This is a genomic window from Almyronema sp. (genome assembly GCF_052168255.1).
In the GTDB taxonomy this organism is placed as follows: domain Bacteria; phylum Cyanobacteriota; class Cyanobacteriia; order Phormidesmidales; family Phormidesmidaceae; genus Sphaerothrix; species Sphaerothrix epifaneia.
Genome location: NZ_JBQLZL010000057.1, coordinates 1 through 55,013, shown reverse-complemented (window position 1 = coordinate 55,013; position 55,013 = coordinate 1). Strand labels below are relative to the sequence as shown.

Here is a 55,013-nt window from a genome sequence, read left to right as displayed (position 1 = left end):
CCTCAAGGATATTTCTTGAAGGTGAATCAAAAGTTTTGCGAGATTTTGGGATACACCGCTGCCGAATTGATTGACCGACACTTTCAAGAGTTCACCTACCCAGCAGATCAGCCGCGAGGGTTGCAAATGCTAGAAAGCATGACCACCGGACAAAAAATCCAAGGAACCCTCGAAAAGCGTTATGTCAGAAAAGATGGCACCCTCGTTTGGGCCAATCTCACCATCGCAGCCGTCCACAAACCCAATGGTCAGCTAGACTATCAGGCTGTCATTGTTGAAGATATTAGCGATCGCAAAGAAGCAGAAATTCAACAACAAAATCTAATCGCCATTCTAGAAGCGACGACTGACCTAGTCGGGATGGCCAGCGTTGAAGGGCAAACGCTTTACGTCAATAAAGCCGGACGGAAGCTATCGGGAGCCGGAGAGTTTGAAGACTTGTCACATATCAACATTACTGACATGCACCCCGATTGGGCCTTACAAAAAGTGCAGCAAGAAGGGTTGCCAACTGCCATTCAAACAGGTCACTGGCAGGGAGAAACCGCAATTTTAACCCGCACAGGCGAAGAAATTCCCGTCTCTCAAGTGCTCACTGCCCACCGCGATAGTCAAGGACGGTTGCAGTTTTTTTCCACCATCATGCGAGATTTGTCTGAGACTTATCGCGCTGAACGAGCGCGGCGAGAGGCTGAAACTAAAGCCGTTTTACTGAAAGAAATTCATCATCGAGTTAAAAATAACTTACAGATTGTTTCCGGTATTCTCTATCTGCAATCCCGCACTTTAGATCAGCCACAAGCGCTTAAGTCTTTGCAAGATTGTCGCGATCGCGTTGAAGCGATGGCCCTAATTCATGAAAAGTTTTATGGCTCAGCCAGTCTAGAAGCGATTAGTTTTAATAGCTACATTCGCAGTCTCACCCAGAATCTATTAACCTCTTACTCGGTAGGCAAACAAATTGAATTAAAGACTGAAATTGAACCTGTTTCGTTCAACATTGACACAGCTATTCCCTGTGGATTGATCATCAACGAACTGGTTGCCAATGCTTTACAACACGCCTTTTTGGAAAGCTCACAGGGAGAAATTATCGTTAAGTTTAGTATTCAAGCAGAGAAAGATTATGAACTCATTGTTCAAGATAATGGCGTCGGATTTCCCGCAACAATTGACTTTCAAACGCAGACTTCTATGGGGTTGCGTTTAGTTAGAACCCTGGCGGTAAACCAGCTCAGAGGGACGGTAGAGATTAAGTATCAGAACGGCACTCTGTTTTGTATTCGATTTCCCATAGATGGGAAAGTTAAGATTACCGCCTGACCTCAACACAGCGAAACTGGCTGATATCCCCATTGGGAAACGTCTTTCATTGGCTTCGGCTGATGCCAAGACCTTACTGAATTCAAATACTGCTCTATGTCTCATCGAATTCTGGTGGTTGAAGATGAAGCAATTACCCGTGAAGTACTAATCGAACAACTCAGCGACCTGGGCTACGTCGTTGTCGGCGTCACCGCCTTTGGCTCAGAAGCGCTATCCCTGGTAGCGAAAACGCAGCCAGACATCGTTTTGATGGATATCAAGCTAGGAGAAAACGATGTCGATGGTATTACAGCCGCTAGCTGGATTAAAGAACAATTTTCAGTCCCCATTGTTTATCTAACCGCCAACGCTGACGCCGACACCCTCGACCGAGCCAAGCTCACCGAGCCGCTTGGCTATATTCTCAAACCTTTTAGTGAGCGATCGCTACAAGCTAGCATTGAAACGGCTATTTACAATCACCAGCAGATTCAGAAATCCGCCGATTGCAATCAGAAAGCAGCCACTAGCATGCGGCAACTGCTAGAAACCGAAAAAGAACTTTCTCAACTAAAAGACCGAGTTATTGCCACTATTTCGCACGAATACAAAACTCCTCTAGCGGTGATTTTGTCTTCTTCTGAACTGCTGAGAGAATATCGTCACCGTTTTTCTCCAGAGCAGATTAATAATCACTTTGACGCCATTCGCAATTCCGTTAAACTGCTTTCAGACCTGGTAGAAGAGCTAACTTTCTTCAAGCAAACGCAATCTAAAGCCTTCGTTTATGATCCCCAGCCGCTTGATCTAGCTGATTTTTGCCAAGACCTCCTGATGTACTACCAGCTCGCCTCCAATGGTCGTCATCAGCTCCAGTTAAAAGTTCAGCCCGCTTCGCTCAAACCCGTCCTGCTAGATAAAAAATTATTGCGTTACATCTTGAGCAACCTGCTCAGCAACGCGATTAAGTACTCGCCAGCGGGCGGACAGGTTACTTTAAGTTGTGCTCTAGTCGAGCAGCAAATCGTTTTGAGCGTCGCCGACCAAGGCATTGGCATCGACCCAGACGACCTTCAGCAACTGTTTAAGCCTTTTTTCCGAGCGCACAACGCCGCAGCAATCAAAGGCACAGGCATGGGGCTAAGCATTGCCAAAAACTGCGTTGAACTGCACGGCGGTGAAATTAGGGTTGAAAGTCAACCGCATCAGGGCAGTCTTTTTAGCGTCTATTTGCCGCTAGTTTGGGTCATTGAAGACGCTACCGAACCCAGCACAAACGCCGATTACCCGGAGCTAAGCAAGTAGTTTTGGCGCTAGCCGCTCAACGGGCTAAGCCCATCTGCCTCTACTCTAAATTTCAACAATCACAGGAGCGTGATCGCTCGGCTTCTCTAGCTGGCGAGGTGAGACATCAATGACGCAGCTTTTAGCCCGCTCATACAAAGCCGCCGATAAATAATGATGATCGATGCGCCAGCCCAAGTTACGGCGAAAAGAGGCCGCCCGATAATCCCACCAGCTATAGTGTCCGCCGTCTGGGGTAAATTTGCGAAACGCATCTTGCAAGCCCAGGGTCAAAATCTGTTGCAGCGCTGCCCGCTCGGTTGGAGAAGCCATGATGTGGGTTTGCTTATGAGTAGGGTCATGAATGTCTCGATCTTCTAAAGCAATATTGAAGTCGCCACAGACCAATAAAGCCGGATTTTCCGACAACAGGTCAGACAAATACTGTTTTAACAAACTGAGCCAGCGTAGCTTGTACTCATATTTTTCGCTGCCAACCGAAGCGCCATTGGGCACATACAAATTGACAATACAGACCCCCTGAAACAAGCCCATAATCACCCGCTTTTGCTCGTCTAGATCACCCACCTGATCAGGATCAATGACGGCGGCAAAGCCCCGGCTGACGTGATCTAAGGGCGCACGGCTTAAAATCGCGACGCCGTTGTAGGCTTTTTGCCCATAAACGTAGGCGTGGTAGCCTAGCGGTTCAAAAGCAGCCACCGGAAAACCTTCATCCACCACTTTTGTCTCTTGTAAACACAGCACGTCTACAGGTTGGTGCTGTAACCAATGGGTGACCTGTTGAAGCCGAGTCCGAATTGAATTGACATTCCAAGTCGCGATTTTCATGCGGCGCAAAGACGGTAAGCAAGCGCTTTTCAGCTTACAGCAGTTGAGGCGAGAAACGCTAAGCTAAGCAAAGGAGATTTAGCAGTGATTGCTAAAGGTAGAAGCTCAAGCAGAAGGCAAAATGAAGGCTTTTTGGTTAAAGGCTTTCAGCGATTGAAGCGTCTTAACCCCAGCGGCGACAGCTATAGAGATAGAGGCGATAGGCTCAAAGGCCATTTCGTCGCTGCTAGTGGGTGCTAGAAGCAGGATTGTGGATCGCATAGGTAAGTTGCAGAGAACGGGTTATGAATCAGCCATTAGAAGGGGATGCCCTGGTTAAAGAGGTTTGTCGTCGGATTCGCGTAGCCAGAAGTTACTGGGATGCCCATAATAATCGGGCTTGCCGCCAGGAACGGCAGAAGGCTTTAGACCTTTACCATCAGCTTACCCAACCGCAAAAAGAGCAAATTCCGCAGGTTTTGCGGGTATGGCTACGCTACCGGAGCGAAAAGTATTTTGGCGAGCATCATACGGCTCCCGGCAAAACGACTAAAAAATCTAAGCGCAAGCAGCGATAAATTCTTCCTGAGGCAGTTTTGCCACCGCCAGCCGCTGAATCACCCCAGCCGCGATCGCATCTTGTAAAAGCGCTAGTAGTTTAGTTTCGCGATCGCTTAACGGGCGATCGCGGGTCAAGCGCGCGATTGCTTGCTCGGCTCCGGGCGATAGCTCACCCCAGCTCAGTGCATGGCGTACCAGCAGTTCTAACGATGCGTTGGCACAGGTGACATCAGCTATATCCCACATAAACCCTGATCCTTTGTGTAAGAAGGCGGCGCAGACCGCTCCCTTTGAGCTAAAAAAAGCTTCACGCTACTGAGCGTCTATTCCGTAGAAGGATGTTCACTTTTATAGCTGGCACAATCTCCGTAAAAGCTCGTAGCTCAGCATCGCGCCCCTAGCAATAGACACGGTTGACCACTCGGCTTCTGTTTGGCGATTGCGATCGCTGTTGCCATAAACCTTAAAATGCACCAATTGCTGACAGCCGCTAACAGCAAAACCTTCCTTCTGACCTCTGTCCTCACCCTTCTGCCTTTAGCTAAACTTCTGCCACGGCGGTTACCTCCTATCTATCATTTATCGCTGGTTCCTCGCTGGCGCTTAAAGCGGCTGTCCTGCCACGCATTGCCAATTCCCTGCAAAATGCCCCGTCCTACTAGCCCAATGCCCCGTCCTACGACTTCGGTTAAAACATAAACCAAACCATTGCCCACCAGCGAAACAACCGCTCGAAACCGAGGCGCGATCGCGTCTCTAGCTTCAATGGCTAGCGTTACTGCATAGCGCACCCCCGATAGCTGGTTGAGTTCTTCGCTACGCGGGGCGTAAATGGTCGTGGTCTGGATGCCTCGTTCAGTCAGCACCAGCAAAACATACTGGCTTTCAAAGATGGCTTTAGGTTCACTAACGTAGCTATTCCAGCGGTAACGCCAAGCCAGTTCATTGCGAAAACGGGTCATTTCACGGGTTGACAGCAAGCGGGGGTGGTAAAGATTTTTCTTGAGCGTTTCGACGTCGGCAAAGCGGTTGAGCAAGGGCTGTACAACGCTGTTAGCCACCTGCAAAACGCAGTTTTCGAGTAGCTGCTGGCTGCGGGTTAGCGCCTGGTAAGAAGCTGCTGGATAAAGCGTTCCTTCTACGAGCAGCGGTGACTGAAACAATAAATGGTCTAAGAAGGCGGGCACGAGCGGAATTCGATCTAAAATTTCGGCCTGTACGGTGACTTTTTCTTCTAAAAGCTGAGGCACGACCCCTTGCTCAGTGCCAGCTATTTGCAGGGTGTAATATTTACCAAAAAAATCCGTCACGGCTGCGGCCCACCAGTCGGCTAGTAGCTGCGATCGCCGCTCGACGAGCTGCCCTGGCTGGAGTTGAGAATAGCGAACGTCCTCTAACAAAGTTTCTAGCTGGCGCAAGACGATGTAGAGCAATTCGCGCCTTTTTTCGGGTCGCAAAATGTCAATTTCTAACGGGGTGCTAGACCTGTTCACCAGCGAGGTTTGTAGTTTGCGAAAAACAGACTCAAAGATAAAGCTGCTAATATCATCCCCGCTGGTAGCGACGATGCCTTCAGGGCGCGTGACGGGTGCGATCGCCGTTGCTGAGGGCGTGGGCGCGATCGCCGTTGCCGCCGGGGCAGACACTTCTGGGGCAAACGGGGGGGCGGCCTCAGGGGATGAGGTAAAGCGCGGCGTTGCCAAAAGACGATTAATGAGCCATTTAGCCGCTCGCAATTCGCGGTAACGACCTGCCATCACCGCCCGATACAGGGGAGAGGTAGCCGCTTGATGCTGGGCGATCGCATCTGTCATGGCAGCCTCAATTTGCCGCAGATGTGACAGCCGCAGGCTAATGCGCACAGCAGTTAATGGCCCCGGAATGGGGGCTAGGTCGGGGGCGGCGGGGTTGTCGGCAGCAGGGGTAGCCAAATTTTGCCCCAGCGCCGTTTGCCGCACTAGCCGCACCAGTTGCTGTACGGGCAGACCCCGCAGGCCATATTCGCTAGCGCCTGCCTGCAAAGCAGCCTCGCGCAAAATTGGTTCGCTATGGGCGCTCAGCACTAAAATCGGCAGGTGCGGAAATTGCGATCGCAGTGTTTGACACAGCCGTAACCCAGCTACCTGCGTGGGCGAATGGTGTCCTAACCCTAAATCCAGAATCACCAGGTCAACATCGGTTGGCAGCGCTGATGGCTCTACCGCTGTAGCCCCCAACCTTTGCAGCGCTTCTTCGGCGGTACTGACCTCAGCCATCACCTCAAAATCAGGGAAGTGCTCTAGCCAAATGCGCAACCCCAGACGAAAAACCGGGTCATCATCAATTAGCATGAGCTGCAGCGGGCGATCGCTCATGCCGTCTTACCAGTCAGACGATTCTTCATCAGCAGCAGGTTCCTCCCAACTCTCTTCTGGTTCAGCCGCTTGTTCGAGCGACCATAAATAGTCTCGCTCTGCGCTCCAGTTGGCGATCGCACTGCGGGCTTCCCCATAAAGGGCGCGACCTGGCCCAATTTGGGCGGCTCGGTTAATAGCCGCTGTCAGGCTCCCCTGATAGGCCAATTCTCTGGCTGCCGCCAGGATAGGACGATCTTCAGCAATTTGAATCTGGGCTGTCCATTCTTGAACAGCCGTTTGAGCTTGATCATACAAAGCCCGATCTGGCTGAATTCGCTGAGCAGCAGCGATCGCTTCTTTCAGCTTACCGTCTGCAGCCAGGGTGTTGGCTTCTTTCAAAATCGGCTGATCCTGAATCACCTGAATTTGGCTTGTCCAGCTGGCAATGCGGGTTTGGGCTTCAATGCGCAAGGCTCGACCCAGCGCGACTTTTTGCGCTTCGGCGATCGCCGCTTGATAGGCGGCTACCGTACCTGTACGAGCCAACTGGGTCGCTCGTTGCAGGTAGGGTCGATCTTCAATCTGCTCGATTTGTTTTTGCCAGTGAGCCACCAAGGTTTGCGCCTGCTGGCGGCGAGGCCGCTCTGGGTTAATTCGCTGCGCCTGCTGTGTTGCATATTGATAAGTGGGCAGTTGTCCTAGATTGGCAACCCAGGTAGCCGTTTGTAGTTGCAAAACATCTTGGAATTCTTGCTGCCAGGTTTCTAGCTGAGCTTGCGCATCTTCATAAAAAGGGCTGCTCGGTTGAATCTGCTGTACGGCAGAAATCGCTTCCATCAGGTTAAACAAATCGCCTATCTGCGGTTCCCACGCCGTCAAGCTGCTGACGAGCTTTTGCGCCTGGGCAAACTGAATTAGATCTTGAGCTTCCGGCACCAGAGTTGGGTCGGCAGGCACCTGCTGCACCGCTTCAATGGCGGCCTCTAAATTGCCTAGCTCCCACTGCCGAAAGCTATACATCAGCAGCGATTCGCTCCAGCTATCGACATCTGCTTTGGCGGCTTTCCAGGCTTGGCTTTGTAAATTGACCGTTTGCGCCAGGGCGATCGCTTCGCCCAATTGGTCTATCTCTCCGGTTTTTGCTAGCTGACGCGCTTGCTCTAGCTGTTGCCAGCCTTGAGACTCTAGCTCAATTTGACTTTTAAGCGCCTGGAACTGGTGGCGAACCCAGTAGTCGGTGTAGAGGCTTTTGAGATCTTGTAGCTTTTCGTTAGCCCGCTCCCAATTTTTGTTGGTGATGGCAGATTGTACGGTCTGGGTAACGGCTTGCCCGGTTTCCCACTCGCGCTGCCAAACCGTCATGGTTGACTGGGCGTCTTTATAGTTTTCAGCTTGCTCAGGAATTTTGCTGGCCAATGCTAACGCCGCTTCTAGCTCCCCCTGATTTACCCGCCGCCGAGCCACCGTCATTAAATCGGTAGACCACTGCTTGAGCAAAGGAGCCGCTTCTGTATGCAGCGGATGACGCTCACCCCAAGGCGCAACTAGCTCTATCGCTGCTACGAGATGATCGGGCGCTTTAGAAGCCGCCGCTGTTTTGGCGCAGTACAGGCGATCGCTATCGGCACTCAGGCGGGAAATTTCCTCGCAGTTGGGCAAGGGCGGAATGCGGGTGAGCAACGCGATCGCCCACAACCCTACCGCACTAGAACCCACTAGCAAAAACAGCCATAGCATCGGCCAAGCCAGGTTAGCCGGAGGCCAGCGACGGCGCAGAGGTTTTAGGGCCGTCGGAAACGAAGCAGAGTCAGCAGAGGGAGATGTCATGGCAGCAAACGGCCTTGTGTGCCTAAAGTTGCTGCCATTGTAGGCGCAATTTCGTAAGTTTTGGTTCGTTTTTTGGCGGAAACGTCACAAGATCTTAAAGCATTTTGCTCAACCCATTAGGGAAGCCGTCTTGGCGGTCATCTGCGGCTGGCGGGTCGGCTGGCTCGTGAGCTGGATGCAGCCGCTCTTAGCCGCTTGTGCATAGCCCCTAGATTTGACTTTAGGCGGGCAAACCAGCGCATAAATCGGTCTTTGGCTCGATATATCTGCGATCGCTTTTTGCCTCAATAGGCTTATCGACCTGTTTTTGCCGCCATGCGCATTTTATTAGTTGAGGATGACGAAAGAATTGCTGATGCCCTTGCCGAAGAACTCAACGACCAGCACTATGTGGTTGAAGTCGCTTACGACGGCGAATCCGGTTGGGACTTAGCCGCTGCTTTTGAGTTTGACTTGATTTTGCTAGATGTGATGCTGCCTAAAGTCGATGGCATTACGCTTTGTCAAAAGCTCCGCGCTCAGGGCAAGGCTACGCCAATTTTAATGCTGACAGCTAGAGACACCGTCAGCGATCGCGTCATTGGCTTAGACGCGGGGGCAGATGACTATTTGGTGAAGCCCTTTGATTTACAAGAACTTTCGGCTCGCATTCGGGCTTTGGTACGACGCGGAGGAGCCACGTTACCCCCTATCCTTGCCTGGGGAGCGTTACGTCTCGATCCCAGCACCTACGAAGTTTTTTATCAAGATCAGCCAGTATCTCTTAGCCCTAAAGAGTACAGCCTTTTAGAGCTATTTTTGCGGCACCAGCGGCGGGTCTTTAGCCGTGCCCAGATTGTAGAGCAGTTGTGGTCGTTTGAAGTGATGCCAGAAGAAGCCACTGTCAAAGCCCATATCCGAGGGCTGCGGCAAAAGCTTAAAGCAGCCGGGGCACCAGGTGATTTGATTGAGACGGTTTATGGCTTGGGGTATCGGTTGAAAGAAATAAACGGTGAAACTGAGTAAACCAGTAGGGCAGCACTATGTTTGAAGGGCTACGCTGGCGGCTGCTGACAGCCCAGCTTTTGGTAATGGCTTCGATTTTAGCCAGTTTTAGCCTGGGAGCCTATTTGTTTTTTAGCCGCAATCTCTATCAGCAGCTAGACAAAAAGCTGCAAACGCTGGCGCAGGCAGCATCACCTTCGTACGCAGCGGTAGCAGCAGGCGGTGAAGAATATTTAACGCGGGTGAATGAAGTTCCCTGGCGCGATATTTTTAACCGCGACAGCCAGAGTTTGGAGTGGTTTGATGCCGCTGGTAATCGGCTAGCTTACTATGGCACTCTCCGTCTACAGCCGGGATTTGTCATTGGGCCACAGACGCTACAAACTCAGCCAAGAAGCGCTCAAACTGACGCTAGCCCAGAATCGGTGCGAACGTTTACCGTTTCGGTCTTTGAAGACAAAACTACGCTGGCGATCGCGCCTGATCGCGAACCCGTTTTACAAGGCTACCTTCGAGCTAGCCAGTCTCTCCAGGATATTCAATCGGCGCAGCGGCAGCTTTTACTCGGCTTGGGGACAGGGGGCACCTTGGCGTTAGGGCTAATTGGCATCGGCGGGCTTTGGTTAACTCAGCGATCGCTCAAACCCGTAGAGCAAAGCTTTAATCAGCTCAAGCAGTTTACGGCAGATGCTTCTCACGAGCTACGCGGCCCCCTGACCGCGATTAAAACTTCGATTGATGTTATTCAAAACCACCCGGAGCGCATTCATCCTAAAGATGCCAAAAAGCTGGCCGCGATCGCCAGCGCCACTAGCCAGATGCAGCATCTCACAGAAGACTTACTACTGCTTGCCCGCATGGAAGCGCCTTCTACGGCTGGGCTGCTACAGCCAGAACAGTTTTGCCTCCAGTTGCTTTTGCAAAACGTGGTTGAACTGCTAGAGTCTTCGGCGCAGGTTAAAGCCATTCAGCTAGGGCTAGAGGCACCGCAGCCAGTTAGTATTTTGGGCGATCGCCGCCAGATTTCGCGTCTGTATGCCAACCTGATTGAAAATGCCATTCGCTATACGCCAGCCGGGGGGAAAGTGCAGGTCAGCCTGAGCAAACGGTTACGCTTTGCCGTGGTGCAGGTAACCGATAGCGGCATTGGCATTGACCCGGCTGATGTGCCCCATGTGTTTGACCGTTTTTGGCGAGCCGACAAAGCCCGCTCTCGCAAAATAGGGGGCAGTGGATTGGGTTTGGCGATTTGTCAGGCGATCGCCAAGCAACATGGCGGCAAAATTAAGGTTCGCAGTCGTTTGGGGGTTGGTAGCTGTTTTCAAGTCAGGCTACCGCTGGCCACCCTGACAAAAAAATAAGCGCCTTACCTAGTTTTTTACATTTCCACCTTAGGTTAGTAACTGTAGCAACTGCTTCTACACTAAATCACTTCTCACACATGCCTTCGGGTTAGCAGCCGCTACCCGAAGGATTTTTTGGCAAAATGGGAAGCTTTAATGTGAAAAGGGTCTACACCAGAGAAAAATATAAGATCTATGGATAAGAAAACATTAGGCTGGTGGATTGTCTCAATCATTGACATCATATTGCTGTGCAGTGCCCCGCTGATGCTAGAAGTCTTTTCTCACCTGCCATAAATACCCCTTTAAAACCCAAATCAAAGCGCTGTACAGTTCTCTGTACAGCGCTTTTTTATAGCTGTAGCCACAAAAGTTAAACCCCTTCAAGGGCTAAAAGTCGCTGGCAGAAAGCTTTTTGTTCTGCCCTCTGCCTTTAGCCTTCTCCCTTTAGCGATAGCTGTGGCTATGTGCTGTCGCAGCGATCGCCCGCTTAGGAGCTATTCCATCCCGGCAGACTTAAGCGCTTGCGCCATGAGCATGACATGGGTACTGCGTTCGCTTTCACCTTTGGCCGGACGCCGCTGGATATATTTACCGTCTGCCTCTAGATCCCAGGCTTGGCGGTTGTCGCTCAGCATCAAAGTTAAAAGTGCTTGCAGATCTTGAAAAATTTTCGCATCCTCAATCGGGACGACGGCTTCAACGCGGCGGTTGAGATTGCGGGGCATCCAGTCAGCGCTGCCGATAAACATCTGCTCATCCCCATCGTTGTGAAAGTAGAAAATGCGCGAATGCTCTAGAAAGCGGCCAATAATGCTAATAACGCGAATATGGTCGCTAATGCCTTTTAAGCCGGGACGTAGACAGCAAATACCACGGACAATTAGGTCAATCTCGACGCCTGCCTGAGAAGCCTCATAGAGCGCCTCAATAATTGGCGGATCAACCAAAGCATTCATTTTGGCTACAATCTTGCCCTTACGCCCGTTGCGGCAATGTTCCGTTTCTTGGCGAATTAGCTCTAGCATCCGCTGCCGTAAAGACACAGGGGCAATCAATAGCTTACGAAAAGACGACTGCTGCGAATAGCCCGTCAAGTAATTAAACAAATCCGTTAGATCAGCGCCCAAGTCGTCGCGGCAGCTCAGCAAGCCCAAATCAGTGTAGAGACGAGCCGTTTTGGGGTTGTAGTTGCCTGTGCCGATGTGGACATAACGCCGAATGCGATCGCCTTCATGCCTCACAACCAGAGCCGTTTTAGTGTGAGTTTTCAGCCCAACCAAACCGTAAACCACATGTACGCCCGATTTTTCTAGCTTACGCGCCCAGTTGATGTTGTTTTCTTCGTCAAAGCGAGCCTTTAGCTCAACCAAAACGGCCACCTGCTTGCCATTTTCAGCCGCCGAAATCAGCGCTTGCACAATCGGCGAATCGCCAGAAGTGCGGTAAAGCGTCATTTTAATAGCCAGCACATCCGGGTCATGAGCTGCATAGGTAATAAAACGCTGAACCGTAGACGCAAACGAGTGATAAGGATGGTGAAAAATCTGATCGCGCTGCTGAATAATCGTAAAGAAATCTTCAGCCTCTTCAGCGTCTAAATCGTCATCGTCGTCGGGGTTGCTGATGTGCTGCAAGTGTTTGGGGACAACAGGTGTCCAGGGCTTGTCCTTGAACTGAGGCGCAGGCAAGCTCATGAAAGTCATCAAATCGCCCAGGTTGATCAAACCTTCGACTTCATAGAGGTCGGCATCCGTCAGTTCTAACTGACGCATCAGATTGGTTCTAACGGCCTCTGGCATCGATTTTTCAATTTCGATACGCACAGCCGAACCGCCCAAGCGTCGCTTTCGTAGTTCTTGTTCGATCGCTAGCAGTAAATCGTCTGCTTCGTCTTCTTCCACATCTAGATCGGCGTTGCGAGTGATGCGGAAGGTATAACAATTTTGCACAGTCATCCCCGGAAACAGCGCCGCTAGATTATGAGCAATGACCTGCTCTAGCGGTACCCCTGTCCAGAGAATAGATTTGCTGTTTTTGGTAGTGCGTAGCGAGTCGGGCAGCACCACAAAGCGAGGCAACACCTTGGGCACTTTAACGCGGGCAAAATGTTCTTTACCCGTTTCGGGTTCTTGAATCACAACCGCTAGATTGAGACTCAAATTAGAAATGTAAGGAAAAGGATGCCCCGGATCTACAGCCAGCGGCGTCAGAACCGGAAAAATCTGTTCTTCAAAATAGTCATCTAAATAGGCCGTTTGCTCTGACTTGAGATCGGCGTAGTTGAGCAGTTGAATGCCGTTTTTTACCATCAGTGAACGCAGTTCTTGCTCGAAATGGCTGTGCTGAATCTCCACCATTGGCCGCAGGCGATCGCTGATGTCTTGCAGGTGCTTCTGCGGTATTCGACCATCCGGTGTTTGTTTGGTCACACCAGCATCAATTTGCTGTTTAATACCAGCTACCCGCACCATAAAAAACTCATCTAAGTTGGTGCTAAAAATCGCCATAAATTTGAGGCGTTCTAGCAGCGGTGTGCGCTCATCAACGGCTTCGTGCAGAACGCGAAAGTTAAATTCTAGCCAGCTGAGTTCTCGGCTGAAGTAATACTGTGGATCATCCAGGCGAGTTTTCTCTGGTGACGATTGCGCGACGGTCATGCCCATCCCCCTTTAAAACACTTGGTCTTCGATACCGACCCACCACTGGCCTAGATTCATCAGGTCTTGGTGGAGTTTGCTCACCTCCTGAGCATATTGCTCGGCAGGGAGAGTGTGGCGGCGTTCCTGCAATTTTTTTAAGCGGAGCTGTAGCAAAAGCCAGGGTTTGCTAGCTCCCTCGGTAGCCCCAATATATTTACCTAACTCATCACTGTTCATCAGCGCTTCAGTTAAAAGAAAGAATTGCCTGGTTCTAGGAGGTTAACAAATTCATCGCTTTAGAACTGTGACATTTTTCTGAGAGTTTGCCGCCACAGGCGATCGCCCTTCAACATACCCTAACGAGTCCTGCCCTGTCGGATGGATGGAATACAACTGCAATCTGACAAAAATTACTTTTTGCCAAAAATCCAGACATCCCAGACGAAAAACACTTCAATAGTGTTGTATAGCTAAAAGCAAAAGGCAGAGACAGAAGGCAAGGTTGTCTATCAGCGGCTTTCAGCCGTTTGAGTGTCTCAACGCCAGGGGCTACAGCTAGATCAATCGGCAGATATGCAGTGAGCAGGGTAAATCGCAATGGCACGGGTACCGTTAGCGGGTGTTGAGCTAATCAAGCAGTTTGAAGGGCTGCACCTAACCGCCTATCCTGACCCCCTCAGTGGCGGCAAGCCCTACACTGTGGGCTGGGGCAGCACTCGCCGCAAAGACGGCAGCCCTTTTTATTTGGGAGAGCGGATTTCGCGCTCAGAAGCCGACGATCTATTGATTTATCAGCTAGAAACCGAATTTTTACCCGCGTTGGGGCGTATTCCTGTTTGGGTGGAGCTAAACGACAACCAACGAGGAGCGATTTTGAGCTTTGCCTATAACTTAGGGGCAGGCTTCTACGAAGCGCCGGGTTTTGAAACTATCAGCCGCGTTTTGCGTAACCGCCAGTGGGACAAAATTGAATCGGCTTTACTGCTTTACCGCAATCCTGGCACCAATGTCGAAGAGGGCTTACGGCGACGACGGCTGGCAGAGGCAGCCCTTTTTCTCACCCCTTCTGGGCAAACACCGCCTGCGGTTTCCCCGCCGACCCCCAGCACGCCGACTCAAGCGGGCGATCGCTTGCTATATCTCACCGAACCCTACCTGTTTGGCGAAGATGTCAAAGCTCTGCAAATCGATCTGGCTCGCACGGGGGCAGGTGTTGTGATTGATGGTGTGTTTGGCCCTGCGACTGAACTCGCCGTCAAGCGCTTTCAGCAGGTTAATGGCTTAGCCTCTGATGGGGTGGTGGGGCCGCAAACGCTGGCAATTCTGCGTACTCGACCTTTGTATTTGCGAGAGCCGTATCTACAAGGCGACGATGTCTTGAACTTGCAGCGTTTGCTCCAGGCAGCAGGCTACGTTACCACCGCAGACGGGGTGTTTGGCCCTGCCACAAAGCGCACGGTCGAGCAGTTTCAACAAGCGCATGGCCTGGTAGCTGATGGCATTGTCGGGCCAAAAACTCTAAAAATTTTGCAAGCCCAACCGCTTTTCTTAACCGAACCCTATTTGCAAACCAGCGAAGTCATGGCCTTACAGCTAGCCTTACAGAAACAAGGTTTTAACCTGGTAGCCGATGGGGCTTATGGCCCAGGCACAGCTATGGCGGTAGAAGCCTTTCAGCGCCGCAACGGGTTAATCGCCGATGGCATTGTGGGTCGCAAAACCTGGGCAAAGCTGCTTGATTAAGCCACTGACTGCATCCAATCTAGGCACAGTTGCATTTGCTTTTGCATAGTGGCGCGATCGCTATGAAAACGGCGACCGTGCCCTGGCAGCACCCACTCAAACGAGTACTGCGCCAGCCGCTCCATAGAGATCAACAGTTCTGCCCAAGAATACCAGCAGGCTCGTCGAAAGGCATGGAGGTGCTGTAGCTGAGGCGACCAGGCCAGGTGATCGCCCGTAAATAAAAACGTGTTTTGATAGAGCAGCACCGTATGTCCGCGCGTATGCCCTGGCACAGGAATAATCAGCAAATCATCCGCCAGAGATACAGGTTCTAATCCGGTTAGCTGCATTTCTACGCTGCGGGTTTGCGGGCTAATATCAGCCTGATGCAAAATGCGATCGCAGCCAAAGTGTTCATGAAACTTTTGATGGTCAGCCACATCATCGCGGTGGGTCAAATAGAGATAGCGAACGCCTCCCTTTGCCTCTAGCTGCTTAACCAGCGGCGGCGCAAAGCGAGGAGAATCCACTAAAACATTACCTTGCGATCGCTCAATCAAGTAGCTTGCTGCCCCAAAAGAGGTTTCAGCGTGATAGCCACAGTGGTAGACGTTCTCTGTAATTAAATGGGGAAAACTCTGCTGAACTTGTTTGATTTCTGTGGGTGGTTGCAGCGTGCCGATAGACGCAGTCGGACAGGCCAATAGCGCTTGTAAAGCCCTTAATCGCTCTGCTGAGGTATCCGGTTGGCGATGTACCACCGATTGCCCCTCTACCCGCGAAAAGATGTCAGGTGCCATCCAACGACAAGTATCACAGTCAATGCAAGTGTTATCGACATAAAAGTCACCCGCCACATTTTGCGGGCGGCGCTGTTTGAGGTGAGCCATAGTTAAAAAAGATGAATCGATTGATCAGTGCCAGACAAACGAATCGCCAGTTCCGGCCAGTTTGGGAGCAAATCGTCAATTGGAGCCAACGGCGTTTTAGCGACAGACCATTGTGGCAAAGTCAATCAGTCGCTTTGTAGCCAATCAACCCCATGACCTTTCTCTAGCCTAGCGATCGCTAGCCCAAACGTGAGCCTAACGACTATAACAATCGTCAAATAAAGGGAAAGCTACCTAAAAACTACGGCAATATGTAAAAGCAGCCAGCGGAGAAGAGAATATGGGGTTATTTGATGGCGTTTTCAAAACAGAACCAGGTATTACAAATATTACGCTGAGTCCCGCCGAGGCATTTGCCGCTGTGGCTTTGGTGGCGATCGCCGCCGATGGCTATTTGTCTGAGCAAGAAGGCCGAGAAATGACCATGGTACTGGCTCGGATGCAGTTGTTTCGGAGTTTTTCCACCGATGTGATGCATCGGCTATTTGACAAGTTGTTAGGGCTGCTGAAGCAGCAAGGCCCCAGCAAGCTCATCAACTTGGCTAAAGTTTCTTTGCCCGCAGAATTGCGAGAAACCGCTTTTGCCATTGCCACCGATTTAGTGCTAGCAGATGGGACGGTCACGCCCCAAGAGCAAGCGTTTTTAGACGATCTCTATCGCATTCTCGAAATTTCTGGCGATACCGCTTTGCAAATTGTTCAGGTAATGACGATTAAAAACCGGGGTTAGAGGGGTAGCTTCGCTGGTACCCCCACCGCTCGAGGAAATTCGGCAGGTGTGGGCTGAACCTTTTGCACATATAGGCAATGGCGCTGGCCTTGAGTCAAAGGCGTCAGGCTAGGCTGAAGGTGGGCGATCGCGCCTCCTAATTGTTCGATTGCAGGCCGTAGCGTTTCAGTTTCGGCTTCAGACCACTGCCCCCGATAGAGAACCGCCACGCCTCCCTTTCGTAGCAGTGGCAGCGCATATTCAGCACAGGTTGCAGCCGTTCCGACTGCGCGTACGAGAGCCAAATCAAAGCGCTCTCGCCAATTTGGCTGTCGCCCCACCGTCTCCGCCCGACCAGCCAAACCCCTGACGTTAGGCAGATGCAAAGTCTGCGCCAGCGTCTCTAAGAAGCGAATTTTCTTCTGGGTAGAATCGAGTAGCACCACCTGCCAATGAGGCAGCGCGATCGCCGCAGGCAGTCCCGGAAACCCTGCCCCTGTACCAATATCAACGACTTGTAGCGCCTGCGATCGCAACGCATCCGGCAGTTGCCAAGCAAAGTCAGGATTTAGCCACGGAGCTAAACCACTGAGCGAGTCCCAAAGATGCTTCTCCCAAAAATCGGCTGGCTCAGTGATACGAGTCAGATTAAACTGCTGATTGGCAGCTACAACCTCAGCATAGAGCTTTTGAAAAACAGCTTGCTGTGCCGCCGAAGGCTGCCAGCCCAGCGTTTGCCGCCAAATCGTCTCATCCTCAAGTAACTCAAGAGACGGCATGATCTTCACTAAGCAATGGGCTGAGCCGAAGGAGAGTTGTCTAAACGCTGAGGATTTGCCGACTGGAGTTCACCATTTTGTAAAGTCCAGCAGCGATCGGCTAATCCCACCAGTTCTGCCGCATCATGGGTCACCACTAGCAAGCTCCAGTCCTGCTTGAGTTGAGCCAGTAGGCTGATCAGCTGTTGCCGCATTGACCAGTCTAGCCCTGCCGTCGGCTCATCTAGCAACAGCAAGTGGGGCTGACGAATCAACTGCACCGCAAGCGCCAGACGTCGCTGCTGCCCCCCACTCAACGCATGAGGCCCAGCCTCTAGCGATATTTGTTCTAACCCGACTGCACTTAGCGCCTGCTTCATTCGCTCTGCCGTTAGCTCAGGGTGGCCCAAACGCAATTCTTCAAGCACGGTATGACCGCAAAAATGTCGCTCTGGAAACTGAAAAACCAGTCCCCCCAACTGCCGCAAAAGCTCAGGATTTAGCTCTTGACTACGCCAGAAAATTTCACCCGCTGTAGGAGCCGCCAGTCCAGCCAAAATTTCCAGCAGCGTACTTTTGCCCGAACCACTTGGCCCGATAATCAACCCCAATTGCTGAGGCGACAGCTCAAAGCTGATGGATTTCAGAATAGGTACAGCACTAGCTGCTGGGTGATAGGTCAAATTTTTGATACGGAGCATTCAAATGCAGGCAAAATCTAAGCTAAACAAATAGGTTGTAAAGTCTCGTCTCTAGCATAGGTCAATATGCCCTTCTACGGCCTTTGCGTCTCCTCTCCAGCCAAGCCACCGTTGCGCAGTATACTGCTAATGCGCTAATTCCTGTTCACGCAGCAGCCTTACGCAGGCTGCTTGTTCCCTGGTTCAATGCTTCTATGCCTAAGCGAATCTTATTTCTCAGCAACGGCCACGGAGAGGATAATCACTCCTCTCATATTATCCGCTCTCTGCAAGAGCTGTGTCCTGAGCTTGAGATGGCAGCAATGCCCATTGTAGGGCAAGGCTCAGCCTACCAGCGCTTAAAAATTCCGATTATCGGGCCGACCCAAACGCTGCCCTCAGGCGGCTTCACTTACATGAATCGGCTACTGCTGCTGAAAGATATTCAATCAGGGCTGGTGGGGCTGACTTGGCGGCAATTGAGGGCTGTGCAAACCTATGCCCTCACCTGTGATTTAATCCACGCTACGGGTGACCAGGTTGGGCAAGCCTTTGCTTATCTCAGCGGTCGTCCCTACGTTTCGTTTATCTCACCGCTGTCAGCGCTGTATGAAGAGAATTTGTACCTGGGGCCAATCATCTCTCGCTTGCTGAAGGCACCCCGCTGCTTAACAGTTTTTACCCGCGACCCGTTTACCGCCGAAAACTTGAGAAAGCAAGGCTTAGAAAAGGTTCGCTTTGGCGGTATTCCTTCGCTCGATCGCTTGGTGCCCACGGGCAAAGATCTGCAACTTCAGCCAGATCTGCCGATGGTAGCGCTGTTGCCCGGTTCTCGCTTACCCGAAGCGGTGCGTAATTTTCGCCTGCAATTGCGATTGGTACGAGAAATCTGGCAGCGTTCCGGCCAAATCCAGTTTCGAGCCGCTTTGGTACCTGATTTGATGCAACAACTCTCCGAAATGGCGCAGGCGGAAGGGTGGCAGCACGAATCGGGCAGGCTGACTTTAGCTGACCAGCCAACCGCTGAAATTTTGTGCTATGCCGATGCTTTTAACGATATTGTGTGCCAAACAACTTTGGTGCTAGGCATGGCTGGGTTAGCGGTCGATCAAGCCGTAGCCTTAGGGAAACCCGTCATTCAGGTGCCCGGTGAAGGCCCACAGTTTACTTATGCGTTTGCTGAGGCTCAGACCCGGCTTTTGGGTCTTTCTGCCCAAACGATTGGCAAAGGCCCCGCAACCGCTGCCACCCTCAAGCTTGCAGCGCAGCGCGTTGTAGACACGCTGCAAGATTCAGCTTATCTCGAAGCTTGCCAAGCCAATGGTCGCCAGCGCTTGGGGCCACCTGGTGCCTCTTATCGCATTGCCCAGCGATTGCTAGCTTACCTGGGCGAGTCGGCTGCTGACGCAGCTGCTCAGGCGGCCAAAGCTAAAGAAAGGGAAATTACTCCAGCATGAAAACGCGAGCTAGCTACTGGCAACTTCTACCTTTTTTGCAACCTCACTGGTCGTTATTTGCTAGCGGCGGAGCCTGCATTATTGGCTATGTATTGATGACGCTGCTGTTGCCTTATTTGGCCGGACAAGCAGCGCTTTACATTGGCCAGGGTAATGTGTCTGAAATTGCCTACTGGTTAGGGCTGGCCACGGTCGTTTTTTTAGTCCGCAGCGTTTTTCAATACTGGGAAAATATTTGGATGATCAGCGCCTCTCTGGAGGTGGCACTGAGTTTACGCAAACAAGTCTATGCTCATCTGCACAAACTGGGGCTGAGATATTTTGAGCGATCGCAGACGGGCGACCTGGCTTACCGACTGACCGAAGATATTGATCGCGTGGGCGAAATTGTCCACAAAATGTCGCAGCAGTTTGTTTCATCGGGACTACAGCTAATTGCCATTCCTATCTACATGCTGTATCTCAACTGGCCGCTGACGCTGGCAGGTTTGATTTTGGCACCCCTGATGGGCTGGTTGATTGGTCGGTTTGGGCACCAAATGTTAATTCTTTCGCGCCGTAGCCAGACTCAGGTGTCTAACTTGTCAGCTCTGTTGACTGAGGTGTTTGGCAGCATTCGGGTAGTGCAGGCGTTTGCCGCACAAGCTTATGAGGTGGAGCGCTTTAACCGCGAGGCTGAGCACAATCGCACCGCTCGTTACCGAGCCGAGCGGCTGAAGGCAGTGCAGTATCCGGTGGTGGGCTTTCTAGAAGCGATCAGCATCATGCTGCTCTTTTTCTTGGGCGGCTGGCAAATTTCGCAAGGTAATTTAGCGCCGCAGGAGTTTGTCAGCTTTTTGACAGCCGTAGCGTTGTTATTGCATCCCATTGATCTGGTTACGCAGCACTATAACGAGTTTAAGCAGGCAGAAGCCTCGGTAGAACGCATTTTTGAGCTGATGGCGATCGCCCCTACGATGCAAGACAAGCCCAATGCGATCGCTTTACCAACGGTCACGGGCAAAGTGGAGTTTCAGCAAGTGAGCTTTGCTTACACCGATCATCAGTCCGTCATTCAAGATCTGTGTTTACGCACCCATCCGGGTGAGGTTGTGGCCTTGGTTGGCTCGTCTGGGGCAGGTAAAACAACGCTAATGAATTTACTGCTGCGCTTTTATGAACCGCAAGACGGGCAAATCTTAATTGATGGTATTGACATTCGCGATGTCAAAATCACCAGTTTGCGCCATCAGATCGGCGTTGTCCCCCAGGAGACGACGCTGTTCTCCGGGACGATTGCGCAAAACATTGCCTATGGCCAACCCGATTTAGACTTGCAGACCATTGAAGCTGCCGCCAAAATTGCCAATGCCCACGACTTTATCAGTCAGTTTTCTCAGGGCTACCAAACCTGGGTAGGCGAACGCGGCGCAACGCTTTCTGGTGGTCAGCGGCAGCGAGTGGCGATCGCCCGAGCAGTGGTATCTAATCCGCGCATTTTGATTTTAGATGAGGCGACCTCTGCCCTTGATTCTGAATCGGAAGCGCTGGTGCAAGAAGCTCTAGAGCGGGCAATGGAAAATCGCACGGTGTTTATTATTGCCCATCGTTTGAGCACAGTGCGACGAGCAGACACCATTTTGTTTTTAGAGAAGGGCCGTATTGTGGAGTCGGGGACTCACCCAGAACTGCTGGCTAAAGGCGGACGCTATGCTAGCTTTTATGCTCAACAGTTTGAAGGCGTAAGAAGAACTCCAGATACATAGCAAAAGGTAAACGGCAAGATTCCGGCAAACTGCGGATAGCTTGCTTTAAGCATCGGTTGAGGGTGTTTTCTGGCCTCGCAGTCGCTGTAGTGTAATTTGAATTCCTAAAGCAAACAATCCTAAAGCAGCCACCCCAAAAACACCTGCGCCTAAAGCTACGATTCCCATAACCAGCGTGCGAACGGCAGCAGCAATGTTGATGGCGGTCACGTTGGTTGAAGCAATCGGCTTGTTGGCAAAAGTTAAGGCGATCGCACTAAATAAGCGGTAAAGCAACCAACCCAGACCTCCTGCCACCAAAGAACCCAGAAAGCAGCGCCACGGACTAACAGTGGCGATCGCCCGGTCGGTTTGCAGCTTCGGGGAAGGCTCTGTCATCACTCTACCTCAGCAACGGCTTGATATTCTTATCCTATCGCCTTGGGGTAGGCTCACTCCTCATCCTAAGGTTCTAGCTGAATACTGGTTGACGTTAATTGAGTCGGCCAAATACCCAAATCTTCGTCCGGAATAGCCTGTCGCAGCCGGGTCGCCATTTCAGCAGCTTGAGCCGCCGTTTCAACCAGCGTAAAAACCGTAGGGCCAGAACCTGACATCAGCGTCCCCAAGCCACCTAAACTAGCCATAGTTTCTTTGAGCTGGGCTACCTGGGGGTAAGCAGGCAAGACTACGTTTTCAAAGTCATTGCAAAGTTCTTGACCAACCGTGGCATAGTCATGATGACTGATGGCAGCAACCATTGCCCCGGAGTGAATACGTTGTTGCCGTTCTCGCCGCCTTTGCGGATCGTTAAGATAGCGATCGCCAAACTGTTGTCGATAGGTCTGATAAGCCCAGGGGGTAGAAACCGCAAGGCTCTGATATTTGGCTAGAACCACATGGAGCTGATCGAGTCCTCTCAGCGTATCCAGTTCTTCACCCCGTCCAGTGGCGATCGCCGTTCCCCCCATAATGCAGAAGGGAACATCTGACCCTAGCTTAGCCCCTAGATCTTGTAGTTCTAGCTGCGTTAGCCCTAGCTGCCACAGCAAATCCAGCCCCACCAACACAGCAGCAGCATTGGTAGAACCACCCGCCAGCCCAGCCCCAATGGGGATATTTTTTTCAATGACAATTTCTACCCCACCAAATTTAGCAATCTGAGTCGGAAATTCTTGCGCCAGCAGCGCAGCCGCTCGGTAAGCCAAATTTGTTTCATCGGCAGGCACTTGAGGATGGTTGCAGCGCACGCGAATGTCATCTACACCAATCGTCCTCACCGTCAGGCGATCGGCTAAAGCGACGCTCTGCATGATCATGACCAGTTCGTGAAAACCATCGGGGCGATCGCCAATAATCTCTAGATACAAATTAATTTTTGCTGCCGCCTGCAAGGAATAAAAACGCATCTGAAACTATTTCCAGTTATAGAACTGAGTCAGCACCAGTCCCCCGCTAATCGCAGCGGCTAGCGTGAATCTCTTGAATCTTATTACTTAACCTGACCCATTGTTCAACGCTTAGCTCTTCGGCGCGTGCCGTCGGCGTCACCTCCAAAGCCGCTAAAAGCGGCGTCAACTGATCGCGCTCAATGACTGGTTTAAGATTGTTACGCAGCATCTTACGTCGGCTACTAAATCCTAACTGTACGAGCTGATCAAAGAGCTGTAGATTCTCAGCCCGTGGCAAAAACGGTCGTGGTCGCAGCCGTACTACCGCCGACTCAACCTTAGGCGGTGGCTGAAAGGCTTTGGCTGGCACCAGACAAATCAGTTCACAACAGGCCAAATACTGTACCCTCACCGAAAGCGCCCCAAACACTTTAGATCCGGGTTGGGCATAAAGGCGATCGGCAACCTCTCGCTGAATCAGCAGCACAATTTGATCAAAAGGCTGTGGCCTGGGCTGAGTGAGGCTACCTAATAGCTTTTCTAAAATCGGAGCCGTAATGTAGTACGGAATATTGGCAACAACTTTGTTCAGCGGGTAAAAGTCAGGCTGCCCAGCTAGCTCATCGGCTAGATCAAGCTGTAAAATATCCCCTTCTAGCAATAAGAACTGGTCAACTTTTTCAAACTGACTGCGCAATCGTTGGCATAAATCGCGATCGATCTCAACCGCCACGACAGCCTCAGCCAGCGCAGTGAGCCATCGGGTTAAAACGCCCGTACCTGGGCCAATCTCTAAAATGCGATCGCGCTTTGACACCTCAGCCGCCGCCAAAATTCGGTGCAACACTTTTTCGCTCTTCAGCCAATGCTGGCCAAATCGTTTTCGGGGCCGGGGTGACATAGACAGGCAAAAGCAGGGGATTACATTATAAATCCTCGCTTCTCCCCCACGTGATAGCGGCATTGCGCTCAAACAAAAACAGCAGAATGAAAGGCTCATTCTGCTGCTTTGAGTTTTATAGCAGTAGTCGTTAGGATCAAGGCACTCAAATTGCAGAAAGCCACTGACAGAAAACCGTTTATGCTGCTTTCCGTCTTTAGCCTTCTGTCTTTGGCGATAGCTTGTGGCCTAGGCCAGACGAGAGCGCTTAGATACCAAAAAGGTGCTGAGTAAGCCAAGTCCTAGCAGCAAACCGGGTTCAGGAACAGACTGAGACTCCCGCTCGGCTGCTGTACCCACAAACTTCCAGTCAGGGCCATTAAAACCGCTTTCGCTGGAAAACCGAATTCTAGAAACTGGGCCTGATACACCCAAATCTTGGGCAATGTTTAGACCAAAAGAACCCACTGCCTGAGCGTTGCCAATTTCAATGGTATCGATGGAGAAGCCAGCGTCTGTCCACAAATCGCGGCTGACCTTAAAGAAATTGCCAATCAGGTTGCCGTTATCATCCAGTGCTTGAACCCCTAAATCGCTGTTTTTGCCGCGCTCCCAAATTAACAGGTTGTCAATGGCGCGGGCAAAATCTAGATCAATTTGGAAGCTACCGCTGTCTTCGGTATCCACAATGTTGTTGAGGTTAGCCGTCGTCAGGTTCGTGACGATTTCAGCCGCGTTAGCATCTTCTTGAGAAATCCCCGTGGTGGCTTCATCGCCTTTGTCAGCACTTGCAGCTCCTGTATTTCCACCAGAAAACTCATCGTTGCTGACAATCGTGGCTCCTGAGATAAAGGATAAATCTTCGACCACTACCCGCTCGCCTGTTTCTAACACAACAGCCTTGAGGAAGATATCACCCTTGGCAGAAGACCCTTCAACTTCGCTGACGAAACTGAACGCTTGCGCGGAGCCAACCAGAGACAAAAGAGTAATAGATGTAAGACCTAGCGAAGCACTTACCTGAGACAAAAAGGAAGCCATAGCTGCTCAAAAAAATAAAGAAACTTACTTTTCAGAGCTTAACTTCCTAGGCGAGAAGCGTAATCTGTAAAAGCCTCGACTCGGAAAATACCAGTATTTTTAGATCTCGAAAGGTTTATTACAAATTTGAGTTGTTTATCTAGAGCAACTACGCATACGCTAATAGCGAGGTAAAACGGTTGGATTTTTTCAAACACAGAAAAAATCGTCATTGTTTAGCAATTGCAGTGGTTTTGCGGACTTTGCTTATTTTTTGCTGGTTAATTTTACCGATCGTAGTTTTGCTGAGCAGCTAAAATTAGAAGCCGTTAGATAAACAAAAAAATATTTTTCTTTGGCTGACTAATTAAAGGTATTTCAGTCAATCTTAGTAGATCAGTAGGCCAAATGGCGCATTGATCTACTAAATAATTTACGTTTTGAATAATCGCTGATTGACTAGCGCCAAACCACTTGATTAGCCAAATCTGCTAAACCGACTGACTGCAACAGCGATCGCCGTTGTAAAACTGCCTGCTGTGGATCTATCGCTTCCAAGGCTGCGAGCGCCTCATACCAAACGCCCGCCTCGGCATAAATGCCTGGACGTTCTTGAAGCTGAGCATTTGCCAGTTGTTGAGTGAGGTCTGCACTCGGCGCAATCCGGCGAATGTTGCTTTCTACTACCAGGTTTTCGTCGGGTCGCTCTGGGCTACACACAACCGAGAAGTACCAATAGTAGTTGTGATCGACGGCTAGGGAGGGCTGGCTATCTGCCTCGGACAAGTCAATCGCGATCACTTCGCCAGAGGTAGATTGCGCTGCGAAAGACTTTTGATAGACTAGGCGATTGGTAGCCTCTTCGTAGAGGAGAAACTCTAGCTGATTGGCCTGATTAGGCGGTACGTAAACGTAAAAGGTGGGCAAAGCTTCGGTGGTTAAGCCAATATTTGTATTTGGCATAAGAGCCACTAGCTCAGTCGGGCTTTGGTTAGAAGCGATCAGGCAGCTATCGTTGCTGCGGGAGGCTCCCGCTTCGCGGTTGCCGGGTGCCTGTAAATCAGGTGAGTTAAAGCTCAAACTTGCCTGGACATTAGCGGCTAGGGCAGCAGCAGCCGAAAGACCAATGAGGAAAATAGTTGAGACTTTGTACCAGGAAGAGATAGCGGTTTTCATAGTTGAGCCGATTTCGTAAGGGGCTAGATTTGCTATCAGTCGCGATCGCTCAAAAGCTCAGGGGCTGTCTAGTCCATACTTCGCGACATACCGTTCCTGTCCGCAAAAATCTTCAGCAGAATTTTGTTTTCTCCGCAAAACATTCATCCTAGCTTTAGATTTCCCCCTGCCTGTGGGTTTGGCACACGGTAGAACGGCTAAGCAATGGGCGAATCGCATTTGTTGGCACTAAGCTTAAAAGTAAAGATCAGACCTGCTGTAACTGTTGTTGCTGATGGCCCTCCCCCCTCCTTTTAAGCAGCTACGAGCTGGGCTACCTCGGCTAGCCTGGACAAAACTTGCCCCTTTTCTACAGACAGCTTGTTTGACCAGTTTGTTGCTAAGCGCAGCCGTGATTGGCGGGCGATCGCTAGGGTTGTTGCAGGGTCTAGAATTAGCCGCCTACGATCAGCTCATCCGCATCCGCCCCGACCGCGGCCCCGATCCGCGTCTCTTGATTGTCGGCATTACCGAAAACGACATTCAGACTCGTCGTGAGTGGCCGATTCAAGATCAAACCATTGCTGACTTATTAGCCAAGCTGCTAGCTGATGAACCCGAAGTTATCGGTCTAGATATATTTCGGGATGTACCCATTGGTTCTGGACACGTAGCCTTACTGAGGCAGTTGCACGCAAGTGACCGGATTATTCCGGTTTGCAAACTCAGCAGTGCTGAAGATCCCGGTATTGCACCGCCAGCCGATGTCGCCCCTACAGCCGTTGGTTTTTCTGACATCGTTGTCGATCCAGGCGGGATTTTGCGCCGTAACCTGTTGGTGGCCACACCAGAACCCTTTGAAGACGTGCTGCCGCTACAGCATCGTTGTAATGGGTCAGACGTTATCTTGTCATTTGGTCTACAGCTTGCCCTGAGATATTTGGCAGCGCGGGGCATCGAACCTCAGCTCACCGAGACGGAGACGATTCAGCTTGACTCGGTTAGGCTCAATCGCTTTCGCCAAGGCATGGGGGGATATCAGCAGGTAGACGATAATGGCTATCAGCTCTTACTTAATTACCGCTCGGCCAAACAAGTGGCTCCTCAGGTAACGTTGGGTCAGGTCTTAGCCGGACAGGTGAAGCCAGAATTAATTCGCGATCGCATTGTGCTGATAGGTTTGACAACGCCTCAGGCTAAGGACGAATTTTATACACCCTATAGCGGCGGTCTGCAAGACCAGCAAAAAATGCCGGGTGTGCTTGTCCACGCTCAATCGGTGAGTCAAATTCTCAGCGCCGTCCTTGACGGTCGGCCTTTGATTTGGGCTTGGTCAAATCGGCAGGAAGCCGCTTGGATTGTGGGCTGGGGGCTGGTAGGTGGCGTCTTCGCCTGGTTCATTCGCCATCCGCTCTGGTTTGGCTCAGGGCTGTTCTTGCTCAATGGCATACTGTATGGTCTGGTCTTTTGGCTTTTTCTGCAAGGGGGCTGGATTCCACTGATACCGCCAGCGCTGGCTGTGCTGATTTCAGCCAGTGGCGTCGTTCTCGTCGATCGCTTTCATCACAGTTCTTATGGGCAAGCTGTTTATCGACAGGTTAAAAACTTCTTGAGACTCAATATTGAGATTGATACGGTTAAGGTCGAACGTCAAGTTTCAGAAATTGCCGAAACCGAATACTTTAGCCAGCTACAGCAGCGGGCTAAGCAACTTCGTAAGCAGCGTCAGTCTCCCTCAGCCAAAACATCGGCTGCGGAGCCAAAGCCAGCAGAGAAGCGACAAAACCCATCTTCAGAAATTTCTTCAGACATTGAAGAGTAGCGTGCCCTGGACAGCCATCAGCTGATCCAGGGTCTGTTGCTGCTGTTGGTAGCCTAAGCGCTGGGCTGCGGAATTGTAATATCGATTTGAGTAACCGTATCTTTCGTCAAGCTGGAAAGCGGTGGCTGAATTTCAGCCGCATTCCCAACTACTAGGATCACTAGCTGATCCGGATGAAGATTAGTTTGTGCAGCTTGCAGCACGTCTTCTACAGCCACAGCGGCAATAGCTTGCTGAAAGCGAAAAACAAAGTCGGACGGATAGCCATAGTATTCGTATCGAATTAAGCGCGACAGCGTTTGATCCGGGCTTTGAAAATTAAACACAAAGCTATTTAATACCGAGTCTTTGGCCTGCTTGAGTTCTAAAGCGGTAATCGGGGTGCTTCTAATGGTTTCGAGCTGAGCCAGCACCGCTTTGACAAAAGGCACCGTGGCTTCTGAGCGGGTTTGCCCACCCCCGGTAAACGTTCCTGGATAGTCGTAGCGGGCTGACCAAAAAGCATAGACAACATAAGCTAAACCTTGCTGCGATCGCACTTGGTTAAACAAACGACCGCTAAAGCCATTGAGAACCTCATTGAGGACGGACATAGCCGGATAGTCTTCGCCATTGAGTTGACCGCCCAAGTGACCAATTTGCACCGAGCTTTGCGTCAGTTGGGGCTGATCAACCAGAAAAACGCCCGTTTTTGCCTGAGCCACAGTGGGTAGATCAAACGCATAGGCAGAACTAGATTCGCCCTGCCAGTCGCCAAAATACTCAGCAATCAGGGCTTTCATAGCTGCGGGGTCAAAATCTCCCACAATGCCAAGAATGGTTTGCCCAGGCTGCACAGAGGCTTGATAAAACGACAAAATATCTTGCCGCTCAAAATTGTTGAGCGTTTCGTACTCAATCGTGCGTGAGTATGGGCTGTCGCTACCATAAACCAGCTTGAGAAACTCTCGCTGGGCAATTTCATCGGGGTCATCGTTACGACGGGCAATGCCCCCTCGATACTGATTTTTGAGAAAATCAATTTTTTCGGGATCAAAAGCCGGATAGCGAACGACCTCAGAAAACAGCTCGAACACGGTCTCCGTATCATCTGATAGCGCACTAAAGCTAGCTGAGCCTGCCGTGGTGTCAATGCCCGTTTCAATCGCAGCGGCGCGCTGTTCTAAAAGCTGATTGAGTTCATCAGGGCTATGGCTGCGGGTTCCACCTAAGCGCATGGCTTCGCCGACTACGTTGGCTAGCCCGACTTGATTACCGGGTTCGTAGCGTTCTCCGGTGCGAAATGTGGCCGAGCCGCTAATGAGCGGCAGTTCGTGATCCTCCATCAAGTAGACCACCAGCCCATTTTCTAGCTCGTAGCGCTCATAGGGAGGAATTTGCACTTCGCCCAACGGCGGAAATTCCAGTTCTGTATAGTGGCGGGCTTCGTTGGCTACGGCTGCTGGCTGCCAGCCCAAAACCACCACACTCACCAAAGCCATGATGCTAAGCAAGGCGGCGGGTAAAAACCGTCGTTGCCAGCGCTGTCGAGCAATCTTAGACCACTGCATTGACAAAATCTTCCACTCTAGACTAAGCACAAACGAACAAAAAATGCTGACATTCCCACAAACCAACGGCAAATCAATCACCCAGTCGATCAGTCACCGTTAGTTTCAAGCGCTATTCAGCCGAGATCAACCGACCCACGGTACGGTTTTGGGGCTGAAATAGCTGCTGGGCTACTTGCTGCACATCAGCCGCACTGACGGATTCGATCGCTTCAATTTCAGTAAAGGCGTTACGCCAGCTACCCGTTTTAGCTTCGTATTCGGCCAAGCGTGAGGCTAAGCCCTGGTTTGAGTTGAGAGAACGGATTAAACTAGCCCGCGCTTGGGTTTTTACCCGATCGAGTTCGGCTTCAGCTACAGGTTCGGTTTTAAGACTATCGAGTTCGGCTTCTAGAAGCGTAGCAACTTCATCAACCGTGTGATTGGGAGCGGTAAGGGCGTAGATTAAAAAGAGGCTAGGATATTTATCGCCGGGTAGACCGTTAATACTGCCAATATCTAGCGCTACCTGATTATCATCTACAAGCGCCTGGTACAGGCGAGAAGTTCGCCCCCCGACTAACAAGTCGTCGATAATACCGTAGACAACGTGGTTAGGATCGCTCAGGGCTGGGCGATGGTAGCCCTCTAAGTACCAGGGTTGAGAAGGCAACTCTAAGGTGAATTCTTTTGGCGATCGCTGTGGAGGCTCGTTGACCTCTACCGTGGGTGGCAGGGCACGGCTTTGAAAACGACCAAAGTAAGTTTCGGCCAGTTGCTGAACGGTCGAGGTGGATACATCGCCGACAATGGCTGCGACCAAATTGCTTGGCCCATAGTAGGTATCAAAAAAATCTTGAATATCCTGACGGCTGACCTGGTAGAGATCAGATTCGTAGCCAATTACTGGCCGACCGTAGGGGCTAGTTTCAAAGGCGGTATCTAAAAAGGTTTCAATCATTAAGCCGATGGGGGAGTTGTCTACCCGCATACGGCGTTCTTCTAAAATGACTTCTTTCTCTTCGTAGAACTGGCGAAAGACAGGCTCTAAAAACCGTTCCGACTCTAACGACATCCACAACTCTAGCTTGTTAGAAGGCAAGCTATAAAAATAGCGGGTAGCATCGGCTCCGGTTGTGGCATTTAGGCCGACGCCGCCAGCCTGTTCAATAATTTGACCGTACTTGTTTTGCTCGACGTAGGTGTTTGCCTCTTGGCGCAGGGTTTCTAGCTGTTCGCGGATGGCCGCTGCTTGCTCAGCATTATCGGCGCTCTCAGCAGCTAGCAGCGCTTTGAACTGGGTATCCATCTGCTCAAACAATGCCTGCTCAGCCGCGTAGTTGGTAGTGCCGATCTGCTGCGTGCCTTTAAAGGCCAGGTGCTCTAAATAATGAGCAACGCCAGTTTTGCCAACAGGTTCGTCAACGGCTCCCACGTCGGCATACAGCATAAACGAAACCACTGGAGCCTGGTGACGCTCTAGGACAATGAATTTCATGCCATTGTCTAAGGTGAATTCACTCACCTGTTCCGCGACGCGATCGAGATAAGGCTGAATTGAGCTGCTAGCCTGCGCGATCGCGCCTAATGGACTCAGCCATAATAAGATAACCAGCAACCAGACCAGCCATAAGCGACGACTAAAAGACTCTCTGGCTAAGGCGAATTTGCCACTGACGCCAGCAAACCCAAAAGCACGCAAGTTCATAAATTAAAAGTTAACTCGTTCAGATGGAGACTCCTGTTCCAGGATAAGCGCTGGTAGGGGTGTTTGCGATCACTAGCGGCGTAAGCCAGAGTAGCGAAAATAGGCAAACGCATCAAACAACGTCCCCACTACCCCAGAGGCTAAACCAATGGTCAAAATGCCTTCTAGGGCATCGCCGCCGCCAAAAACCCCCAAAAACTGGAGCAATCGTTGCAAAATCAATTGGCTGAACGTTGCTAGCGGAGCGATGTGGTTCGCCAGCAAGACAAGGCCGATCACTGCCCCCATTAAACCCAGAGGAATTAGAAAGCTGACAATTGCAGTCAAGATCAGCGAACGAAGAACCTGTAGCCAACTTGTCATAACAGCGATCGCGTCTCCAATTCTCTAATGAGTCTCTAGTGAGACAACTTGAGAAATGTCCTTTTTATTACCTTAAAGGCGATCGGCTGCTCCGCTGGGGAGTTTTGAAGAAAATTAAATCTTCATAAAATATCGTTTTGAAGTGCTGTAATGGTTTCTCAGAAACGGCTTGACACTTGTAGCTCCAATGGTGAAGCTACAAGTGTCAGGTCAATCCCGTCATTGGCTGTCGGGTTTTCGTGTCGCAAAATCCATTCATATCCCTATAGCAAGAGAGATAGCCTTGGCTCAAGCTGTTGATTCATCTGGACTTAAGCGTTGGGGACAGCGTCTGCTAGCGGCGTTTTTATTAGCCGGACAAGTAGTTATTCATCTCATTTCCCGGCCCATCCATCGCCGCAATACGGTCGAACAAATGGCTGCGGTTGGCCCAGAGTCATTGCTGATTGCGCTGGTAACGGCCTCCTTTGTGGGTATGGTTTTTACCATTCAAGTGACGCGCGAGTTTATTAACTTTGGAGCCGGTACGGCTGTAGGCGGGGTTTTAGCGCTAACCTTGGCCAGGGAACTGGCTCCGGTGCTAACGGCGGTGGTATTGGCCGGACGGGTCGGCTCAGCCTTTGCCGCCGAGATTGGCACCATGCAGGTAACCGAGCAAATTGACGCTCTGCAAATGTTGCAAACCGACCCTATCGACTATTTAGTAATTCCGCGAGTGATTGCCTGTGCGCTGATGCTGCCACTTTTGAGCGTGCTTTCTTTTATTACAGGTATGAGCGGCGGGCTAATCGTAGCGACGAACCTTTACAACATCTCTCAAACCGTTTTTTTAGACTCAGCTCAAAACTTTTTGACGGTTTGGGATCTCGCTAGCGCCATGATTAAAGCCTTTGTCTTTGGCGTGCTGATTGCCATCATCGGCGCTAGCTGGGGATTAACCACCACCGGGGGCGCTAAAGGAGTCGGTCAATCAACAACCACTGCTGTCGTCACTGCTTTACTGGCGATCTTTATCAGCAACTTTTTTCTTTCTTGGCTGATGTTTCAGGGTACGGGGAGCGCCGTTATGCGCAACTTTTAGCCTTTTATCAGCCATCTACCCAGTAACAGAAGTAGGGTTGAACGGTAGCTGCCCTGCTGAGGTATTTCGGTACGACTTCTAGCCGAGTCCCCTAAAATGTAAGCAATTTGATTGAAGACCCCCATGACACCTACCTCGTCTCGTGTTGATGCTTCGTCTCGGCTGAGTCCTAGCTATAACTTGCCAACTGCCCTTATTGGCTTAGGTGCGCTTTCTCTTCTGTGGCAACCTTGGTTGGGCATCGTCTTAGCCCTTTTTGGGCTGTTTTTGCTGGTTCAGGCGGCTACGATTCGACTGGCATTTACAGAAACGGCGCTAGAGGTTTATCGTAGCGATCGCCAGATTCGCTGCTTTCCCTATCAAGAGTGGCAAAATTGGCAAATTTTCTGGCCTCCCGTTCCTATTTTGTTTTATTTCAAAGAGGTCAACAGCATTCATTTTTTGCCGATGCTGTTTTCACCGCAGCAACTCCAAACAGCTTTGGCCACTCACCTAGCTTTCTTAAATCAATCGCCAAGCTGAATCGCACAGTGTTACAGTTTGCCTAGTCTAAGTCCTATAGAGTGTTCATGGCTGCAGAAAATTTCTCGAATTCCGACACAACGGCTCCAGCGGCAACTGGGGGATCTAGTGGTTCTGCTATACCAAATCTAGAACAGCAGGTGGCCAGTTTACGGACTCAAGAAGCAGACCTAAAACGCAGTATTGAAGAGTTAAAGACAACCTACAGCCGCCTCATTAAAGACCAGGCGCAAACGCTACAAAGCGATCTGAGTCGTCTAATTCGCCAAAACCTTAGTGAACTAGAGCAACAGCGTCAAACCTTAAAAACCGAAGTTGAACAGTTAGAACGCCGCCAAGAACGCATTCGAGCAGAAATGAGAACGAGCTTTGCGGGCGTGTCTCAAGACTTAGCCATTCGAGTACAAGGCTTTAAAGAATATTTAGTTGGCAGTCTGCAAGATCTCGCCACTGCGGCTGAACAGCTAGAACTCACCCCGGCTGAAGTCTTCTCGCCTGCGCCAAGTCGTCCGGCACCAGAGCCAGTCAGCGAACGAGCTGCAGACGAGTCGCGCCTAGAGATTGGCTTTGCTAACCAACGGTTTCAAGAACAAACCGAACGAGTCCGCAGCTTAATCGACCAATATCGCCTCCGGCCTGACTATTATGGCCCCGTTTGGCAGTTACGCCGAACGTTTGAACCCGTTCATGCCGATCGCATTGCTAACTGGTTTTTTACCCAAGGGGGACGGGGAGCGATTAAAAGCATGGGTAGCCGCCTTCAAAACGTGTTGATTGCCTCCGCCGGAATTTCGATTCTACATGCTCTCTATGGTAGTCGTCTGCGATCGCTGGTTTTGGCTAATACTCCAGAGCGTTTGGGCGAGTGGCGACGAGGGTTGCAAGATTGCTTAGGCATTTCTCGCACCGACTTTGGCACCAATCGCGGCGTCATGTTGTTTGAAGCGGCGGAACCGCTAGTACAGCGGGCTGATCGGCTGGTAGAAAATGGGCTGCTGCCGCTGATAATTGTCGATGAATCTGAAGACAAAATTAGTTTGTCGCTGCTCCAGTTTCCGCTATGGCTGGCGTTTGCTCCTGATCCTGCTAATCCCATTCCGGAATACGATTTTTGATCCCCATCGGCCATGAGACTTTGCAAAATAAGTCAATGTTTGAGTAAACCCCTGCCGTAACCTTCTAAACTGATACTGGCGATACCACAGGAGCGGTCGGTTTGTGAGCGGGATCATCATTGGCCTATTTTTGTTGGCAGCATACCTCTTCGGCTCAATTCCAACGGGTTATTTAGTGGCTAAAGCCCTGAAGGGAATTGATATTCGCCAGTATGGATCGGGGGGTACTGGCGCTACTAACGTCTTACGCAACGTCGGCAAAGGAGCCGCTTTAGCTGTTTTGGCTATTGACGTTTTAAAAGGCTCAGCCGCAGTTCTGCTGGCAAAATATGGTTATCCCTGGGTTGCCGCTCAGGCAGAGTTGTCTGTTAGCCCCGGCGCGATCGCTTGGATTGTTACAGCCGCTAGCCTGCTGGTGCTAATCGGCCATAGCCGTTCGGTCTGGATTAACTTTATGGGTGGCAAATCAGCCGCCTCTGGTTTAGGCATCCTGCTGGCGATGGCTTGGCCTGTAGCCATCGGTGCTCTGTTTGTTTTTATCGGCGTTTTAGCAATTTCGCGGATTGTTTCGCTCAGTTCAGTAGGTGCAGCGATCGCCGCGTTTGTTTTAATGGTGGTAACTCACCAGCCCTTACCCTATGCGCTGTTGGGGTTGGCAGGCGGTTTATACGTCATCCTGCGCCACCAAAGCAACATCCGCCGCATTTTAGCGGGTACTGAACCGCGATTAGGCAGTAACCGCAGCAGCCAAAGCCCCCAAGCCTAAATCGCGCTGAGCGCAGCAGTGTTTTGAAGCCGTCAAGCTTTCCTTCTGCTTTTGGCTTACAAATCAATATCCTTGTTTAGCCTCGACCGCCATATCGGCCCCAACTGAGAAAGGCCGTTACGACATACAGCACAATGGCACAGCCAATAATTGCAGGAACAATCTCTACCCCCTGCAGTTGCCATTCTAAAAACGCCCAGTTCAAGCCAAACTGCTGGCTCAGATAGTCAGCGCTCCAGCGGCCCACCCAAACACCAGCGAGGCCAATCAAAACCAGCCCCACCAGCTTACCAGGGATACGACGCGGCACCAGTAGATTGGCAAGCCCTGCACAGACGATGGCAATAATAACCTGGACGAGTAAATGAGTAATGTCCACTCTAACTACGCTCCGAGTTCTTTAGCACGCTGACAAGCCGTGCGTACCGCTTCTATTAAGGCCGTACGCAACCCTAGCGACTCTAAGCAGGCAATACCTGCAATCGTGGTGCCACCAGGACTGGTCACCCGGTCTTTGAGCACAGCGGGGTGCAAGTTTTCGGTTTGCAGCAGCTCAGCCGTTCCCTTAACGGTTTGAATGGCAAGCTGCAGCGCGATCGCCCTTGGCAGTCCAGCCGCCACACCCCCATCAGCGAGGGCTTCAATCATAATGGCGACATAACCAGGGCCGGATCCTGAAAGCCCAGTAACGGCGTCCATCAAGGATTCAGCCACTTCGACCACTTCGCCCACTGAGCTAAAAAGCTGCTTTGCCAGGGCTTGCTGGTCGGGGGTGACTTGCGGCCCTAACGCGATCGCGGTCATCCCGGCACCAACCGTAGCGGGCGTGTTGGGCATGGCGCGAACCAGAGGCCAGCCCGGAAAAGCTGCCGCTAAGCTAGCGAGGGGCACACCAGCCATAATTGAAACGAGCAGCGGCTTTTCACCCGGAACCTCAGCCACGGTGGCGGCAACGGCTGCAAAAATTTGAGGCTTAACCGCTAACAAGACGGTTTCAGTGGCGTTTAGCGCCTGTTGGTTATCCGGCGTGGTGTTGACCCCGTAACTAGCCGCGAGTTTTTGTCTTCGCTCAGCCGCCGGATCGCTGACGACGACCTCGCCAGCTTCATAGATACCTGCCGCAATAAGGCGGGATAAAAGGGCTTCCCCCATTACCCCGCCACCAATAATGCCAAGTTTTTCAGGCAACTGGATCTTTGCCTCCTGAGCAATTTATCACTTTGCTTAAGCTAAATCTGGCAGATTGCCAAATTGGCTTTTGGTCATGAGTCAATTCTCTAGACTGCCTGTTTTCCATTCATCAGGAATTTGCGTGGACGCTCACGCTTACGCCATGCGTGCTTGCTGTTCCGACGCCCAAGCGGGGGTAGGAGGAGCCTGACGAGGGGCGGGCGCTGGCGGTACGTGGGTGAGCGGCATATCGTCTTCAATTTCAGAAGGCGTGCTGACCTGTACGCAGTTGGGCGTAAACAAGAAAATACTTTCGCCGATGCGCTCTTGGTGGCCGTCCATAGCGTAGGTTCCCCCCGCTACGAAATCTACGGCTCTCTGCGCCTGATCGGGATCCATAATTGTTAGATTAAGCACAACCGATTTGCGCTCACGCAGAGCCTGAATAGCCTGCGGCATTTCTTCAAAGGAGCGAGGCTCCATCACCACGACTTCGGACACACCGTTCATTGCTCCAGGCATACCAATCACATTATTCATAGAAACCATTCCAGGCTCAGTAGACATGATGCGCTCTCGTACAACACGACGGCGAGCACGAGGCTCCTCTTGCGGCATGGGCTGAGGAGGTTCAGGACTCGGTGCCGGGTTTTCTTCTTGATAGAGGCTTTGGTATTCGCCTCCATCCATTTCGTCGTATTCATATTCGTAATCTGCTGGATCATTGAGTCCAACAAAATCCCGCAGCTTAGAAAACAGATTACTCACGGCTTACACTCCATCATGAATAGATTCAACTTGGCAAACTTAACTTCTAAAGTCTGGTTACTTTTAGAAGACTCGGAGACTAAGCATTCGATAGTAGCCAAGTTTCCCGTTCCATACTATAGATCCGAAGCAGGTTAAATGGCTCTTTAAATCGAATGAAAGTACTCCCAATGAAAGTTGAAATTTAGCTTAAGGCGCAGACCTGACTCAGCCCTAGGCGCTGACGCTACCCTCGCCCCTGCAAATGCGGAACATTGAGTCCACAGTATACATGAAAATCTTTGAGATGGTGATCAATTAATATTTAGTTAAAAAATCAGCTGTACGGCAACAGCAGCCTAGGGTTTTGGCCTGAATGAATAGTCGCAAAAAGCTACCTAAAAGGTTCCTTACAGGGTTCGAGAACCAAATAACTGGGTGCCTAGCCGAATCATGGTTGCACCCGCAGCGATCGCAAGGGGATAGTCGCCTGACATGCCCATCGATAGCTGTTTGATTTGAAGCTGGGAGTGCTTTTGCTGGTTGATGTCGGCTTGTAGCTGGCGTAGCTGATCGAAAATAGCCTGTGTTTCAGCCGCGGGCAACCCATACGGGGGAATCGTCATTAACCCAACCATTTGCAAGTGCCGTAGCTGGTTGAGGGCTGATAACGCCTGCATCAGTTCGGGGAGGGTAAAGCCATATTTAGCCGGATCGGGAGCCAGCTTCACCTGCAAACAACACTGGGGCGATCGCCCTAATTCAGCCGCAATTTGATCTAGGCGTTGGGCTAGCTTGAGGCTGTCGATCGAATGTATCCACTGAAATTGAGCGATCGCTTTGCGGGCTTTGTTACTTTGTAAATGTCCAATCAGGTGCCAGGTAATATCTGCTAGATCGGCAAGCTCTGCCTGCTTTTGCTCAGCTTCTTGAACCTGACTTTCGCCAAAATCACGAATTCCCGCTTCATAAGCCATTCGCACAACAGCCGCCGGAAACTTTTTCGTAACGGCAATCAGACGAACTGAAGCGGGCAACTCTTTTTTAACCTGACGAATTCGATCTGCAATGTTGCCAGCGGCAGCCGGAGAAGTCATTTAAACGTTTGCTGGTAGGTCTTCTGCAGCTGATCGTACTCCGAATATTGGCCAGCTCGCCGGAGAATTCGCAGGCGATTTTCTAGCAACATGCGGGCATCGCCCCGTCCAATCGGCTCAAATATTAGCCCGTTAGAACTGCTTGTTGTGACGAGAAAGAACAATCGCTGGGCATAAAGCGTTGCGAACAGTTCCTTCGATCCATCCACTAAGCAAACTCTGAAGAGCAGACCAAAGGTTGGATGATTGAGATAGTTTTCAGTGCTCATTCAGGCAGAGGAGCTATAGTAGGCCAAATCATCTCAATACTTTATGTCAAACTGGTCACAAAAAACTAGAGAAAACAGCGGTTCTCAAGCTTGAACCAGAAAAAATTCACAAAAAAAATTGATTATTTAGCTGTATTAACGCATAAAAAAGCCTTTTTGAATATTTATTCAATAAACAAATCTCAGATTATTGTCTAGTTTTGGTATGGCTGAACAGGTTTTGACAGGCAGGTTAGGTAGATGCGATCGCGATAAAGTTCAGTTTTTCTATCAGCCACATCTACTTTTTAGTATTGAGAGCAGCGCTGATACAATTTTTAGATCCCAATGGTTCTTTCAGAACTTTTTAAGCTAATTAAAGTGAGGGGAAGCCCCTAAAGAAAGGAGTTGGGCTTTGGCTTTTTGCAAAGATTCTAGCCACTCCCGCGTTGGATCGCTATCGGCTACAATACCAGCGCCAACCTGTCCCCAAACCTGATAAGCGATCGCGGCAGAGGGTTGAGGTGCTAGCAGCAGCGTCCGAATCAAGATATTGAGATCTAGGTTGCCGCGCCAATCTAAGTAGCCACAGGAACCATAGAACAAACTGCGGCGTACGGGTTCTAGCTGTTCGATGATCTCCATGCAGCGGATTTTTGGACAGCCTGTAATCGTTCCCCCCGGAAACAAAGCCTGAATCAGCGTCATTGCATCTTGATCGGCTCTGAGCTGACCTCGCACATTGCTGACTAAATGCATGACATGGCTATAGCGTTCAATGCTCAGCAGTTCGTCTACTTTGATTGATCCCCACTGGCAAACCCGACCGAGATCGTTGCGTTCGAGATCGACTAGCATGACGTGTTCAGCGATTTCTTTTTCGTTGCTGAGCAAATCATCGGCTTGGGCCTGGTCTTGCGCCGCGCTAGCGCCCCGCGATCGCGTTCCGGCAATAGGGCGGGTTTGGGCTTGGCTACCCTGGAGCTGAACCAACCGTTCTGGCGAACAGCTAACGACTGATCCCCAAGGGGTCTGCCAGTAGCTAGCAAACGGAGAAGGGTTAATCTTTTGAAGCTGAGCGTAAATTTGCCAAGGAGATTGATCAACTTGAGTAGAAAAGCGCAGCGACAAATTGGCCTGAAAAATATCGCCTGCTTGAATATGATTTTGAGCTTGTCGCACTGCCGCTTCGTAGTCAGCTTGGGTAAAGCCAACTTGCAGCTTTTGAGGACTAGCCAGTAGTTTTTCCCCAGCGATCGCCTGGGGATCGGCTTGTTCTAATCGTTGTTGCAACGCATCTAGGCGGGCTGCTTGAGTAGTGGCTAGCCACAAAACTTGCTGCTGATGGTCTAGCACGGCAAACTCCGCAGGCTCATACCAAAAGGCCACCGGAAAGGGCAAACCCTCTGGCTTTAGCCAGGGAAGTTGTTCAATTTCCCAAGCCAGGTCATACCCCAGCCAGCCTAGCCAGCCCCCTTGAAACGGCAGATCGGCGGGTGGCTCAGCAGTTGAAGTATCAGCTAGAGAGCGTCCCAAGCGCGATCGCAGCGTCGGCAAAATCTGCCCCAGCGGTGGCGTCCATACTTGGGCTTGGCCGTCTATGCAGCGCGGTGGCCCAGCACAGATAGAATACCGACTTAGGGGACTAGCTGAGCCAGTACCAGGACTTTCTAGCAGCGTTGCAATCTGCCCTGGCTCACCAGGGTTAGCCCCCGCTGACAAAAACAAAGCTGCAAACACCTCTGATCCCGTCTGCTGGCACAAAGGCTGCGATCGCCAGTGCCAAGGCTGCAAGCCACTCAAATCGCTTCTCCACCCCAGAGTAGACGCACCCACCAAAAACCAACTACCCCCGCAAAGGCAATCCAATCCCAAAACCGCAGCCGTAGCTGATGCCAAGCAACCCGATGCTGATTGGGACTGGTAAAGCCTCGTACCTGCATGGCGGAAGCAATTTGTTCTGCCCTGAGCAACAGGTTTTCTAGCAGGCGTTCGGCCACCATCAGCCAGATTTGAACGGCTCGACGCAGACCCAGCTTTTTCCAGTTGATTGCGCGGGTGCGCACAGAACGCACCAGGTTTTGGATTTCCTCTAGCACTAAGGGAATAAACCGCAACGCCAGCGTCACGGTCAAAGCCACCTCTGTCACTGGCAAGCCTAAATACTTGAGCGGCTGCATCAGGTCTTCTAGAGCAGCCGTAATTTCCTCTGGCGCAGTGGTGAGCAAAAACAGGTTGGTTGCGTAGATTAAGGTAAATAGTAGCGTACTGACTCGAATCGCCAAAGTAAAAGACTGCTGGCTAACGGTCAAGGGGCCTTGGTGAAACAAAATATAGTCATACCCCGTAGGCTGAGCCAGCGGCGGCAGCGACTCTGGCGGTGGATTTAAAGCTACGATCGCTTCGGGCGTTGGCAAGCGAGGCTGTTGCGTAATTGCCAGACCATCGGGGGTCACCATCGTCAGCAAAAAAACCAAAATCCCCAACAGAAGTAACCACCCCATTTGCTGCCGCCAAACCCGCAGCGGAATACGAGCGCTGAGGGTTAGCAAAATCAGCAACGCCACTAAAAGACAACGCCACAGGTCATTGGCTAAAATCGGCGCAGCCAAAAAACTCATCAGCCAGACCATTTTGATCCGTGCATCTAGCTGATGTAGCCAGGTAACGGGTTGCTCTAGGTAAAGCCCTAAAGGCAGCGATCGCAGTAAATCCATCGCTTAAACCTTAGTTGCCCGGTTAGCACTACCGCGTTCTAGCTCGCGCATTTTCTTACCTCGCCAGAAGAGGCGAATGGGCGTCCCTTCAAAACCCAAATTTTCTCGAAACTGCCGTTCAATGTAGCGACGATAATTTTCGGTAATGAGCTTGGGATCGTTGACAAACAAGGTAAAAGAAGGAGGCTGAGCCGTCACCTGCGTACCGTAGTAAATTCGGCCTTGCCGTCCCTGGCGAGTGGTCGGCGGCGTATGCCAGCGTACCGCTTCTTCGAGCACTTCGTTGACTACAGCCGTTGTAACGCGGCGGCGATGCTGATCGACTGCCAAATCTACCAAGTCTAAAATTTTAGTAACGCGCTGCCCTGTGAGCGCACTGGTAAAAATCACCTCCGCCCAGTCTATGAAATAGAGTTTGGCGCTAATGTCGCGTTTGTGGTCATAAATAGTGTGGGAGTCTTTTTCGATCGCATCCCACTTATTCACCACAATGATGCAGGCTTTGCCTTCTTCTTCAATCCGACCAGCCAGTTTTTGATCTTGCTCGGTGACGCCATCGATCGCATCAATGACCAACAGCACCACATCGGCGCGGCGAATGGCCTTAAACGCCCGATTGACGCTAAAAAACTCGGTGCCGTATTCCACCTGCTTTTTTTTGCGAATTCCCGCCGTATCTACCAGGCGATACGTTTGCTCTCCTCGCGTCACCACGGTATCGATCGCATCGCGCGTGGTGCCTGAAATGGGGCTAACAATAGAGCGCATGTTGCCCACAAAGGCATTCAGCAAGCTGGATTTGCCGACATTGGGGCGACCAATGATGGCTACGCGAATTTCTGCATCGTCTGCCTCAGCCGCAACCGTCGGCAAATATTCAACCAGTTGCTCTAACAGTTCTCCGGTACCGTTGCCGTGAATACCCGAAATCGGATAAGGCTCTCCTATGCCCAATTCCCAAAACTGAGCCGCCTGCATTAGCCCTTGCTCTGGCGACTCGCATTTGTTAACAGCCAGCAGCACAGGCACATTTTGCTGCCGCAGCCAGTCAGCGATTTCGGTATCAGCATCAGTCGGGCCGTGTTGTCCGTCTACCACCATAATGGCGGCGCTGGCTTCGCTCATCGCCATAGCGGCTTGTTCGCGAATGTAGGGCAAAAATTCGGTGTCGTCATCAAACACTAAGCCCCCCGTATCGACTACCATAAATTCGCGATCGCCCCAAAAAGCGGGCCGATACGTGCGATCGCGGGTCACACCGGGCTGATCGTGAACAATCGCCTCCCGCTCGCCAGTCAGACGATTCACCAGGGTCGATTTGCCCACGTTGGGGCGTCCCACAATAGCAACAATTGGCAGCGGCATAGGTCGGGGTCACTCTCTATTTTCTAAAAACCCATTAACCCATTGTAGAAGGTCAATCGGTAGCCGTCGCCTGATAGGATCGAGCGGTTCCCCTTTGCAGCCGCTAATGGCTAGGGGCGGTTTGCGTCGCCATAACCCAGGCTATATCGGCTTTAGGGCAAAAAGTGGCTTTGGGTGATGACCCAAAAGGCAAAATCCCCCGGCTCGTTCTTAATTCAACGCCAGCATTCTGCATGAAACGTCAAACTTTGCTTGCTTCGCTACTCAAACAGCTCAGAACCCATCCCGGCTTTGCCATCGCCTTTTCAGTGCTGTGGCTAGCGGTGGTGGGCTGGATTGCGTTTGGCTGGAAGCTGGGTAGCGTAGGGCTAATTGACGAAACAGAACCGCTATTTGCCGAAGCCTCGCGCCAGATGTATGAAACGGGCGACTGGGTGACGCCTTATTTTAACGGCGAAACCCGCTTTGATAAGCCGCCTTTGGTGTACTGGCTGATGGCGATCGCCTTTCATCTAGCAGGTGTGAGCGAGTGGACGGTACGCTTGCCCTCGGCGATCGCGGCGACAGCGCTTACCGCTTTGGGCTTTTATGTCTTACGGCGCTTTGGCTTTGCGCAGCCCAACCAGGCAACCGCAATCACTGCAAGCGGGGGCACGGGGCTGAGCCATCAGAGTCAAAACACGCTTTGGCTGTCGGCGTTTATTGGGTCAGCGCTAATTGCCCTTAACCCGGAGACCATTGCGTGGGCGCATATTGGCGTTTCTGACATGTTGCTGAGCGGCTGCATGGGGGCAGCGCTGCTGGCGTTTTTTATGGGGTATGCCCAGCCAGAGCAGCCCAGCCGTCAAACAAAGTGGTATTTCAGTTTCTATGTCGGCATGGCGTTGGCAGTTTTGGCAAAAGGCCCTGTGGGGGTCGTATTGCCCAGTCTGATTGTGATTGGCTTTTTGCTCTATGTGGGCAGGCTCAGAGAGGTTTTGGCCGAACTGCGGCTGTTGCCGGGGCTGCTGCTCTTTTTGCTGATAACGGTGCCCTGGTATGTGCTGGTGATTTTAGCCAATGGCCGCGCCTATATTGATTCTTTTTTTGGATATCACAACCTCGATCGCTTTACCAGCGTGGTGAATGGGCATTCGGCTCCCTGGTTTTTTTACTTTTTAGTCGTGTTTGTCGGTTTTGTGCCTTGGTCAATTTTTTTGCCCCAGGCGATCGCCCGGTTACAGTTTTGGCGGGTCAAGCACTGGCGTCGTCAGCCCCGTTCGGCGCAGTTAGGGCTATTTGCCTTGGCCTGGTTTTTGGGCATTTTTATCTTTTTCACGGTGGCGGTGACCAAGCTGCCCAGCTATGTTTTGCCGCTGATGCCTGCTGCGGCGATTCTGGTAGCGCTGCTGTGGAGCGATCGCATGGTGGCGGTCAAACCGGATTCAGTCAGTTGGGGATTTGGGCTGAGCGTGGCGGCTAACCTGGCTCTGATGGTGGCTTTGGCCGGAGCTGCGCTCTACAGCCCCAACTGGATGGGTGACGATCCCTCTATGCCCAACTTGCCGGATTTGGTACAACAGTCTGGCATTATGCTTCACGGAGCGGTGATTTGGGCGGTGGCGGCAGTCGTGGGCTTGCTGCTGGTGGGGGTGCGGCAGGGGCGCTGGCTATGGAGCGTTAACCTGGTGGCGTTTGTGGCGTTTGTGGGCTTGACGATGATGCCCGCTCTCGAAATTGCCGATAGCGAACGGCAATGGCCTTTGCGGCAGATTGCCGCCACGATTGTGGCTGAGCAGCCTAACGAAGCGATTGTGATGACGGGCTTTAAAAAGCCGAGTCTAGTGTTTTATACACAGCGCCCGGTGAACTATCTCTATAGCGCGGCGGCGGTTGAAGCCTACCTGGAGCAAGCCGCGACCCCTTCAGTTTTATTAGTGGGGCGATCGGCCGAAATTGCCAAAATCAACCCAGGCGATCGCCAAGCCACTCAACTGCTAGCCCCAGAACCTTACGAGCTAATACGGCTAACCCGCTAAGGCACCGCTAGCCCAAAGCCCCCACATCTGACTTCGCCGCCCGTCTAAGCTGGCTGGAAATGCGAAAGAGTTCTTGCCCGGTGTGGAGGTAGCTGTCGTCGTAGTTGTAGGTAAAGCGCTCCATTTCTTCAATGCCATCTTCTAGCTGATTCAGGCAATAGTAAAGATTGGCAGCTACCCCAGCCGCATTAGCCGGATTGGGCATGGAGCCAAACTTGGCGCGCGCCTGATCTAGCCAATCGCGACAGTCTTCTAAATAGGTTTGAAAGTCAGCCATCAAGTCGTCATCAAACGGATCGGCTGACAAAGCCCGAATTTGCGATTTCAGCGGGTTGAGAATTTTTGCCACCAGTCGGTCTACGGGGCCATAAACCTGACGCAGCCATAAATCGACGTGGGTATCTGCCGCCTGAGCCTTCTGGCGCTGTTGGCGATAGTAGTTTTGCAAATCAACGGTGCGCTGCTGCCGATCGCGGGCGGAGGTTTTGCGACCCATACCCCAAGCCTCGCCTTGCTGCCAATCGCGGCGATCGCGGTCATATTGCGATCGCCGCTGCGGATCGCCCAAAATTTCGTAGGCAGCGTTGATCAGCGTAATTTGCTCATGACCCGACTCTGCCTGATGGCTGTCAGGGTGATAGCGTTTCGCCAGCCGCCGATAGGCTCGTTTGACCTCGGCTTGGGTCGCGGCTTCGGTAATTTGCAGGGTTTGATAATGATTGGGAAAAGACATTAACCCATGGTGACAGGAGCCATTAGCTCTGCATCTTGAAACAAGGGGGTACTGAGATAGCGCTCTCCAAAGCTAGGCTGCACAATCACAATCAGCTTATCTTTATTTTCAGGCCGACGGGCAACTTGCACCGCTGCACACAATACCGCTCCGGTAGAAATACCTGAAAGCAGTCCTTCTTCGCGGGCTAACCGACGCCCATAGGCGATCGCCTCGTCATCGTCCACCGTCACCACCTCGTCAATCAAATCTTGACGCAACACCTCCGGGACAAAGCCAGCGCCAATTCCCTGAATTTTGTGAGAACCGGGTTTGCCGCCCGACAACACCGGGCTGTTGGTTGGCTCTACCGCAATCACCTGAAAGTCTGGCTTGCGGGCTTTAATCACTTCCGCTACCCCAGAGATTGTTCCCCCCGTGCCTACACCTGCCATAAAAATGTCTACCTGGCCGTCTGTGTCTTGCCAGATTTCTTCTGCCGTGGTTCGACGGTGAATTTCAGGGTTAGCCGGGTTGCGAAACTGCTGCAACATGTAGGCATCGGCTGTAGAGTTGACAATGGCCTGCGCCCGTTGAATGCAGCCCCCCATCCCTTCAATGCCGGGAGTTAACTCTAGTTCAGCGCCATAAGCCCGCAGCATCGCCCGCCGTTCAGAACTCATGGTTTCGGGCATGGTCAAAATCAACCGATATCCTTTAGCGGCTGCCGCCATTGCGAGGGCAATCCCCGTGTTGCCCGACGTTGGCTCTACCAGTGTGGTTTTGCCCGGTGTAATGTCTCCGGCTCGCTCGGCAGCTTCAATCATATTGATGCCGATGCGGTCTTTGACCGAGGCGGAAGGGTTCATGCCTTCGAGCTTGACTACAATTTGGGCGACACAGCCCTCCGCTTGGGGAATGCGGTTGAGCTGCACCAGCGGAGTGCGGCCAATGAGTTGGGTAATGTCTTGAGCAATGTGCATAGCGTTTTAAAAATTAGGGGTTGCTAAGTTTTGGGGCTAGCCGGGAGCGATCAAACTGCGATTGGCGAGTCTCCAGGCAATGTGCCCTGATGCCTGATTTTTGCCAGTCAAAGCTGCCAAGAGTCTCTAAATGTAATACATCAGGTCTGTTTGGCGTTTGGCGTTGCGCTTATCAACTAAGTCTTGCAGCGTATACTTTTGCAAAACCGCTTCTGCCGCCTGACGCGCTTCTTGCCAAACTTCACAAACCACTGACCCTTCCGCAGTTTTAGGCAGTACGTCTGGTTCTGTTTGAGCTTCTAAGCCTTCTATGCAGCAAATCACCTCCAGCAAAGTAATTTGCCAGGGTTCGCGGGTCAGCAGGTAGCCGCCTTTTGCGCCGCGCTGGCTACGCACAAAACCTGCTCGCCTTAAGGTGGCTAAAAGCTGCTCTAAGTAGCGATCGGGAATGTTCTGATGATTGGCAATTTGACGAATTTGCAGTGGCTCACCGCTGCTGTGATGAGCGCTCAGTTCGAGCAGGGCCATGAGAGCATATTCGCTTTTGCAGGTAAGTTCCACAAGTTAGGGAGTGATGAAAAAAATAGGTCACGTTTCTAGTATACTCCGGTTCCCCACTGGGGTTTGTGGGTATCGAAAAGTTATTGCGTTGACCGCTCTGACTCAGCCTCAGCGGCTACAGCATAATCTTGGGCGTTTTGGCTGACAAACCCTTAAAAAAGAGCGGCAGCAAAGGCCAGTAGCGATCGCCTATTGATAACCCGCCGCTTGCAGTCTAAACAGGTGAGCATAGCGGCCATTTTGTTGCAGTAAATCCTCATGGGTTCCTTGCTCAACCAGCTTTCCGGCTGACAACACGATAATTTGATCGGCCCTGCGCACGGTCGAAAAGCGGTGTGAAATTAGAATTGCCATTTGGTCTTGCGTCACTGCCCGAAACTGATCAAACAGCTTCACCTCTGCCTCCGCATCCATTGCCGAAGTTGGTTCATCGAGTACCAAAATATCGGCACTGGTTCGCATGAAGGCGCGAGAGAGGGCGATTTTTTGCCATTGGCCGCCGGAGAGTTCTTGCCCGTTTTTGAACCAGCGACCTAGTTGGGTTTGAAAGCCCTCTGGCAGCGACTCAACAAAGGGGGTTGCCGTGCCTTTGTCGGCGGCACTGCGCCAGCGATCGCCCGCTTCAAAGTATTTGACATCTCCTACGCCGATGTTTTCACCCACGGTGAACTGATAGCGGGTGAAATCTTGAAAAATGACGCCAATTCGCCGCTTCAGCACCTCTCCGTCCCAGTCTTGCAAATCACGACCGTCTAGCAAAATTTTTCCTGCCGTGGGTGTATATAGCCGGGTCAGCAGCTTGATTAGCGTTGTTTTGCCCGAACCGTTTTCACCCACGATCGCCAATTTTTGTCCTGGTTGTAGATGAAACGACACCTGTTGCAACGCAGGCTGATCGCTGCCGGGATAGGTAAACGACACCGCTTCAAATCGCAAGCCATCTTCTGCAATCAAGCCGGAGTGGGCATAGCCCTGCGCTAGCGGCACTGGCTGCTCTAAAAATTCATACAAATTTGACAGATAAAGTCCGTCTTCATACATGCCGCCAACGCTGCTTAACCCAGAGGCAAAGGTGGTTTGCCCCTGCCGAAACACGGTTAAATACATCGTCAGATCGCCCAGAGAAATTCGTCCCGCGATCGCCTCTAGCAAAATCCAGCAATAGGCGGCATAAAAAGCGGCGGTGCTGAGCAAGCTGAGGCCAAAGCTCCAACCACTGCGGCGAATGGTGAGGTCACGGTCTTCGGCGTAAAGCCGCCGAAAAATGGCTTGATAGCGCTGCAACAGCATGGGGCCAAGCTGAAACAGCTTTACTTCTTTGGCGTAGTCTTCGCGGGCTAGCAGTACCTCTAAATACGTTTGCTGACGGGTTTCTGGCGATCGCCACTTAAACAAGCGAAACGCCGCCCCGGCAAAATAAGTCTCGGCTACAAAAGCCGGAATGGTTGCCCCTAGCAGCATAACCACCGCCCAGCCAGAAAACTGTAGCAGCAGACCGCCGTAGGTAATTAGCGATAGACTATCTTGCACCAAACCAAAGGTGCGATTAGCCATACTCAGCGGTCGGTTAGAGGCTTCTCGTCGCGCCCGCGTCATTTTGTCGTAGAATTCTGAATCTTCAAAATGGGTCAAATCTAGGGTGAGCGCCTTTTCTAAAATTAAGACATTCACCTTTTGCCCCAGCAGCACCCGCAGCAGCGATTGGCACAGGGTCAACCCCTGGCGTCCGCCCGCCAAAAGCGCCACTAAAATCGCTTCTAAACCCAAGTAACTAAGCGACATCAGGCGATCGCCCCGCAGCCCCGACTGCGCCGCTTGTACCACGCTATCGACAATCAGCTTGCCCACATAGGCGATCGCCGCTGGCAACAGCCCCGCCAGAATGGTTAAAACCCCTAGCGCTAGCGTTAGCCGCCAGTCTGTTTCCCACACCAGTTCAACGGCTCGTCGCCCGTATTGATAAATCGTGAGCGATCGCTTTAAGTCGCGCAATCGCTGCCAGATACGCTGTTTTCGTTCTGCCATGCTTTCACGATAGCGTTTGTCAAAGCAGAGTCGGGCGATCGCCGTCCAAGCCATTCCTCGCCAAAGCGCCGCCCAAACACTTACTGTTCAACCTGTGCCAGTTGCTCTGGGGTAAGCGACTCCACCAGGCTCAGCGGCAGCGCATTACGGCTAAGCAAGCTCACATAAGCCGGGGTCAGAAACGGACGATAGGCTGACTCACCCGCCAGATAGGTTTTGAAAAAGGCCAGACTTATAGCCTGCATATAGCGTTTGGCTAGAGCCGGATCAGGCCCAATCACCGTTTCAGGTACCGGAATAGCACCCTCCCCTTCCACGGCATCATCCAGGGTAGAAAAGTGGGTTCCCCCTTGCATCAATAGCAAATAGCGCTGAGGCTTCATCAGCCAGGTAAACGGGCGGATCTGCTCGGCTAAAGCGGGCGTCACCGTGTCTGAACTGCCGCTAACCAGCATTAGCGGAATTTCAATTTGGCGGTACCCGGCTTTGCCAAAAATAGCGCTGCCCAAAGGGTTGATGGCGATCGCGGCTTTGATGCGCTCATCAGCTAGATCGGGGGTTTGCGCGGGTAGTTGCAGAGCCAAACATTGCAGCAGTAGCGATACATTGAGCGAATCAAAGCTGGGCGGGCAACTGCTCTCTAGCTGAGGGCGATTAATGGCTGCTCCAGCGATGGCTAAGGTAGTATAAGCCCCTAGCGATTGCCCCAAAATGCCCACCTGCTGAAAATTGAGCCGTGCCGCTAAAAGCGGATCAGCCGCCGCTTGACGCTCTAGCGAATCTAGCAGGGTTTGAATTTCTAGAGGCCGTTGCACCAGTTCTTCTGGCGCAATTACCTGGTTGGCTCGCCCCGCCAGCAGGTTGGTAATTTGCTCAGCGCTGCTGCCGGGATGCTCAACGACAGCCACCGCAAAGCCATGCGACGCCAGGTGACGCGCCAGGTAAGCAAGCGTTGTGCGATCGCCGCCCAAGCCGTGAGACAACACCACAATCGGGGCAGCCTGACGGATCTGCGGCAAGTAAAGATCAGCCGGAAAGTCTGCGATCGCCGGATTCAGCGGAATCCGCTCCCAGGCATATGGCCCTTCAGCCCCCAGCGACACCCAGTCAAAAATCGAAGCCTCCCCTGCCGCTGGGTCGTTCTGAATCGCTAGCTGAGCCTGGTTTTGCAGCAGCGCGATCGCTGCATCGGTCTGGTTAATTTCGTCAAAAACTTCGCGGGCTAGCTGAGCCGAACGACGCAGATCGACCCGAATCGCAGGTGTAGGAAACTTTTTGAGCACATTCAGCAGCGTCAGCCCCTCGTCGTCAGCCGCCGCTAAAATCACCGCCGCCCGAATTGCAGAAAAACCGGGCTGTCTAGCGCCCGTACGAATCACCTTGCCCAGCTCGGTAAGCAAAGCTTCGCCTTGGGGCGTATAGAGAAATTGCGAAATCGGCACCACGCCTAAATCGGCTTCCACCAGCAAACTCGACTGAAAGGCTTCTAGCTGCTCGGCTGAAAAATAACGGGCATAGGCTCGCAGGTCATCGCTAAGGGTGCCTTCGCGGGCATAGGTTTCTAAATCTTCAATCGGAATAGCCCGCTCTAAAACCGAATAGTTGAGATAGATTTGCTCAGCCGCGATCGCGGGCACCGCTAGCAGCGCTTGCGAACAGCTAATTCCTAAGGCATACCGAACCGGGCGCGGCCAGCGATCGCGAACCTTTCCCAATAGTTGAGCAATCGGGCGGAAGGGCGGTTTTAGCATTTCTTCTATAGATAAGTTAAATCAGTGGTCAGTTGCAGATCGCTTTCTATTGTCTCTGAGAGGCTGGCTTTCATGCACTTTCTTCCGGCGACAGCAAACTTTCGGGAAGTTGCGCCAAAATTCGGGCAAAGGCGGTCGTTTCTCCCAAACCATGCGCCAAGATGATCGCGCCTTGAATTTGCAAAACTGCGTCTTCGGCTCGTCGCTGAGCGATCGCAGGCTCAACGCCAGCTTCAATCGCTACAGTGGCTAAAGCGTCAATCCAGGTGATAAAAATCTGTCGTACCTGGGGTTGAAACTGGGTGCTGGCTTCACCCAAAGAAAGCAGCGCCAGCAGACAGGCTTGTTGCCCTTGCTGATAAAAGCGATCAACCCGACTAGCCATAGCCCGCAGGCGATCGCGGGGCGTTCCTGCAGCCTGTAGGGGGGCTAAAATATTTGCTGCTAAGCCCCTGCCTAAATAGTCAAGAACCGCTGTTGCCATTTCGGCTTTGCCACCCGGAAAATGATGGTAAAGGCTAGACTTGCCCAGCCCAGCCGCCTGTGACAGCTTGGGAATTGAAGCTCCTTCATAGCCATACTGGCGAAATACATCCACCAGACGGGTAACCGCTTCATCGCGATCCATAGGTGCCTTTAGCGGGGTGTCTTCTTTATCCTATTTATCCTATCAAGCCTGCTGGACGATCCGGTCTGGCAGAGCGAAGCTTCTGTCTAACCCCTAGAGCGCGATCGCGTTTTTCTTTCGTAAGCAGGAGGTAGGCGGGCGGTGCGCAACGTTTGAATAAAAAAGCACACCCGTAAGCTTCAACGCAAATCAATTTCATGGAATACACCGAGATTAAACCCCTGACCAAGAAAGTCTCTCGGATTGGCCTGGGCACTTGGGCGATTGGCGGCTGGATGTGGGGCGGCACCCAAGAGCGGCAGTCGATTGAAACCATTCTGGCAGCTTTCGATCGCGGCATTACCTTTGTCGATACTGCCCCTGTCTATGGCTTTGGCCGCTCAGAAGAAATTGTCGGCAAAGCGATCGCCGAATCTGGTCAGCGTGACGATATCGTTTTGGCCACCAAGGTCGCTCTAGCGTGGAACGATGACGGCCAAGTGGTTCGCAACGCTACTCGCGATCGCCTGCTCAAAGAAATCGACGATTCGCTACGGCGGCTCAAGACTGACTACATCGACCTCTACCAGGTACACTGGCCGGATCCGCTAGTTCCCTGTGAAGAAACTGCTAAAACCCTGAAAGAACTCTACGACCAGGGCATTATTCACGCCATTGGCGTCAGCAACTATTCACCCGCCCAAATGGATGCTTTTCGCCAGTTTGCACCATTGCACACCTGTCAACCGCCCTACAATTTGTTTGAGCGGGCGATTGACGATGACATTCGCCCCTACTGCCTAGAAAACGACATTGCCCTGGTGACTTACGGAGCCTTGTGTCGGGGTTTGCTCAGCGGCAAAATGACTGCTGAGCGAGAATTCGAAGGCGACGACTTGCGCAACAGCGACCCTAAGTTTCAGCCCCCTCGCTACGGGCAGTATCTCAAAGCGGTTGACCAGCTCGATCAGCTAGCCCAAGATCGCTACGACAAGCGCATTATTCACCTAGCTGCCCGCTGGATTTTGGATCAAGGCGTTTCCGTGGCGCTTTGGGGTGCCCGTCGGCCTGATCAATTAGAAGCGGCGGCGGCTGTGGCGGGTTGGTCGCTTAGCGATCGCGATCGCCAGGATATTGACCAAATTTTGGCTGACACGATTCCAGACCCGGTTGGCCCTGAATTTATGGCTCCGCCCAACCGAGAAGCGGTTGCTGTTTAGCCGCTAAATGTTGCTGAACGTATCGTAGCCCCACCACAGGGGCAAAACGAATGCTACGGTACAGGTCTGGTTTTGCATATGGGCTAGACAGAGTGGGGCGATCGCAGCAACAACACCGCTTAAATCGATTTCGGCTAGGGGCGCTGGCGGTAGCCTTTGGACTCTCGGTGGCTGCTTGCCAGCCGCTAGCCTCTTTTCGCACCGTTACACTCGCGGCAATTGCGCCAGCGTTGCTCAAGGCGTTGCCTTTACCCGCCCAGTTTAACGGGCGACCGCGACTAAACCCGCTACCCCCGATTCAGTCAGTTTGGCAGTGTCAGGTGGTGGTGATTGGCGGTTCGTTAGGCGGGGTGGCGGCGGCGGCTCAAGCCATGCAGTCGGGCGCGACGACTTGCTTAATTGAGCTAACGCCGTGGCTGGGGGGACAAATTAGCAGTCAAGGGGTTTCGGCGCTGGATGAGTCGTTGCAAATGCGCGATCGCCAAAATTATTCGCCTAGCTGGGCGGCGTTTCGACAACTGATTCAGCAGCAGATGGTGAGGTTGCCCAGTTGGGTTCCGGTGGCAACCCCTACGCCAGTTGCAGCAATTAATGCTTGCTGGGTGGGGACGCTGTGCTTTCCACCTGTCGCCGGAGCCACCGCCTCAGCCGAATGGCTGCAAGATGCTGCTAGGTCGGCTCCTGATAGCCTTTGGAGTACCGCTACCGCCTTTAAGGGAGCCGAGTTTGACGCGGCGGGGCAAAACATTACCGCCATTTATGCCGTGCAGCGCTTGCCCCGCCAAGTAGACTACACACCCACGGGGCGACTATCGCAGGAAATGGGCGACTGGTATAGCTGGTCGCCCAGCGAAACGTTTGAAAAAGTCGCCATTCGGCTACAGCCGCCGCCGGGTGAAACTTTGAGGGTGATTGACGCCACCGATACCGGGGAACTGGTGGGCTGGGCTGGCATTCCTCACCGCTTAGGGTCAGAAGCCAAAACCACTACAGGCGAAATTAATGGCAGCGATCGCGATAATCCGCAATGTACCCAGGCATTGACCTATCCCTTTGCGATCGCTCTCTATGATGACGCGGGCGAAAGCTTGGCTCAACTGGCTCAGGTCGAGTCTACCTATCCGGCTAAAGAGCATGTTGCCAACTTTGAGCTAGAAAATTTCCCGGTTTTTGCTGGACGCAGCTTGTTTCACTATCGCCGCATTGTCAGCACCAGCCGCAACAACCCCTATACGGGTTCACCTGCCCTCGGCGATATCACCATGATTAACTGGAACCGGGGCAATGACTGGAACTGGATGAACCCGCCGCTCATTTTGACCGAGGCAGAACTGGCGGAGTCTGGGCAGCGGCAAAACTGGCTGGGCGGCCTTTCGGCTCTATCGCTCAAACATGCCGAAGATCGGGCTTTGCTATTTGCTAAGTGGCTGCTAGAAACCCAAGCAACCGCAGAATTTCCTCTGACGTATCTGGCGGGAGCCGCGTCGCCGATGGCAACTGAGACAGGACTCAGCATGACGCCCTATATCCGCGAAGGACGACGGATTCTAGGCCGTACCGCCTATGGCCAAGCAGAATTTATGCTGCGTGAGGCTGACTTACGCAAAGACCAGCCCGGTGGCCGAAATTTTGAAGCCTCTGCGGTGGCACTGGCTCATTACGATGTTGATATTCACGGTTGCCGCTATCGCAATTGGGAACCGTCTGGTGAGGCCACAGCGGCTCCGGCGCGTGAGTTTGTGGTGCGTCCGGCGCTAATTCCGCTAGAGGCGTTGATTCCGCAGGGGGTAGATAATTTGCTAATAGGCGGTAAGGCGATCGCGGTAACTCATATTGTCAATGCGGTAACGCGGGTTCACTACAGCGAGTGGGGGGTAGGGGCGGCTGCCGGGGCAACAGCGGGTTGGCTGGTGACGCAGGCCGAGGCAGACTTGACGCCTGCTGAGATTGTGGAGATGGGGTATATGCCAGCACTGCAACAACACCTCCGTCAACAAGGACTAAGCTGGAGCTGGTAAGTCTTCAGCCAGCGGGCTTTGTCTGAACGTAAGGATAGCTTTGGATTTTTCTATGGATCAAGCTGAATCAGGGCGATCGCGCTCTTTTTTCTTTCCCTAAAGAGTGAGTCATCTTTTCAACTCTAGCTTTTTAACAAATCTCATCTCACCTGTGAAGGCTCCTTCGGTTTCAGCGCCGACTGCAATCCATCCTAGATGCAAATAAAAACCATAAGCTCTTAAGTCAGGATTGTTTCCTGTGACAAGCCAAATTTCTTCAATATTGTTAGCGCGAAACCAACTTTCAGCAGCTTGCATTAGTTTGCGACCCGCTCCTCGCCCTTCAAAATCAGGTAGCACGAAGATGCCAAATATTGTTTTTTCGGTTTTGTTGGCGATCGCAAAGCCAATTGCTTGCTGATCAAGTTCGGCTAGCCAAGCGCAACAATCTGATTGCAACATCTGAGCGATCGTTTCTGGCGTAATACCGAGTTCAGCAATTTCTTCACGAGATTGATGGTTTTCAATCACGCTTGTTCTAATTTCAAACAGCGTTTCAATATCTACTAATTGGGCAACTCGAACAAGCATTTCAAATCAAGTAAAAAAATTTAGCTGATATGAGTTTTGAGGTTGTAGGTTAGGTTTTGTACCTCAACCCAACTTACGGGAGATTAGCGATCGCACTCACCACGCCGCTGTTTTCAGACTCTCCACTTCTTGAAAATGAGCATCGCGTGTTACCAGAATTAGAGCGTGTTGCATTGCAAAGGCTGCAATCCAGACATCATTCTCAGGTAACGGACGACCCTTAAGCCTTAACTTGTTTTTGACCTCGCCATATTGCCGAGCCGTTTCAGCGTCACATACCAATATTGTGCTGCCAGCAACCAATTCATCAACTCTTGCTAAGTTTGCTTCAACTCGCCCTGACTTTCTGGCTCCATAACACAGCTCGCCAATCACAAAACTTGGAATGAAAACTTCACTGGCTTGAGCAAGACTATTTTTGACGATCACCTCATCTGCAAAAAGGGCAATAACAATGTTGGTATCGAGCAAAAACCTACCACTCATTGATATCTATCTGTTCACAATCTTGCTCAATTGCTTCACGCATCAACTGAAGGTCATCAGAAGGAATTGACCCAGCAAAACGCAATAATTGCTGCCCTGGTGTACCTCGAACTTCCGCTTTTACCAATGCTCGAACGAATTCAAGCACCTGCCATTGCAAATGCTGAGGCATGACCTTCAACTGTTCAACAACCTCTTCGATGATAGGAATATTCATACTGCCCTCCTTGTTACCATCCTATACCGCTTACCCAGAGAGCGGTAGGAGAGGGTCTTTAATGCCGCCAAGAGGGGTGTGAGGTTTGCCTTC

Annotated in this window: 52 protein-coding genes; 17 read left to right on the top strand and 35 right to left on the bottom strand. The window is 51.7% G+C overall.

Annotation, left to right across the window (positions count from 1 at the left end; genetic code table 11):
• A partial coding sequence (locus ACTS3T_RS12955; protein ID WP_462935093.1) for a sensor histidine kinase occupies positions 1–1,323 on the top strand: 1,323 nt, incomplete at its 5' end.
• A 96-nt stretch (positions 1,324–1,419) separates the two neighbouring features.
• Entirely contained in the window at positions 1,420–2,610 is a 1,191-nt protein-coding gene (locus ACTS3T_RS12950) for a hybrid sensor histidine kinase/response regulator (RefSeq protein WP_377967892.1), read from the top strand.
• A 45-nt stretch (positions 2,611–2,655) separates the two neighbouring features.
• Here the strand turns inward: ACTS3T_RS12950 and xth are convergent, their stop codons facing one another.
• Positions 2,656–3,441 (bottom strand): exodeoxyribonuclease III, encoded by a 786-nt coding sequence (xth, locus tag ACTS3T_RS12945; protein WP_377967894.1) that lies wholly within the window; start codon positions 3,439–3,441, stop codon positions 2,656–2,658.
• A 105-nt stretch (positions 3,442–3,546) separates the two neighbouring features.
• Positions 3,547–3,702, bottom strand: coding sequence for a hypothetical protein (locus ACTS3T_RS12940; protein ID WP_377967896.1), 156 nt, complete (start codon positions 3,700–3,702; stop codon positions 3,547–3,549).
• Positions 3,703–3,725: 23 nt separating this feature from the next.
• Between ACTS3T_RS12940 and ACTS3T_RS12935 the strand changes: the two genes are divergently transcribed.
• The gene (locus ACTS3T_RS12935) at positions 3,726–3,998 is read left to right on the top strand and encodes a Precorrin-3B methylase (RefSeq protein WP_377967898.1); all 273 of its coding nucleotides are present in this window, start codon (positions 3,726–3,728) and stop codon (positions 3,996–3,998) included.
• Here the strand turns inward: ACTS3T_RS12935 and ACTS3T_RS12930 are convergent.
• The 3 genes from ACTS3T_RS12930 to ACTS3T_RS12920 all read right to left on the bottom strand — a co-directional run bounded on the left by ACTS3T_RS12930 (position 3,979) and on the right by ACTS3T_RS12920 (position 8,144).
• The gene (locus ACTS3T_RS12930) at positions 3,979–4,227 is read right to left on the bottom strand and encodes a hypothetical protein (RefSeq protein WP_462935092.1); all 249 of its coding nucleotides are present in this window, start codon (positions 4,225–4,227) and stop codon (positions 3,979–3,981) included. The genes ACTS3T_RS12935 and ACTS3T_RS12930 overlap by 20 nt on opposite strands.
• A gap of 329 nt (positions 4,228–4,556) precedes the next feature.
• Positions 4,557–6,335: a DUF3685 domain-containing protein gene (locus tag ACTS3T_RS12925; RefSeq protein WP_377967902.1), complete on the bottom strand. Its 1,779-nt coding sequence runs from the start codon at positions 6,333–6,335 to the stop codon at positions 4,557–4,559.
• A 6-nt stretch (positions 6,336–6,341) separates the two neighbouring features.
• Complete coding sequence (locus tag ACTS3T_RS12920) at positions 6,342–8,144, bottom strand: hypothetical protein (RefSeq protein ID WP_377967904.1); 1,803 nt, start codon at positions 8,142–8,144, stop codon at positions 6,342–6,344.
• 315 nt (positions 8,145–8,459) lie between these two features.
• Here ACTS3T_RS12920 and ACTS3T_RS12915 point away from each other — a divergent pair, with 315 nt between their 5' ends.
• Both ACTS3T_RS12915 and ACTS3T_RS12910 read left to right on the top strand, forming a co-directional pair.
• Positions 8,460–9,149: a response regulator transcription factor gene (locus tag ACTS3T_RS12915; RefSeq protein WP_377967906.1), complete on the top strand. Its 690-nt coding sequence runs from the start codon at positions 8,460–8,462 to the stop codon at positions 9,147–9,149.
• A gap of 17 nt (positions 9,150–9,166) precedes the next feature.
• Positions 9,167–10,489 carry a sensor histidine kinase gene (locus ACTS3T_RS12910; RefSeq protein WP_377967908.1) on the top strand — a complete coding sequence of 441 codons (1,323 nt, stop codon included), beginning with the start codon at positions 9,167–9,169 and terminating at the stop codon, positions 10,487–10,489.
• 479 nt (positions 10,490–10,968) lie between these two features.
• On the opposite strand, the gene ppk1 is transcribed toward ACTS3T_RS12910, so the two are convergent.
• Both ppk1 and ACTS3T_RS12900 read right to left on the bottom strand, forming a co-directional pair.
• Positions 10,969–13,131, bottom strand: coding sequence for a polyphosphate kinase 1 (ppk1, locus tag ACTS3T_RS12905; protein WP_377967910.1), 2,163 nt, complete (start codon positions 13,129–13,131; stop codon positions 10,969–10,971).
• Between the two features lie 12 nt (positions 13,132–13,143).
• Positions 13,144–13,350: a hypothetical protein gene (locus tag ACTS3T_RS12900; protein WP_377967912.1), complete on the bottom strand. Its 207-nt coding sequence runs from the start codon at positions 13,348–13,350 to the stop codon at positions 13,144–13,146.
• A 360-nt stretch (positions 13,351–13,710) separates the two neighbouring features.
• Between ACTS3T_RS12900 and ACTS3T_RS12895 the strand changes: the two genes are divergently transcribed.
• Complete coding sequence (locus ACTS3T_RS12895) at positions 13,711–14,856, top strand: peptidoglycan-binding protein (RefSeq protein ID WP_377967914.1); 1,146 nt, start codon at positions 13,711–13,713, stop codon at positions 14,854–14,856.
• On the opposite strand, the gene ACTS3T_RS12890 is transcribed toward ACTS3T_RS12895, so the two are convergent.
• A complete protein-coding gene (locus tag ACTS3T_RS12890) occupies positions 14,853–15,728 on the bottom strand; it encodes an MBL fold metallo-hydrolase (protein WP_377967915.1) in 876 nt (291 codons plus the stop codon). The genes ACTS3T_RS12895 and ACTS3T_RS12890 overlap by 4 nt on opposite strands.
• Before the next feature lie 280 nt (positions 15,729–16,008).
• Between ACTS3T_RS12890 and ACTS3T_RS12885 the strand changes: the two genes are divergently transcribed.
• Positions 16,009–16,458 (top strand): tellurite resistance TerB family protein, encoded by a 450-nt coding sequence (locus ACTS3T_RS12885; protein WP_377967917.1) that lies wholly within the window; start codon positions 16,009–16,011, stop codon positions 16,456–16,458.
• Here ACTS3T_RS12885 and rsmG read toward each other — a convergent pair.
• Both rsmG and ACTS3T_RS12875 read right to left on the bottom strand, forming a co-directional pair.
• Positions 16,455–17,216: a 16S rRNA (guanine(527)-N(7))-methyltransferase RsmG gene (rsmG, locus tag ACTS3T_RS12880; RefSeq protein ID WP_377967919.1), complete on the bottom strand. Its 762-nt coding sequence runs from the start codon at positions 17,214–17,216 to the stop codon at positions 16,455–16,457. The genes ACTS3T_RS12885 and rsmG overlap by 4 nt on opposite strands.
• Positions 17,217–17,224: 8 nt before the next feature.
• The gene (locus ACTS3T_RS12875) at positions 17,225–17,896 is read right to left on the bottom strand and encodes an ABC transporter ATP-binding protein (RefSeq protein WP_377967921.1); all 672 of its coding nucleotides are present in this window, start codon (positions 17,894–17,896) and stop codon (positions 17,225–17,227) included.
• Between the two features lie 194 nt (positions 17,897–18,090).
• On the opposite strand from ACTS3T_RS12875, the gene ACTS3T_RS12870 reads away from it, so the two are divergent.
• Both ACTS3T_RS12870 and ACTS3T_RS12865 read left to right on the top strand, forming a co-directional pair.
• Positions 18,091–19,332 carry a lipid-A-disaccharide synthase-related protein gene (locus ACTS3T_RS12870; RefSeq protein WP_377967923.1) on the top strand — a complete coding sequence of 414 codons (1,242 nt, stop codon included), beginning with the start codon at positions 18,091–18,093 and terminating at the stop codon, positions 19,330–19,332.
• A complete protein-coding gene (locus ACTS3T_RS12865) occupies positions 19,329–21,077 on the top strand; it encodes an ABC transporter ATP-binding protein (protein WP_377967925.1) in 1,749 nt (582 codons plus the stop codon). Before ACTS3T_RS12870 ends, ACTS3T_RS12865 begins: the two co-directional genes overlap by 4 nt.
• A gap of 45 nt (positions 21,078–21,122) precedes the next feature.
• Here ACTS3T_RS12865 and ACTS3T_RS12860 read toward each other — a convergent pair whose 3' ends face one another.
• From ACTS3T_RS12860 to ACTS3T_RS12840, 5 genes are all read right to left on the bottom strand, one after another.
• Complete coding sequence (locus tag ACTS3T_RS12860) at positions 21,123–21,455, bottom strand: DUF3082 domain-containing protein (RefSeq protein WP_377967927.1); 333 nt, start codon at positions 21,453–21,455, stop codon at positions 21,123–21,125.
• 65 nt (positions 21,456–21,520) lie between these two features.
• A complete protein-coding gene (gene ispE, locus ACTS3T_RS12855; RefSeq protein ID WP_377967929.1) occupies positions 21,521–22,465 on the bottom strand; it encodes a 4-(cytidine 5'-diphospho)-2-C-methyl-D-erythritol kinase in 945 nt (314 codons plus the stop codon).
• Positions 22,466–22,511: 46 nt separating this feature from the next.
• Positions 22,512–23,348, bottom strand: a complete 837-nt coding sequence (rsmA, locus tag ACTS3T_RS12850; RefSeq protein ID WP_377967931.1) for a 16S rRNA (adenine(1518)-N(6)/adenine(1519)-N(6))-dimethyltransferase RsmA — start codon at positions 23,346–23,348, stop codon at positions 22,512–22,514.
• 228 nt (positions 23,349–23,576) lie between these two features.
• Positions 23,577–24,368 (bottom strand): exosortase-dependent surface protein XDP2, encoded by a 792-nt coding sequence (locus ACTS3T_RS12845; protein ID WP_462935090.1) that lies wholly within the window; start codon positions 24,366–24,368, stop codon positions 23,577–23,579.
• A gap of 438 nt (positions 24,369–24,806) precedes the next feature.
• Positions 24,807–25,523 carry a DUF928 domain-containing protein gene (locus tag ACTS3T_RS12840; RefSeq protein WP_377967935.1) on the bottom strand — a complete coding sequence of 239 codons (717 nt, stop codon included), beginning with the start codon at positions 25,521–25,523 and terminating at the stop codon, positions 24,807–24,809.
• A 274-nt stretch (positions 25,524–25,797) separates the two neighbouring features.
• Between ACTS3T_RS12840 and ACTS3T_RS12835 the strand changes: the two genes are divergently transcribed.
• Positions 25,798–27,324, top strand: a complete 1,527-nt coding sequence (locus ACTS3T_RS12835) for a CHASE2 domain-containing protein (RefSeq protein ID WP_377967937.1) — start codon at positions 25,798–25,800, stop codon at positions 27,322–27,324.
• Between the two features lie 53 nt (positions 27,325–27,377).
• Here the strand turns inward: ACTS3T_RS12835 and ACTS3T_RS12830 are convergent, their stop codons facing one another.
• The 3 genes from ACTS3T_RS12830 to ACTS3T_RS12820 form a co-directional block, all read right to left on the bottom strand.
• Positions 27,378–28,874: a M16 family metallopeptidase gene (locus tag ACTS3T_RS12830; protein WP_377967939.1), complete on the bottom strand. Its 1,497-nt coding sequence runs from the start codon at positions 28,872–28,874 to the stop codon at positions 27,378–27,380.
• 112 nt (positions 28,875–28,986) lie between these two features.
• A complete protein-coding gene (locus ACTS3T_RS12825) occupies positions 28,987–30,561 on the bottom strand; it encodes a M16 family metallopeptidase (protein ID WP_377967941.1) in 1,575 nt (524 codons plus the stop codon).
• Between the two features lie 72 nt (positions 30,562–30,633).
• Positions 30,634–30,924, bottom strand: a complete 291-nt coding sequence (locus ACTS3T_RS12820) for a hypothetical protein (RefSeq protein ID WP_377967943.1) — start codon at positions 30,922–30,924, stop codon at positions 30,634–30,636.
• Between the two features lie 283 nt (positions 30,925–31,207).
• Between ACTS3T_RS12820 and ACTS3T_RS12815 the strand changes: the two genes are divergently transcribed.
• The 4 genes from ACTS3T_RS12815 to plsY all read left to right on the top strand — a co-directional run bounded on the left by ACTS3T_RS12815 (position 31,208) and on the right by plsY (position 34,408).
• Positions 31,208–32,005 carry an MlaE family lipid ABC transporter permease subunit gene (locus ACTS3T_RS12815; protein WP_377967944.1) on the top strand — a complete coding sequence of 266 codons (798 nt, stop codon included), beginning with the start codon at positions 31,208–31,210 and terminating at the stop codon, positions 32,003–32,005.
• Positions 32,006–32,128: 123 nt separating this feature from the next.
• The gene (locus ACTS3T_RS12810; protein ID WP_377967946.1) at positions 32,129–32,527 is read left to right on the top strand and encodes a DUF3119 family protein; all 399 of its coding nucleotides are present in this window, start codon (positions 32,129–32,131) and stop codon (positions 32,525–32,527) included.
• 47 nt (positions 32,528–32,574) lie between these two features.
• The gene (locus tag ACTS3T_RS12805; RefSeq protein ID WP_377967948.1) at positions 32,575–33,642 is read left to right on the top strand and encodes a DUF3086 domain-containing protein; all 1,068 of its coding nucleotides are present in this window, start codon (positions 32,575–32,577) and stop codon (positions 33,640–33,642) included.
• 103 nt (positions 33,643–33,745) lie between these two features.
• Positions 33,746–34,408 (top strand): glycerol-3-phosphate 1-O-acyltransferase PlsY, encoded by a 663-nt coding sequence (plsY, locus tag ACTS3T_RS12800; protein WP_377967950.1) that lies wholly within the window; start codon positions 33,746–33,748, stop codon positions 34,406–34,408.
• A gap of 76 nt (positions 34,409–34,484) precedes the next feature.
• Here the strand turns inward: plsY and ACTS3T_RS12795 are convergent, their stop codons facing one another.
• The 8 genes from ACTS3T_RS12795 to der all read right to left on the bottom strand — a co-directional run bounded on the left by ACTS3T_RS12795 (position 34,485) and on the right by der (position 41,752).
• Entirely contained in the window at positions 34,485–34,787 is a 303-nt protein-coding gene (locus ACTS3T_RS12795; RefSeq protein ID WP_377967952.1) for a GlsB/YeaQ/YmgE family stress response membrane protein, read from the bottom strand.
• A 5-nt stretch (positions 34,788–34,792) separates the two neighbouring features.
• The gene (proC, locus tag ACTS3T_RS12790) at positions 34,793–35,596 is read right to left on the bottom strand and encodes a pyrroline-5-carboxylate reductase (protein ID WP_377967953.1); all 804 of its coding nucleotides are present in this window, start codon (positions 35,594–35,596) and stop codon (positions 34,793–34,795) included.
• Positions 35,597–35,734: 138 nt separating this feature from the next.
• Positions 35,735–36,346: a cell division protein SepF gene (locus tag ACTS3T_RS12785; RefSeq protein WP_377967955.1), complete on the bottom strand. Its 612-nt coding sequence runs from the start codon at positions 36,344–36,346 to the stop codon at positions 35,735–35,737.
• Between the two features lie 389 nt (positions 36,347–36,735).
• Entirely contained in the window at positions 36,736–37,422 is a 687-nt protein-coding gene (locus tag ACTS3T_RS12780) for a YggS family pyridoxal phosphate-dependent enzyme (RefSeq protein ID WP_377967956.1), read from the bottom strand.
• Positions 37,419–37,691, bottom strand: a complete 273-nt coding sequence (pipX, locus tag ACTS3T_RS12775; protein ID WP_377967958.1) for a transcriptional coactivator PipX — start codon at positions 37,689–37,691, stop codon at positions 37,419–37,421. The genes ACTS3T_RS12780 and pipX overlap by 4 nt, the downstream gene beginning before the upstream one ends.
• A 351-nt stretch (positions 37,692–38,042) precedes the next feature.
• A complete protein-coding gene (locus ACTS3T_RS12770) occupies positions 38,043–39,473 on the bottom strand; it encodes an anthranilate synthase component I (RefSeq protein ID WP_462935089.1) in 1,431 nt (476 codons plus the stop codon).
• Positions 39,470–40,387, bottom strand: a complete 918-nt coding sequence (locus ACTS3T_RS12765) for an energy-coupling factor transporter transmembrane component T family protein (RefSeq protein ID WP_377967961.1) — start codon at positions 40,385–40,387, stop codon at positions 39,470–39,472. The genes ACTS3T_RS12770 and ACTS3T_RS12765 overlap by 4 nt, the downstream gene beginning before the upstream one ends.
• Positions 40,388–40,390: 3 nt before the next feature.
• On the bottom strand, positions 40,391–41,752 hold the full coding sequence (gene der / locus ACTS3T_RS12760; RefSeq protein WP_377967963.1) for a ribosome biogenesis GTPase Der: 1,362 nt from the start codon (positions 41,750–41,752) through the stop codon (positions 40,391–40,393).
• A gap of 233 nt (positions 41,753–41,985) precedes the next feature.
• Between der and ACTS3T_RS12755 the strand changes: the two genes are divergently transcribed.
• Positions 41,986–43,770: an ArnT family glycosyltransferase gene (locus tag ACTS3T_RS12755; protein WP_377967965.1), complete on the top strand. Its 1,785-nt coding sequence runs from the start codon at positions 41,986–41,988 to the stop codon at positions 43,768–43,770.
• Between the two features lie 7 nt (positions 43,771–43,777).
• On the opposite strand, the gene ACTS3T_RS12750 is transcribed toward ACTS3T_RS12755, so the two are convergent.
• From ACTS3T_RS12750 to ACTS3T_RS12725, 6 genes are all read right to left on the bottom strand, one after another.
• A complete protein-coding gene (locus ACTS3T_RS12750; protein WP_377967967.1) occupies positions 43,778–44,503 on the bottom strand; it encodes a J domain-containing protein in 726 nt (241 codons plus the stop codon).
• Positions 44,503–45,465 (bottom strand): cysteine synthase A, encoded by a 963-nt coding sequence (gene cysK, locus ACTS3T_RS12745; protein ID WP_377967969.1) that lies wholly within the window; start codon positions 45,463–45,465, stop codon positions 44,503–44,505. Before cysK ends, ACTS3T_RS12750 begins: the two co-directional genes overlap by 1 nt.
• Before the next feature lie 126 nt (positions 45,466–45,591).
• Positions 45,592–46,026, bottom strand: coding sequence for an RrF2 family transcriptional regulator (locus ACTS3T_RS12740; protein ID WP_377967971.1), 435 nt, complete (start codon positions 46,024–46,026; stop codon positions 45,592–45,594).
• Between the two features lie 189 nt (positions 46,027–46,215).
• Entirely contained in the window at positions 46,216–48,051 is a 1,836-nt protein-coding gene (locus ACTS3T_RS12735) for an ABC transporter ATP-binding protein (RefSeq protein ID WP_377967973.1), read from the bottom strand.
• An 80-nt stretch (positions 48,052–48,131) separates the two neighbouring features.
• Positions 48,132–49,802 (bottom strand): alpha/beta hydrolase, encoded by a 1,671-nt coding sequence (locus tag ACTS3T_RS12730; RefSeq protein WP_377967975.1) that lies wholly within the window; start codon positions 49,800–49,802, stop codon positions 48,132–48,134.
• Between the two features lie 70 nt (positions 49,803–49,872).
• Positions 49,873–50,430, bottom strand: a complete 558-nt coding sequence (locus ACTS3T_RS12725) for a TetR/AcrR family transcriptional regulator (protein WP_377967977.1) — start codon at positions 50,428–50,430, stop codon at positions 49,873–49,875.
• Between the two features lie 197 nt (positions 50,431–50,627).
• Here ACTS3T_RS12725 and ACTS3T_RS12720 point away from each other — a divergent pair, with 197 nt between their 5' ends.
• Both ACTS3T_RS12720 and ACTS3T_RS12715 read left to right on the top strand, forming a co-directional pair.
• A complete protein-coding gene (locus ACTS3T_RS12720; protein ID WP_462935088.1) occupies positions 50,628–51,629 on the top strand; it encodes an aldo/keto reductase in 1,002 nt (333 codons plus the stop codon).
• Positions 51,630–51,679: 50 nt separating this feature from the next.
• A complete protein-coding gene (locus ACTS3T_RS12715; protein WP_462935087.1) occupies positions 51,680–53,647 on the top strand; it encodes an FAD-dependent oxidoreductase in 1,968 nt (655 codons plus the stop codon).
• 108 nt (positions 53,648–53,755) lie between these two features.
• On the opposite strand, the gene ACTS3T_RS12710 is transcribed toward ACTS3T_RS12715, so the two are convergent.
• From ACTS3T_RS12710 to ACTS3T_RS12700, 3 genes are all read right to left on the bottom strand, one after another.
• A complete protein-coding gene (locus ACTS3T_RS12710; RefSeq protein WP_462935086.1) occupies positions 53,756–54,217 on the bottom strand; it encodes a GNAT family N-acetyltransferase in 462 nt (153 codons plus the stop codon).
• A 96-nt stretch (positions 54,218–54,313) separates the two neighbouring features.
• Positions 54,314–54,703, bottom strand: a complete 390-nt coding sequence (locus tag ACTS3T_RS12705; RefSeq protein ID WP_377967985.1) for a type II toxin-antitoxin system VapC family toxin — start codon at positions 54,701–54,703, stop codon at positions 54,314–54,316.
• Positions 54,693–54,920 carry a hypothetical protein gene (locus tag ACTS3T_RS12700; RefSeq protein ID WP_377967986.1) on the bottom strand — a complete coding sequence of 76 codons (228 nt, stop codon included), beginning with the start codon at positions 54,918–54,920 and terminating at the stop codon, positions 54,693–54,695. The genes ACTS3T_RS12705 and ACTS3T_RS12700 overlap by 11 nt, the downstream gene beginning before the upstream one ends.
• Positions 54,921–55,013 lie beyond the last annotated feature (93 nt).

What these genes read in the sequence shown, in the direction of transcription:
- ACTS3T_RS12950 (WP_377967892.1), top strand. Translation starts at nt 1,420, where the DNA reads ATGTCTCATCGAATTCTGGTGGTTGAAGATGAAGCAATTACCCGTGAA.
- xth (WP_377967894.1), bottom strand. Translation starts at nt 3,441, where the DNA reads ATGAAAATCGCGACTTGGAATGTCAATTCAATTCGGACTCGGCTTCAA.
- ACTS3T_RS12940 (WP_377967896.1), bottom strand. Translation starts at nt 3,702, where the DNA reads ATGCGATCCACAATCCTGCTTCTAGCACCCACTAGCAGCGACGAAATG.
- ACTS3T_RS12935 (WP_377967898.1), top strand. Translation starts at nt 3,726, where the DNA reads ATGAATCAGCCATTAGAAGGGGATGCCCTGGTTAAAGAGGTTTGTCGT.
- ACTS3T_RS12930 (WP_462935092.1), bottom strand. Translation starts at nt 4,227, where the DNA reads ATGTGGGATATAGCTGATGTCACCTGTGCCAACGCATCGTTAGAACTG.
- ACTS3T_RS12925 (WP_377967902.1), bottom strand. Translation starts at nt 6,335, where the DNA reads ATGAGCGATCGCCCGCTGCAGCTCATGCTAATTGATGATGACCCGGTT.
- ACTS3T_RS12920 (WP_377967904.1), bottom strand. Translation starts at nt 8,144, where the DNA reads ATGACATCTCCCTCTGCTGACTCTGCTTCGTTTCCGACGGCCCTAAAA.
- ACTS3T_RS12915 (WP_377967906.1), top strand. Translation starts at nt 8,460, where the DNA reads ATGCGCATTTTATTAGTTGAGGATGACGAAAGAATTGCTGATGCCCTT.
- ACTS3T_RS12910 (WP_377967908.1), top strand. Translation starts at nt 9,167, where the DNA reads ATGTTTGAAGGGCTACGCTGGCGGCTGCTGACAGCCCAGCTTTTGGTA.
- ppk1 (WP_377967910.1), bottom strand. Translation starts at nt 13,131, where the DNA reads ATGACCGTCGCGCAATCGTCACCAGAGAAAACTCGCCTGGATGATCCA.
- ACTS3T_RS12900 (WP_377967912.1), bottom strand. Translation starts at nt 13,350, where the DNA reads ATGAACAGTGATGAGTTAGGTAAATATATTGGGGCTACCGAGGGAGCT.
- ACTS3T_RS12895 (WP_377967914.1), top strand. Translation starts at nt 13,711, where the DNA reads ATGGCACGGGTACCGTTAGCGGGTGTTGAGCTAATCAAGCAGTTTGAA.
- ACTS3T_RS12890 (WP_377967915.1), bottom strand. Translation starts at nt 15,728, where the DNA reads ATGGCTCACCTCAAACAGCGCCGCCCGCAAAATGTGGCGGGTGACTTT.
- ACTS3T_RS12885 (WP_377967917.1), top strand. Translation starts at nt 16,009, where the DNA reads ATGGGGTTATTTGATGGCGTTTTCAAAACAGAACCAGGTATTACAAAT.
- rsmG (WP_377967919.1), bottom strand. Translation starts at nt 17,216, where the DNA reads ATGCCGTCTCTTGAGTTACTTGAGGATGAGACGATTTGGCGGCAAACG.
- ACTS3T_RS12875 (WP_377967921.1), bottom strand. Translation starts at nt 17,896, where the DNA reads ATGCTCCGTATCAAAAATTTGACCTATCACCCAGCAGCTAGTGCTGTA.
- ACTS3T_RS12870 (WP_377967923.1), top strand. Translation starts at nt 18,091, where the DNA reads ATGCCTAAGCGAATCTTATTTCTCAGCAACGGCCACGGAGAGGATAAT.
- ACTS3T_RS12865 (WP_377967925.1), top strand. Translation starts at nt 19,329, where the DNA reads ATGAAAACGCGAGCTAGCTACTGGCAACTTCTACCTTTTTTGCAACCT.
- ACTS3T_RS12860 (WP_377967927.1), bottom strand. Translation starts at nt 21,455, where the DNA reads ATGACAGAGCCTTCCCCGAAGCTGCAAACCGACCGGGCGATCGCCACT.
- ispE (WP_377967929.1), bottom strand. Translation starts at nt 22,465, where the DNA reads ATGCGTTTTTATTCCTTGCAGGCGGCAGCAAAAATTAATTTGTATCTA.
- rsmA (WP_377967931.1), bottom strand. Translation starts at nt 23,348, where the DNA reads ATGTCACCCCGGCCCCGAAAACGATTTGGCCAGCATTGGCTGAAGAGC.
- ACTS3T_RS12845 (WP_462935090.1), bottom strand. Translation starts at nt 24,368, where the DNA reads ATGGCTTCCTTTTTGTCTCAGGTAAGTGCTTCGCTAGGTCTTACATCT.
- ACTS3T_RS12840 (WP_377967935.1), bottom strand. Translation starts at nt 25,523, where the DNA reads ATGAAAACCGCTATCTCTTCCTGGTACAAAGTCTCAACTATTTTCCTC.
- ACTS3T_RS12835 (WP_377967937.1), top strand. Translation starts at nt 25,798, where the DNA reads ATGGCCCTCCCCCCTCCTTTTAAGCAGCTACGAGCTGGGCTACCTCGG.
- ACTS3T_RS12830 (WP_377967939.1), bottom strand. Translation starts at nt 28,874, where the DNA reads ATGCAGTGGTCTAAGATTGCTCGACAGCGCTGGCAACGACGGTTTTTA.
- ACTS3T_RS12825 (WP_377967941.1), bottom strand. Translation starts at nt 30,561, where the DNA reads ATGAACTTGCGTGCTTTTGGGTTTGCTGGCGTCAGTGGCAAATTCGCC.
- ACTS3T_RS12820 (WP_377967943.1), bottom strand. Translation starts at nt 30,924, where the DNA reads ATGACAAGTTGGCTACAGGTTCTTCGTTCGCTGATCTTGACTGCAATT.
- ACTS3T_RS12810 (WP_377967946.1), top strand. Translation starts at nt 32,129, where the DNA reads ATGACACCTACCTCGTCTCGTGTTGATGCTTCGTCTCGGCTGAGTCCT.
- ACTS3T_RS12805 (WP_377967948.1), top strand. Translation starts at nt 32,575, where the DNA reads ATGGCTGCAGAAAATTTCTCGAATTCCGACACAACGGCTCCAGCGGCA.
- ACTS3T_RS12780 (WP_377967956.1), bottom strand. Translation starts at nt 37,422, where the DNA reads ATGACTTCTCCGGCTGCCGCTGGCAACATTGCAGATCGAATTCGTCAG.
- pipX (WP_377967958.1), bottom strand. Translation starts at nt 37,691, where the DNA reads ATGAGCACTGAAAACTATCTCAATCATCCAACCTTTGGTCTGCTCTTC.
- ACTS3T_RS12765 (WP_377967961.1), bottom strand. Translation starts at nt 40,387, where the DNA reads ATGGATTTACTGCGATCGCTGCCTTTAGGGCTTTACCTAGAGCAACCC.
- der (WP_377967963.1), bottom strand. Translation starts at nt 41,752, where the DNA reads ATGCCGCTGCCAATTGTTGCTATTGTGGGACGCCCCAACGTGGGCAAA.
- ACTS3T_RS12755 (WP_377967965.1), top strand. Translation starts at nt 41,986, where the DNA reads ATGAAACGTCAAACTTTGCTTGCTTCGCTACTCAAACAGCTCAGAACC.
- ACTS3T_RS12750 (WP_377967967.1), bottom strand. Translation starts at nt 44,503, where the DNA reads ATGTCTTTTCCCAATCATTATCAAACCCTGCAAATTACCGAAGCCGCG.
- cysK (WP_377967969.1), bottom strand. Translation starts at nt 45,465, where the DNA reads ATGCACATTGCTCAAGACATTACCCAACTCATTGGCCGCACTCCGCTG.
- ACTS3T_RS12735 (WP_377967973.1), bottom strand. Translation starts at nt 48,051, where the DNA reads ATGGCAGAACGAAAACAGCGTATCTGGCAGCGATTGCGCGACTTAAAG.
- ACTS3T_RS12730 (WP_377967975.1), bottom strand. Translation starts at nt 49,802, where the DNA reads ATGCTAAAACCGCCCTTCCGCCCGATTGCTCAACTATTGGGAAAGGTT.
- ACTS3T_RS12725 (WP_377967977.1), bottom strand. Translation starts at nt 50,430, where the DNA reads ATGGATCGCGATGAAGCGGTTACCCGTCTGGTGGATGTATTTCGCCAG.
- ACTS3T_RS12720 (WP_462935088.1), top strand. Translation starts at nt 50,628, where the DNA reads ATGGAATACACCGAGATTAAACCCCTGACCAAGAAAGTCTCTCGGATT.
- ACTS3T_RS12715 (WP_462935087.1), top strand. Translation starts at nt 51,680, where the DNA reads ATGCTACGGTACAGGTCTGGTTTTGCATATGGGCTAGACAGAGTGGGG.
- ACTS3T_RS12710 (WP_462935086.1), bottom strand. Translation starts at nt 54,217, where the DNA reads ATGCTTGTTCGAGTTGCCCAATTAGTAGATATTGAAACGCTGTTTGAA.
- ACTS3T_RS12705 (WP_377967985.1), bottom strand. Translation starts at nt 54,703, where the DNA reads ATGAGTGGTAGGTTTTTGCTCGATACCAACATTGTTATTGCCCTTTTT.
- ACTS3T_RS12700 (WP_377967986.1), bottom strand. Translation starts at nt 54,920, where the DNA reads ATGAATATTCCTATCATCGAAGAGGTTGTTGAACAGTTGAAGGTCATG.